This is a genomic window from Dietzia sp. 2505, assembly GCF_040546785.1.
Lineage (GTDB): Bacteria > Actinomycetota > Actinomycetes > Mycobacteriales > Mycobacteriaceae > Dietzia.
Map to the genome: position 1 here is coordinate 227748 of NZ_JBEPON010000001.1, position 55868 is coordinate 283615.

At 69.5% G+C, this 55868-nt stretch carries 57 protein-coding genes, 2 tRNA genes, 1 other RNA gene and 1 pseudogene (2 of these 61 cut by a window edge); 41 read left to right on the top strand and 20 right to left on the bottom strand.

All coding sequences use genetic code 11. The features are described from left to right. A protein-coding gene (locus ABIE38_RS01025; RefSeq protein WP_354053601.1) for a type II toxin-antitoxin system Rv0910 family toxin crosses the window boundary here: on the bottom strand, positions 1-571 show its 5' portion. Its footprint begins 2372 nt before the window's first position; only the first 571 of its 2943 coding nucleotides appear in the window; the start codon lies at positions 569-571; its stop codon lies off the left edge, out of view. A gap of 101 nt (positions 572-672) precedes the next feature. Between ABIE38_RS01025 and ABIE38_RS01030 the strand changes: the two genes are divergently transcribed. The 4 genes from ABIE38_RS01030 (at position 673) to ABIE38_RS01045 (ending at position 4959) form a co-directional block, all read left to right on the top strand. Next, on the top strand, positions 673-1386 hold the full coding sequence (locus ABIE38_RS01030; RefSeq protein ID WP_354053602.1) for a TetR/AcrR family transcriptional regulator: 714 nt from the start codon (positions 673-675) through the stop codon (positions 1384-1386). A 121-nt stretch (positions 1387-1507) separates the two neighbouring features. Next, positions 1508-2974 (top strand): aldehyde dehydrogenase, encoded by a 1467-nt coding sequence (locus ABIE38_RS01035; RefSeq protein WP_354053603.1) that lies wholly within the window; start codon positions 1508-1510, stop codon positions 2972-2974. Between the two features lie 31 nt (positions 2975-3005). Further along, positions 3006-3779, top strand: a complete 774-nt coding sequence (locus ABIE38_RS01040) for an enoyl-CoA hydratase/isomerase family protein (RefSeq protein ID WP_354053604.1) — start codon at positions 3006-3008, stop codon at positions 3777-3779. A gap of 70 nt (positions 3780-3849) precedes the next feature. Further along, complete coding sequence (locus ABIE38_RS01045) at positions 3850-4959, top strand: NAD(P)-binding domain-containing protein (RefSeq protein ID WP_354053605.1); 1110 nt, start codon at positions 3850-3852, stop codon at positions 4957-4959. Positions 4960-4966: 7 nt separating this feature from the next. Here the strand turns inward: ABIE38_RS01045 and ABIE38_RS01050 are convergent, their stop codons facing one another. Continuing rightward, a complete protein-coding gene (locus ABIE38_RS01050; RefSeq protein WP_354053606.1) occupies positions 4967-6127 on the bottom strand; it encodes an acyl-CoA dehydrogenase family protein in 1161 nt (386 codons plus the stop codon). Between the two features lie 156 nt (positions 6128-6283). Between ABIE38_RS01050 and ABIE38_RS01055 the strand changes: the two genes are divergently transcribed. The 3 genes from ABIE38_RS01055 (at position 6284) to ABIE38_RS01065 (ending at position 8382) form a co-directional block, all read left to right on the top strand. Next, positions 6284-6886, top strand: coding sequence for a TetR/AcrR family transcriptional regulator (locus ABIE38_RS01055; protein ID WP_354053607.1), 603 nt, complete (start codon positions 6284-6286; stop codon positions 6884-6886). Positions 6887-7053: 167 nt separating this feature from the next. Further along, the gene (locus ABIE38_RS01060) at positions 7054-7764 is read left to right on the top strand and encodes a chymotrypsin family serine protease (protein WP_354053608.1); all 711 of its coding nucleotides are present in this window, start codon (positions 7054-7056) and stop codon (positions 7762-7764) included. An 87-nt stretch (positions 7765-7851) separates the two neighbouring features. After that, positions 7852-8382 carry a hypothetical protein gene (locus ABIE38_RS01065; protein WP_354053609.1) on the top strand — a complete coding sequence of 177 codons (531 nt, stop codon included), beginning with the start codon at positions 7852-7854 and terminating at the stop codon, positions 8380-8382. Positions 8383-8424: 42 nt separating this feature from the next. On the opposite strand, the gene ABIE38_RS01070 is transcribed toward ABIE38_RS01065, so the two are convergent. The 4 genes from ABIE38_RS01070 to ABIE38_RS01085 all read right to left on the bottom strand — a co-directional run bounded on the left by ABIE38_RS01070 (position 8425) and on the right by ABIE38_RS01085 (position 12636). Next, positions 8425-8913 carry a GAF domain-containing protein gene (locus ABIE38_RS01070; protein ID WP_354053610.1) on the bottom strand — a complete coding sequence of 163 codons (489 nt, stop codon included), beginning with the start codon at positions 8911-8913 and terminating at the stop codon, positions 8425-8427. Between the two features lie 131 nt (positions 8914-9044). Further along, positions 9045-10250, bottom strand: a complete 1206-nt coding sequence (locus ABIE38_RS01075; RefSeq protein ID WP_354053611.1) for an acyl-CoA dehydrogenase family protein — start codon at positions 10248-10250, stop codon at positions 9045-9047. A 49-nt stretch (positions 10251-10299) separates the two neighbouring features. Next, entirely contained in the window at positions 10300-11706 is a 1407-nt protein-coding gene (locus ABIE38_RS01080; protein ID WP_354053612.1) for an acyl-CoA dehydrogenase family protein, read from the bottom strand. Between the two features lie 120 nt (positions 11707-11826). After that, positions 11827-12636 carry an inositol monophosphatase family protein gene (locus ABIE38_RS01085; RefSeq protein ID WP_354053613.1) on the bottom strand — a complete coding sequence of 270 codons (810 nt, stop codon included), beginning with the start codon at positions 12634-12636 and terminating at the stop codon, positions 11827-11829. A gap of 166 nt (positions 12637-12802) precedes the next feature. Here ABIE38_RS01085 and prfB point away from each other — a divergent pair, with 166 nt between their 5' ends. The 10 genes from prfB to ABIE38_RS01135 all read left to right on the top strand — a co-directional run bounded on the left by prfB (position 12803) and on the right by ABIE38_RS01135 (position 20103). Then, the gene (gene prfB / locus ABIE38_RS01090) at positions 12803-13912 is read left to right on the top strand and encodes a peptide chain release factor 2 (protein WP_179524822.1); all 1110 of its coding nucleotides are present in this window, start codon (positions 12803-12805) and stop codon (positions 13910-13912) included. Continuing rightward, positions 13909-14805: a mechanosensitive ion channel family protein gene (locus ABIE38_RS01095; RefSeq protein WP_354053614.1), complete on the top strand. Its 897-nt coding sequence runs from the start codon at positions 13909-13911 to the stop codon at positions 14803-14805. The genes prfB and ABIE38_RS01095 overlap by 4 nt, the downstream gene beginning before the upstream one ends. Next, positions 14805-15470, top strand: coding sequence for a hypothetical protein (locus ABIE38_RS01100; protein WP_354053615.1), 666 nt, complete (start codon positions 14805-14807; stop codon positions 15468-15470). The genes ABIE38_RS01095 and ABIE38_RS01100 overlap by 1 nt, the downstream gene beginning before the upstream one ends. Positions 15471-15523: 53 nt before the next feature. Continuing rightward, positions 15524-16213 carry a cell division ATP-binding protein FtsE gene (gene ftsE, locus ABIE38_RS01105; RefSeq protein ID WP_354053616.1) on the top strand — a complete coding sequence of 230 codons (690 nt, stop codon included), beginning with the start codon at positions 15524-15526 and terminating at the stop codon, positions 16211-16213. Further along, on the top strand, positions 16213-17115 hold the full coding sequence (gene ftsX, locus ABIE38_RS01110; RefSeq protein WP_354053617.1) for a permease-like cell division protein FtsX: 903 nt from the start codon (positions 16213-16215) through the stop codon (positions 17113-17115). Before ftsE ends, ftsX begins: the two co-directional genes overlap by 1 nt. A 59-nt stretch (positions 17116-17174) precedes the next feature. Then, positions 17175-17684 (top strand): SsrA-binding protein SmpB, encoded by a 510-nt coding sequence (gene smpB, locus ABIE38_RS01115; protein ID WP_182658185.1) that lies wholly within the window; start codon positions 17175-17177, stop codon positions 17682-17684. Next, complete coding sequence (locus tag ABIE38_RS01120) at positions 17681-18529, top strand: EamA family transporter (protein WP_354053618.1); 849 nt, start codon at positions 17681-17683, stop codon at positions 18527-18529. The genes smpB and ABIE38_RS01120 overlap by 4 nt, the downstream gene beginning before the upstream one ends. Before the next feature lie 83 nt (positions 18530-18612). Next, positions 18613-18986, top strand: a transfer-messenger RNA (tmRNA) gene (gene ssrA / locus ABIE38_RS01125). Between the two features lie 167 nt (positions 18987-19153). Next, on the top strand, positions 19154-19897 hold the full coding sequence (locus ABIE38_RS01130; RefSeq protein WP_354053619.1) for a DsbA family protein: 744 nt from the start codon (positions 19154-19156) through the stop codon (positions 19895-19897). Positions 19898-20030: 133 nt separating this feature from the next. Beyond that, positions 20031-20103, top strand: a tRNA-Ala gene (locus ABIE38_RS01135). Between the two features lie 314 nt (positions 20104-20417). On the opposite strand, the gene ABIE38_RS01140 is transcribed toward ABIE38_RS01135, so the two are convergent. Both ABIE38_RS01140 and ABIE38_RS01145 read right to left on the bottom strand, forming a co-directional pair. Next, positions 20418-20984: a hypothetical protein gene (locus ABIE38_RS01140; RefSeq protein WP_354053620.1), complete on the bottom strand. Its 567-nt coding sequence runs from the start codon at positions 20982-20984 to the stop codon at positions 20418-20420. Positions 20985-21152: 168 nt separating this feature from the next. Next, positions 21153-21659, bottom strand: a complete 507-nt coding sequence (locus tag ABIE38_RS01145) for a VOC family protein (protein ID WP_354053621.1) — start codon at positions 21657-21659, stop codon at positions 21153-21155. An 80-nt stretch (positions 21660-21739) separates the two neighbouring features. Between ABIE38_RS01145 and ABIE38_RS01150 the strand changes: the two genes are divergently transcribed. Then, entirely contained in the window at positions 21740-22591 is an 852-nt protein-coding gene (locus ABIE38_RS01150; protein WP_354053622.1) for a helix-turn-helix domain-containing protein, read from the top strand. On the opposite strand, the gene ABIE38_RS01155 is transcribed toward ABIE38_RS01150, so the two are convergent. After that, positions 22543-22962, bottom strand: coding sequence for a YccF domain-containing protein (locus tag ABIE38_RS01155; protein ID WP_354053623.1), 420 nt, complete (start codon positions 22960-22962; stop codon positions 22543-22545). The two genes, ABIE38_RS01150 and ABIE38_RS01155, sit on opposite strands and share 49 nt — an antisense overlap. A gap of 111 nt (positions 22963-23073) precedes the next feature. On the opposite strand from ABIE38_RS01155, the gene ABIE38_RS01160 reads away from it, so the two are divergent. Together ABIE38_RS01160 and ABIE38_RS01165 are read left to right on the top strand one after the other, a co-directional pair. Then, entirely contained in the window at positions 23074-24423 is a 1350-nt protein-coding gene (locus tag ABIE38_RS01160) for a glycoside hydrolase family 1 protein (RefSeq protein ID WP_354053624.1), read from the top strand. Between the two features lie 61 nt (positions 24424-24484). Next, positions 24485-25579 carry a serine hydrolase domain-containing protein gene (locus ABIE38_RS01165; RefSeq protein WP_354053625.1) on the top strand — a complete coding sequence of 365 codons (1095 nt, stop codon included), beginning with the start codon at positions 24485-24487 and terminating at the stop codon, positions 25577-25579. 29 nt (positions 25580-25608) lie between these two features. Here the strand turns inward: ABIE38_RS01165 and nadE are convergent, their stop codons facing one another. Beyond that, positions 25609-26481, bottom strand: a complete 873-nt coding sequence (gene nadE, locus ABIE38_RS01170) for an NAD(+) synthase (protein ID WP_354053626.1) — start codon at positions 26479-26481, stop codon at positions 25609-25611. Positions 26482-26696: 215 nt separating this feature from the next. Between nadE and ykgO the strand changes: the two genes are divergently transcribed. The 5 genes from ykgO (at position 26697) to nrdF (ending at position 31395) form a co-directional block, all read left to right on the top strand. Beyond that, positions 26697-26819: a type B 50S ribosomal protein L36 gene (ykgO, locus tag ABIE38_RS01175; RefSeq protein WP_003852698.1), complete on the top strand. Its 123-nt coding sequence runs from the start codon at positions 26697-26699 to the stop codon at positions 26817-26819. 636 nt (positions 26820-27455) lie between these two features. After that, on the top strand, positions 27456-27686 hold the full coding sequence (gene nrdH / locus ABIE38_RS01180; protein ID WP_277817551.1) for a glutaredoxin-like protein NrdH: 231 nt from the start codon (positions 27456-27458) through the stop codon (positions 27684-27686). Between the two features lie 40 nt (positions 27687-27726). Continuing rightward, positions 27727-28173 (top strand): class Ib ribonucleoside-diphosphate reductase assembly flavoprotein NrdI, encoded by a 447-nt coding sequence (gene nrdI, locus ABIE38_RS01185; protein WP_354053627.1) that lies wholly within the window; start codon positions 27727-27729, stop codon positions 28171-28173. A gap of 68 nt (positions 28174-28241) precedes the next feature. Beyond that, positions 28242-30323 carry a class 1b ribonucleoside-diphosphate reductase subunit alpha gene (gene nrdE, locus ABIE38_RS01190; protein WP_354054061.1) on the top strand — a complete coding sequence of 694 codons (2082 nt, stop codon included), beginning with the start codon at positions 28242-28244 and terminating at the stop codon, positions 30321-30323. Positions 30324-30378: 55 nt separating this feature from the next. Further along, positions 30379-31395, top strand: coding sequence for a class 1b ribonucleoside-diphosphate reductase subunit beta (gene nrdF, locus ABIE38_RS01195; RefSeq protein WP_182609498.1), 1017 nt, complete (start codon positions 30379-30381; stop codon positions 31393-31395). Between the two features lie 114 nt (positions 31396-31509). Here nrdF and ABIE38_RS01200 read toward each other — a convergent pair whose 3' ends face one another. Then, on the bottom strand, positions 31510-32652 hold the full coding sequence (locus tag ABIE38_RS01200; RefSeq protein ID WP_354053628.1) for an ABC transporter substrate-binding protein: 1143 nt from the start codon (positions 32650-32652) through the stop codon (positions 31510-31512). 250 nt (positions 32653-32902) lie between these two features. On the opposite strand from ABIE38_RS01200, the gene ctaD reads away from it, so the two are divergent. The 3 genes from ctaD (at position 32903) to ABIE38_RS01215 (ending at position 36843) form a co-directional block, all read left to right on the top strand. After that, entirely contained in the window at positions 32903-34663 is a 1761-nt protein-coding gene (gene ctaD / locus ABIE38_RS01205) for an aa3-type cytochrome oxidase subunit I (RefSeq protein WP_354053629.1), read from the top strand. Between the two features lie 141 nt (positions 34664-34804). Next, positions 34805-36034 (top strand): phosphoserine phosphatase SerB, encoded by a 1230-nt coding sequence (gene serB, locus ABIE38_RS01210; protein WP_354053630.1) that lies wholly within the window; start codon positions 34805-34807, stop codon positions 36032-36034. Positions 36035-36075: 41 nt separating this feature from the next. Next, positions 36076-36843, top strand: a complete 768-nt coding sequence (locus ABIE38_RS01215) for an aminoacyl-tRNA hydrolase (RefSeq protein WP_354053631.1) — start codon at positions 36076-36078, stop codon at positions 36841-36843. Between the two features lie 56 nt (positions 36844-36899). Here ABIE38_RS01215 and ABIE38_RS01220 read toward each other — a convergent pair. Then, a pseudogene (locus ABIE38_RS01220) lies at positions 36900-37706 on the bottom strand (helix-turn-helix domain-containing protein); the annotation flags it as partial. A gap of 49 nt (positions 37707-37755) precedes the next feature. Here ABIE38_RS01220 and ABIE38_RS01225 point away from each other — a divergent pair. The 5 genes from ABIE38_RS01225 to ABIE38_RS01245 are packed head-to-tail and all read left to right on the top strand — an operon-like array spanning position 37756 to position 43355. Continuing rightward, the gene (locus ABIE38_RS01225) at positions 37756-38769 is read left to right on the top strand and encodes an ABC transporter substrate-binding protein (RefSeq protein ID WP_354053632.1); all 1014 of its coding nucleotides are present in this window, start codon (positions 37756-37758) and stop codon (positions 38767-38769) included. After that, complete coding sequence (locus tag ABIE38_RS01230) at positions 38766-40463, top strand: siderophore-interacting protein (RefSeq protein ID WP_354053633.1); 1698 nt, start codon at positions 38766-38768, stop codon at positions 40461-40463. The genes ABIE38_RS01225 and ABIE38_RS01230 overlap by 4 nt, the downstream gene beginning before the upstream one ends. After that, positions 40460-41536 carry a FecCD family ABC transporter permease gene (locus ABIE38_RS01235; protein ID WP_354053634.1) on the top strand — a complete coding sequence of 359 codons (1077 nt, stop codon included), beginning with the start codon at positions 40460-40462 and terminating at the stop codon, positions 41534-41536. The genes ABIE38_RS01230 and ABIE38_RS01235 overlap by 4 nt, the downstream gene beginning before the upstream one ends. Positions 41537-41562: 26 nt before the next feature. Continuing rightward, positions 41563-42576, top strand: coding sequence for a FecCD family ABC transporter permease (locus tag ABIE38_RS01240; RefSeq protein ID WP_354053635.1), 1014 nt, complete (start codon positions 41563-41565; stop codon positions 42574-42576). Beyond that, positions 42576-43355, top strand: a complete 780-nt coding sequence (locus tag ABIE38_RS01245; protein WP_502914697.1) for an ABC transporter ATP-binding protein — start codon at positions 42576-42578, stop codon at positions 43353-43355. The genes ABIE38_RS01240 and ABIE38_RS01245 overlap by 1 nt, the downstream gene beginning before the upstream one ends. A gap of 70 nt (positions 43356-43425) precedes the next feature. On the opposite strand, the gene ABIE38_RS01250 is transcribed toward ABIE38_RS01245, so the two are convergent. After that, the gene (locus tag ABIE38_RS01250; protein ID WP_354053637.1) at positions 43426-45534 is read right to left on the bottom strand and encodes an ATP-dependent DNA helicase; all 2109 of its coding nucleotides are present in this window, start codon (positions 45532-45534) and stop codon (positions 43426-43428) included. Between the two features lie 36 nt (positions 45535-45570). Next, a complete protein-coding gene (locus ABIE38_RS01255) occupies positions 45571-46923 on the bottom strand; it encodes a nicotinate phosphoribosyltransferase (protein ID WP_354053638.1) in 1353 nt (450 codons plus the stop codon). A 104-nt stretch (positions 46924-47027) separates the two neighbouring features. On the opposite strand from ABIE38_RS01255, the gene clpS reads away from it, so the two are divergent. From clpS to ABIE38_RS01290, 7 genes are all read left to right on the top strand, one after another. Next, positions 47028-47321, top strand: coding sequence for an ATP-dependent Clp protease adapter ClpS (gene clpS / locus ABIE38_RS01260; protein WP_370650897.1), 294 nt, complete (start codon positions 47028-47030; stop codon positions 47319-47321). 4 nt (positions 47322-47325) lie between these two features. Further along, positions 47326-47937 carry a DUF2017 domain-containing protein gene (locus ABIE38_RS01265; RefSeq protein ID WP_354053639.1) on the top strand — a complete coding sequence of 204 codons (612 nt, stop codon included), beginning with the start codon at positions 47326-47328 and terminating at the stop codon, positions 47935-47937. A 10-nt stretch (positions 47938-47947) separates the two neighbouring features. Continuing rightward, a complete protein-coding gene (locus ABIE38_RS01270) occupies positions 47948-48631 on the top strand; it encodes a rhomboid family intramembrane serine protease (protein WP_354053640.1) in 684 nt (227 codons plus the stop codon). Then, positions 48628-49443 (top strand): glutamate racemase, encoded by an 816-nt coding sequence (gene murI, locus ABIE38_RS01275; RefSeq protein ID WP_354053641.1) that lies wholly within the window; start codon positions 48628-48630, stop codon positions 49441-49443. Before ABIE38_RS01270 ends, murI begins: the two co-directional genes overlap by 4 nt. Positions 49444-49525: 82 nt before the next feature. Further along, positions 49526-50305 carry an MBL fold metallo-hydrolase gene (locus tag ABIE38_RS01280; RefSeq protein WP_354053642.1) on the top strand — a complete coding sequence of 260 codons (780 nt, stop codon included), beginning with the start codon at positions 49526-49528 and terminating at the stop codon, positions 50303-50305. Between the two features lie 32 nt (positions 50306-50337). Further along, entirely contained in the window at positions 50338-51120 is a 783-nt protein-coding gene (rph, locus tag ABIE38_RS01285; RefSeq protein ID WP_354053643.1) for a ribonuclease PH, read from the top strand. Positions 51121-51128: 8 nt separating this feature from the next. Further along, positions 51129-51785, top strand: a complete 657-nt coding sequence (locus tag ABIE38_RS01290) for a non-canonical purine NTP pyrophosphatase (protein ID WP_354054062.1) — start codon at positions 51129-51131, stop codon at positions 51783-51785. A gap of 26 nt (positions 51786-51811) precedes the next feature. Here ABIE38_RS01290 and ABIE38_RS01295 read toward each other — a convergent pair whose 3' ends face one another. Continuing rightward, the gene (locus ABIE38_RS01295) at positions 51812-52186 is read right to left on the bottom strand and encodes a DUF3817 domain-containing protein (protein WP_354053644.1); all 375 of its coding nucleotides are present in this window, start codon (positions 52184-52186) and stop codon (positions 51812-51814) included. Then, positions 52183-52725, bottom strand: coding sequence for a hypothetical protein (locus ABIE38_RS01300; protein ID WP_354053645.1), 543 nt, complete (start codon positions 52723-52725; stop codon positions 52183-52185). The genes ABIE38_RS01295 and ABIE38_RS01300 overlap by 4 nt, the downstream gene beginning before the upstream one ends. 58 nt (positions 52726-52783) lie before the next feature. Between ABIE38_RS01300 and ABIE38_RS01305 the strand changes: the two genes are divergently transcribed. After that, positions 52784-52865 (top strand) — tRNA-Leu (locus tag ABIE38_RS01305). A gap of 16 nt (positions 52866-52881) precedes the next feature. Here ABIE38_RS01305 and ABIE38_RS01310 read toward each other — a convergent pair. The 4 genes from ABIE38_RS01310 to ABIE38_RS01325 all read right to left on the bottom strand — a co-directional run. Continuing rightward, complete coding sequence (locus ABIE38_RS01310) at positions 52882-53271, bottom strand: CBS domain-containing protein (RefSeq protein ID WP_354053646.1); 390 nt, start codon at positions 53269-53271, stop codon at positions 52882-52884. A gap of 62 nt (positions 53272-53333) precedes the next feature. Further along, complete coding sequence (locus tag ABIE38_RS01315) at positions 53334-53684, bottom strand: P-II family nitrogen regulator (RefSeq protein ID WP_354053647.1); 351 nt, start codon at positions 53682-53684, stop codon at positions 53334-53336. Next, complete coding sequence (locus ABIE38_RS01320) at positions 53681-55162, bottom strand: DUF1538 domain-containing protein (RefSeq protein ID WP_354053648.1); 1482 nt, start codon at positions 55160-55162, stop codon at positions 53681-53683. Before ABIE38_RS01320 ends, ABIE38_RS01315 begins: the two co-directional genes overlap by 4 nt. Before the next feature lie 109 nt (positions 55163-55271). After that, a protein-coding gene (locus tag ABIE38_RS01325) for a LuxR C-terminal-related transcriptional regulator (RefSeq protein WP_354053649.1) crosses the window boundary here: on the bottom strand, positions 55272-55868 show its 3' portion. Its footprint extends 99 nt past the window's final position; only the last 597 of its 696 coding nucleotides appear in the window; the start codon falls outside the window, past its right edge — the gene reads right to left on this strand; its stop codon occupies positions 55272-55274.

Here is a 55868-nt window from a genome sequence, read left to right on the forward strand (position 1 = left end):
TCAGGGCCGCCTCGACGCTGCGGACGGCGGTGAGGCCGACCGGGCCGCGCACCGGCGGACCGTCCAGGGCGCCGTCGAGGCGAACCGCACTGCCGCCGGACGTGGGCACGATGGTGCACCAGAGTCCGACCGTGATACCCATCGGACCCTCGCCACGCAGTTCGAACCCGGTCTCGTCGGCCTTCTCGACGGCCCAGCGCACCTGGACGGGGATGTCCATGAGCTTCATCTGCTGGACGAACTCCCCGCCGGTGGCGAGCTGCTCGGTCCGCTCGCCGCGCCAGGACAGGTGGAAGGTCAGCCACTCGTGGGTCCGGTTGGTGTCCAGCACCACCTCGAGGATCGCGGCCGGCGGTGCGCCTATCGCGCGGGCGGCGTCCACCTGCCGGGCGTAGCCGGAGATGCCATCGGGGGCGGGGACGGTCACGTCCGCGGCGGGCGCCGACGAACCGATGCCGGGGATGACCCGGGAGGCCAGATCCTCCAGCGTCGTCAACGCCGTCTGAGCCAGGACAGGGGCCAGGGTTCGACCGGTGTCGACGAGGCTCTTCACGTGGAATTTCTTGGACATGGATGCCACTTTCCGTCTGGTCGGACTGTTTTGTGAATCATGCCGACCGGAGCGGCCCGGTGGCAAGTCCCCGCGGCGGTGTCCCGAGTAGTCTCTCGGCCATGTCAGCCCCTCGTCGTCCGCAGCAGGAGCGGTCCGCCGCCACCCGCCTGAAGCTCATCGAGGCCGCGTACGAATCGCTGCTCGACCGTGGCTACGGTGCGACGACGGTTGGTGAGGTGCAGAACCGTGCGGGGGTCGCCCGGGGCACGTTGCTACACCATTTCCCCACCAGGGGGTCGCTCATGGCGGGCGTCGTCGAAGACATCGTCGAGCGTCGGCTTCGCGTCCTGACCTCGACAGGGCGCGGCGGCGGGGCGCGCGCCTGGGGCCGTGCCGATGTCGAGGTCGATGACGACGACGCTGATGATGACGACGACGATGATGACGACGGCGGGGCGCGCGACGACGTGCCGTTGGCCACGAGCTGGGACGACGTGGTGGACCTGGTCTGGGAGGAACTCCAGGGGCCGCCGTTCACGGTCTCACTCGAGCTCTGGGTGGCCTCACGCACCGATCCCGAGCTCCGCCGGGCGCTCATCCCGCTCCAGGAGCGCATCTTCCGCACGGTGCACCGGAACGTCACACGGCTGGCAGGGGAGGACCATCCGCGCGCGCCGATGCTGGTGCAGTTCACCATCGACCTGCTCACAGGAGCTCATCTGGCCGGGACCCTACAGCCCATGGTCGGCGCCTCGGCCGTGGTCGAGGCGTGGAAGGTCGCGGTCCGCGAGCTGGCCCGGGTGGACGGGGGGCAGGCGCCGGCGCATCGCTGAGCCTGCCGACGGGAATCAGTGGAACCGCCCCGGGCGAGGCCGGCACAGCCTACTTTGGACAGGTGTCTGTTCGGTTGTCTGATGTAGCGGCCGAACGCCCCGCGACGGCAGGAGAGCCCCCATGACCACTTCACTCGACCGCGACGCCCTTCTGATCGGCACCGAGTGGCGCTCGCCCGCGACGGACAACGTCATCGAGGTGATCAGTCCCCACACCGAGGAGATCGTCGCCCGCGTCCCGGAGGGCTCGGTCGCCGACATGGACGCCGCCGTGGCCGCGGCGCGGGAGGCCTTCGACTCGGGTCCGTGGCCGAGGATGACTCCCGAGGAGCGGATCGAGGTGGTCGCCCGACTCTCGGCCCTCTACGCCGCACGACTGGACGACATGGCGACCCTGATCTCCACCGAGATGGGGTCACCGATCTCGTTCAGCAAGCTGGCCCAGGCCCCCGCCCCGTGGATGCAGATCGAGGCGTTCGTCGCCATCGCCCGCGAGTTCCCGTGGGAGGAGACCCGGCCGGGCGTGCTCGGCGGGGAGGTGCTGGTCCGCCACGAGCCGGTGGGCGTGGTCGCGGCGATCCCGCCGTGGAACGTCCCCCAGTTCACCGTGCTATCCAAGCTGATCCCGGCCTTGCTCACCGGCTGCACGATCGTGATCAAACCGGCTCCCGAGACCCCGCTCGACACCTACCTGCTGGGCGAGCTGCTGATCGAGGCCGGGGTCCCGGCGGGCGTGGTGAGCATCGTGGCCGGCGGCCGCGAGGTGGGGGAGCACCTCGTGCGCCACCCCGGGGTCGACAAGGTGGCCTTCACCGGGTCCACCGCGGCGGGCCGGAAGATCGGGGCGATCTGCGGCGAGCAGCTCAAGCGGTGTTCGCTGGAACTCGGGGGCAAGTCCGCGGCGATCGTGCTGGACGACGCCGACCTCACGAGCGTCGTCGAGGGGATCAAGTTCCTGGGTGTGATGAACTCGGGTCAGGCGTGTGTGGCGCAGACCCGGATACTCGTGAGCCGGGACCGGCACGACGAGGTCGCCGGGGCGCTGGCCGAGGGGATCGGGTCGATGGTCGTCGGCGACCCGTTGGATCCCGCCACGCAGATCGGGCCGATGGTGGCGCAGAGGCAGCAGGAGCGCGTGTCCTCCTACATCGAGCTCGGGCAGCAGGAGGGCGCCCGGCTCCTCACCGGCGGGACCGGCCGCCCGGACGGACTGGCCACCGGCTGGTACGTCCAGCCGACAGTGTTCGCCGGGGTCGACAACTCCATGCGGATCGCGCAGGAGGAGATCTTCGGGCCGGTCCTGTCGGTGATCGCCTACGACGACGTCGATGACGCCGTCCGCATCGCCAACGATTCCGAGTACGGGCTGGCGGGCACGGTGTGGACGGCGGACCGGGAGGCGGGCTTGGGCGTGGCCCGCCGGGTCCGCACCGGCACCTACGGGGTCAACACGTACACGATGGACTTCTCTGCCCCGTTCGGCGGCTTCAAGGCGTCCGGGGTCGGTCGCGAGTTCGGTCCCGAGGGCCTGGCGCAGTACACCGAGGTCAAGTCCGTCTACCTCGACGCGCCCGCGGCCGACGCCTGATCCCGCCGTGGAGAGGACATCGCCGTTACAGGTGCGGGACGCCGACCGCGTCCGCACACTGACACTCGCGCGACCTGAGGCGCTCAACGCGTTCGACGAGGCGCTGTACGACGCGCTCACCGTCGCGTTGCACGAGGCGTCGGACGATCCGGGCGTGGCGGTGGTGCTGCTCACCGGGGAGGGTCGGGCGTTCAGTGCCGGGACCGACCTGGTCGAGATGGCAGCCCGGGTCACCGATCCCGATTTCGTCCCCGGCGAGCACGGGTTCATCGGCCTGATCGACGCCCTGGCCGCGTTCGACAAGCCCCTCGTCCTGGCGATCAACGGGCTCGGCCTCGGGATCGGCACGACCGTGATCGGGTTCGCCGACCTGGTCTTCATGGCCGACGACGCCCGCCTCAAATGCCCCTTCACAAGTCTCGGGGTGGCGCCCGAGGCCGCCTCGAGCTACCTGCTCCCTCGGCTCGTGGGTCGGCAGAACGCCGCCTGGGTGTTGCTGTCCTCCGAGTGGATCAGTGCTGCCGAGGCCCGCGAGATGGGCCTGGTGTGGCGTCTGTGTCCGTCAGAGGAGCTGTTGGCGGTGGCCACCGAGCACGCCACGCGCCTGGCGAGGTTGCCGATCTCGAGTCTGCAGGCGGTCAAGCGGACGATGGTCGAGCCGCTGGCCCGCCAGATCGCCGAGGCGCGTGAACGCGAGAACCAGTGCTTCGCCGAACTCATGGGCGGGCCCGCGAACTCCGAGGCCCTGGCCGCGTTCGCCGAGGGGCGGCCCGCGGACTTCACCGCGCTGCCCGACGGGGCGTGACGGCGGGGTACCGAACGACCGCCCGCCCTCATCACCCGCCCCGGGGCCGGTGCGCGACGATGATGTGGTGATGGTCGACGTCGACGTGGTGGTGATCGGTGCCGGACAGGCCGGCCTGTCCGCGGGGTACCACCTTCAGCGCCGGGGGTACGTCCACGCCGACCGGGCCGCCTCCGGCGACCGGACCTTCGTCATGCTCGACGGCGAGGACGGCCCCGGCGGGGCGTGGCGGCACCGCTGGGAGTCGCTCACCATGAGCACCGTCAACGGCATCTTCGGGCTCCCGGGCGTCCCGGTGCCCGAGGTGGATCCCGCGCTGCCCAGCCGCGAGGTGTTGCCCGCCTACTTCGCCGACTACGAGGAGCGCTTTTCGCTGGGGGTCCGGCGCCCGGTGCGGGTGCGGCAGGTGCGCCGGACCCACGGTCGGCGGGACGGCACGGGAGGCGGCCGCCTCGTCGTCGTCACCACCCGGTCCGACCGGGCCGGCGACGACGACGAGGTGTGGCTCGCGCGGTACGTCCTCAACGCCACGGGAACGTGGACGCGACCCTTCTGGCCGCACTACCCCGGGCGGGAGAGCTTCCGCGGGCGCCAGGTCCACGTCCACGACTACGTCCGCGCCGAGGAGTTCGCCGGGCAGCGCGTGGTGGTCGTGGGCTCGGGGATCTCGGCCACCCAGCTGCTCGAGGAGATCTCGCGTGTGGCCGACACCCTCTGGGTGACCAGGCGGGAGATCGAGTGGGCCACGGGACCGCCCCCGGAGAACTTCTCGGCCGCCATCTCCGCGGTCGCCGAGCGCACGGCCATGGGTCTGCCGCCGGAGAGCGTGATCGGGGTGACCGGCATGTACCGCACCCCGTGGATCGATCGCGCCGAGGCCCGCGGCGCGCTCGTCCGGCACCCGATGTTCACAAGGATCGAGCCCGACGGGGTGCGGATGCCCGACGGGACCCTCGAACCCGCTGACGCCATCCTGTGGGCCACCGGCTTCCGCCCGGCGGTGTCCCACCTGGCGCCGCTCGGACTGAGGACCCCGGCGGGCGGGATCCGCGTCCTCGACGGGCGGGCGCTGGACGAGCCCCGGTTGTTCCTTATCGGCTACGGCCCGTCCCAGTCGACCGTCGGGGCCAACCGGGCGGGCCGTGACGCCGTCCGTGCGATCACGACCGAGATCGGATGAGCCGAGATCAGAGCGTCCGGGAGATCAGCTCCTTCATGATCTCGTTGGTCCCGCCGTAGATCTTCTGGACGCGGGCGGAGGCGTACATCCGCGCGATCGGGTACTCGGTCATGAAGCCGTAGCCGCCGAAGACCTGCAGGCAGCGGTCGATGATCTCGCACTGCTTGTCGGTGCAGAAGTATTTGGCCATGGACGCCGTAGCCGGGTCCAGCTTGCCCTCCAGGTGCAGGGTGATGCAGTGGTCCAGGAGGGTGCGGGCGGCCAGGGCCTCGGTCTTGCACTCGGCCAGCTCGAAGCGGAGGTTCTGGAACTTCAGGATGGGCTTGCCGAACGCCTCGCGCTCCTTGGCGTAGTCGATCGCGAGCCGGACCGCGGTCTCGGCCGCGGCCACGGCGGTGACGGCGATGATGAGCCGCTCCTGGGGCAGCTGCTGCATGAGCTGGATGAAGCCCTGGCCCTCACCGTCTTCGCCGCCGAGGATGTTGGCGGCGGGGATCCGCATGTCGTCGAAGAACAACTCCATCGTGTCCTGGTACTTCAGACCGATCTTGTCGAGCTTGCGACCGCGGTCGAAACCCGGCAGGTCGGTGGTCTCGGCGAGGAGCAGGGACAACCCCTGGGCGCCCTCGCCGCCGGTGCGGGCCACGATGATCAGCAGGTCGCAGTGCATGCCGTTCGAGATGAACGTCTTGGCGCCGTTGACCACCAGATCGTCGCCGTCGCGGACCGCCGTGGTGCGCAGCGCCTGGAGGTCGGACCCCGCTCCGGGCTCGGTCATGGCGATCGCCCCCACCATCTCGCCGGTGGCGAGCTTGGGCAGCCAGCGGGTCTTCTGCTCCTCGGTTCCGTACTGGAGCAGGTAGTGGGCCACGATCGTGCTGTGGACCGAGTTGCCCCAGCCGTCGTCGAGCGCGCGGGTCTGCTCCTCGGCGATGACGGTCTCGTGCGCGAACGTGCCCCCGCCGCCGCCGTACTCCTCGGGGATGGAGATGCACAGCAGGCCCGCATCGCCGGCCTTGTTCCAGAACCCGCGGTCCACGGCGCCCTCGGCGGCCCACCGCTCGAGGTTCGGCGCGGTCTCCTTGTCCAGGAACGCACGCGTGTGGGCGCGGAGGGCGTCCAGGTCGTCGGTCATCCACGGGGAGCGGTAGGGGGCGGTCTCGAACACGGGGGATCTCCAGGGGTCGGTCGCGTGGGCCCGGGCGGCCCCGCTCGATCACCACAATACGAGTGCATGCTTTGCTATGCAATCGTATTGTCGCGGTATCGTCTCAGGCATCGATCGAACGCAGACGCCGTTCGAGGGCGGGAAGGGGTGGGGCGCATGGCCGGAACCACTGCCGACCGGGGCGTGGCCGCGGACGGGGACCTCACGGCGCGGGCGCGGATCCGTTACGCCGCACTGGCCCTGTACGCCGAGCACGGCGAGGACAGGGTCTCGATGCGCCGGGTGGCCGCCGAGGTCGGGGTGACGATCGGCCTGATCCAGCACCACTTCGGCACCAAGGACGGCCTACGCAGGGCCGTGGACGACCTCGTGGTGGAGCGGGTGGTCGGGGCGTTGTCGACGGTGGAGCACACCGGGACGGCCGCGGAGGTGGTGGAGGCCCGGAACGTCGCGGTCCGCGAGATGCTCCGGCAGAACCCGCAGCTCGTGAGCTACCTCAACCGGGCCCTGCTGGAGCCCGACGGCCGCGGGGCGCCGCTGCTGGAGGCGATCGTCGACCTCACCACCAGGGAGGTCGAGGGACTGCGACGCGGAGGTCTCGCCTCCACTCGGACCTCGGACAAGGTCCAGGTGGTCCGGACGCTCGTCGACCAGGTGGGGGAGTTGTTCCTCCGGCCCGTGGTCGAGGCGATCTGGGCGCATATCGGTGGCGACCCGGGCGAGTGCCCCTCGATCAGGATCACGGTCGAGGGGCACTGAAGCTGGCCGGGCTTCGCGTCCGACCGGGCTCGTCGTCTGGCCGGGCCTCGCGTCCGACCGGGCCGCCTTGAGGGGCGGCCCGCGCCCGTCGTGCAGTCGCAGCCCGCGCCCGTTAGGCTGTGAGCGCGTATACCCGGGCAGTCTGCCGGGGTGGGAAGGACACGCTCATGAGGTTCACCGGTCTGGCCAAGCTCGCAGTGACCGCCGTGATGGCCGGTGCGACCGCCCTCGCGGTACCCGCCGTGGCCCAGGCCGCGATCCCGGTCTCCGGAGGAACCCCCGTGCTGGTCAACGGGGTTGCCGGGTGCACCCTCACCGCAGCGGGTTACGACGCCGCCGGTACGCCCGTCGCCTTCACCGCCGCCCACTGCAGCGACCGGATCAACGCCCCGGTCGTCCTCCGTGGCGACCCGGGAGCCGGAGTGATCGGCACCGTCGCGACGCGCAACGAGATCCTCGACTACTCGGTGATCCGCCTCAACCCGGGCGTCGTGGTGCCCGTGCGTCAGCCCGGGGTCACCGGGCGTGGTGCCCCCCCGGAGTTCGGCGACGTGGTGTGCAAGGACGGTATGTCCACCGGCCATACCTGCGGCATCACGTGGCAGCGGGACGGAAACGAGTTCTGGAGTCACGCCTGCGCCGGATACGGGGACTCCGGCGGGCCCGTGACCCGCGACGGCCGCCTCGTGGGGCTGCTGTCCGGCGGACACATGCCGCCGGCCGCGGGATCGGTCGGAAGCGTCGGCGCTATCCTGCCGTCCTGCCTCCACCCCGTGCAGTCACCCGTCTTCCTCCCGGCGCTGGCCTACTCGTTCGATGCGATCGTGACCGACGCCACGGACCGCAACTGGCCCGGACGCGGCTTCCGGATGGCCTGACCTGCGGCCGGACCGACCGCCCGAAACCGGTGTGGACCACCGGCCCACCTGGTACGACTGGGGTCACCCCGGACGAGAGGTGGACCCATGACCCGCACTGACACCCCTGTTCCCCCGGAGCGACGCGACCGGGCGAGCCGGGGAGTGTTCATGATCCTCGCGCTGGTCGTGGTGGTGATCGTCGTCGGCGTCCTGGTGTTCTTGTTCACGGGTAACGCCGAGGAGTCCGCGCAGCCCGCTGCGGAGGATCCCCAGACGGCGCTCGCCGACGCCATCACCGCGGAGGTGCAGGACGCCGGCGTCGAGTTCGAACCGGGCCTGGTCGCCGTCGACTTCCCCCTCCCACCGGATGCCACCCCGGCCGCCGCCGCGGAGTCCGCCCAGGACGACTCGATCAGTATTCTTCGCGCCGTTCAGGATTCCGACTGGTCGGGGACGGTGGAGATCACCGCCTATGCTGCCCCCGGGGACCAGCCGGAGGACCAGAACGGGCAGGAGATGGTGAGGATGGTGTACCTGCCCGAGACGGTCGATCAGCTCGACCCCGACGGGATCGGTCGCGAGAACGTGTGGGCCGAGGCGGACGAGCAGTTCGTCGATCCGGCCCTGACCGGGTAGGTCGATCCGGCTCTGGCCGGGTAGCGCGCAGGTCGGGCGGTCTCACCGGGTCCACAGGTCCGCGGTCTCGGCGGCACCGGCCTCCGACCGGATGCGTTGCCAGTTGCGACCGCCCCGCGCGAACGTGGCCCGGACAGCGGCGGGGACGCTCGACCGGTCTGTCGGCTCCGATCGCCACCGGCAGTCGCGGACGTGGACCAGGTCGACGGATCGCGCCTCGTACGAATTGTCGTAGCGCCACGGTCCCCCGAGACGCCCGAGCCAGTAGTTGCCGTCGACGTCCCGGGTCCACACGTATGCCCCGTCGGGCACGTCGGCGAACCGTTCGAGGCGGCGGGCCAGTCGGGGGTCGTGCTGAGCCGCGGCGGCGTCGACCGCCTCGGCGAGAGTTGAAGGTGGCGGTCCCTCCAGCCGACCCCCGATGCCGCAGAGCCCGTGTCGTAGCCCTCGCTCGACGCCCGCACCGTCCGCCACGGCGTCGTCCCTCGACCGCATCGGGGCCCGGAACAGGGGTACGTCGTCAGCCGCCATTGGAACTGCTCCTCTCGGGGCGCCCGCTCAGGTGGGCGCGGGACGGGCGAGCCCCGCGAACGAGGAACGCCCCCGTGGATCGATGATCCACGGGGGCGCCCGTCGTTCTCAACCGCGCATACGGCCGCGGCTCACTTCAGTTCTGCGCTGGACAGATCGAGGAGGCGCCTCGCGATCACCAGCTGCTGGATCTGCTGGGTGCCCTCGAAGATGTCGAGGATCTTGGAGTCGCGCGACCACTTCTCCAGGAAGCTGCGCTCGGAGTAGCCGTAGCTGCCGGCCAGTTCGACCGCGCCCAGGGTGACGGCGGAGCCGGTGCGCCCGGCCTTGGCCTTGCACATCGACGCCTCCTTGGTGTTGGGCATCTTGTTGTCGGCCATCCACGCCGCACGCAGGGTCAGCAGATACGCGGACTCCCAGTCGGCCTCGAGCTCGAGGTACTTGGCCACCGCGGCGGGCTGGCTGGTGGCGGGCCGGTCGTAGTCGATCTCGAGTCCGGCCTCCTCGAGCAGGGTGCGGATCTCCTCCAGGGCTGCGCGCGCGACACCGACGGCCATGCCGGCCACCAGCGGCCGGGTGTTGTCGAAAGTCTGCATGGCGCCCGCGAAGCCCTTGTCCACGCGGACCTCCGGGTCGCCCAGGAGGTTCTCCTTGGGGATCCGGCAGTTGTCGAAGGTGATCTGGGCGGTATCCGAGGCGCGGATGCCGAGCTTGTGCTCGAGCCGGTCCACGGTGACACCGGGGTGCTCGCGGGGGACCACGAACGACTTGATGGCCGCGCGACCCTTGGTCTTGTCCAGGGTCGCCCAGACCACGATGTGGTCGGCGCGGGCGCCGGAGGTCACGTAGATCTTGGTGCCGTTGATCACGTACTCGTCGCCCTCGAGGCGGGCGGTAGTAGACACGGCGGCCGAGTCGGACCCGAACTCGGGCTCGGTGATGGCCATGGAGGCCCACACCCGCCCGAACTTCTCCATCTGCTCCTCGCTGGCCACCGCGGCGATCGCGGAGTTGCCCAGGCCCTGGCGGGGGATCGAGAGCGTGAGGCCCACGTCGCCCCAGCACGTCTCGATGATGTTGAGCAGCGACTTCATGTTGCCGCCGTTGGACACGCCCTCGCGACGCGGTGCGCCGCCCGAGCCCATGGTGGCACCGGAGGCCGCCTGTCCGGCGTCCTCCATTGCCTCCATCATGGCCTTGAGCGTGTCGAGCTCGACGGGGTACTCGTGCTCCGCGAGATCGTACTTGCGGGAGACGGGACGGAAGATCTGCGTGGCGACCTGGCGGGCCTGGTTGGCGCCCGCCTCGAGCCGCTTGGGGAGTTCGAGGTTGATCATCGTCAGTGGTCCTTCGTGCTGATGGGGCGGGAGGCGTGGTGGGCGGTGCTCACAGGACCACCACGCCCTCGGCCACACCCACGGCGCGCAGGTCGCGGTACCAGCGCTCGACGGGGTGCTCCTTGGTGAAACCGTGTCCGCCGAGCAGCTGGACGCCGTCGAGGCCGATCTTCATGCCCTTGTCGGCGGCGATCTTGCGGGCGAGCGCGGCTTCGCGCGCGAACGGCAGACCCTGCTCGGCGCGCGACGCGCCGCGCCAGGTGATCAGGCGCATGCCGTCGAGCTCGGTGGCCATGTCGGCGACGGCGAAGGCGACCGCCTGGCGGTGCGCGACCGGTTCACCGAAGGCCTGGCGCTCCTTGACGTAGGGGGTCACGTAGTCGAGGACCGCGTGTGAGGTACCCACGGCGAGCGAGGCCCAGCCCAGGCGGGACAGACGGATCACGTCGGCGTAAGTCCTGGCCCGCTCCTCCGGGGAGGCGTCGGGGCCACCGAGGACCGCGTCGGCGGGGAGGGAGACGTCGGTGAGGACAATCCGCCCCAGACCCGCGGCGCGCAGGCCCATCGACGGGTCCGCCTCCACCACGAGTCCGTCGGTGTCGGACTCGACGACGAAGAGGGTCGGGAACCCGTCGAGAGAGGCGGCGACGACGAAGAGCTCGGCGCTCCCGGCGGTGGGCACCATCGACTTGACGCCGTTGAGCGTGAACCCGCCCGGCCCGCGGGTGGCGGTGGTCTTCAGCTCGAACGGATCGAAGAGCGGACGGGGCTCGGCCACCACCACGGCGGCCGCCGGGACCTGCTCGGAGGCGAAGGCCGGCAGGTAGGACTTCTGCTGGGCGTCCGATCCGAACTGGGTCAGGGTGGTCGCGACGCCGGAGGGCGCCAGGATCGGCAGGGCCAGACCCATGTCGCCGTAGGCCAACGCCTCGGCGACGAGCGAGTTGGTCACCACACCGCGCTCGGAGGCGATGCCCTCGAACTCCTCGGGCACGTTGAGCATGGTCGCGCCGATCTCGGCGGACCGGGTCAGAAGCGACGCGGGGGCCTCGGCGGCGTGGTCGGCGTCGTGCGCGGCCGGTCTGATCACCTCGGCGGCGAAGTCCCGGACGGTCTCGACGATCATTTGCTGGTCGTCGTCCAGGGTGAGGTCGAACAGGTCAGGCCTCGCCTCGGAGTCGGCATCGGGCAGACGCTTGGGCGAGCCGGATCCGGAGACCTTCTTGAAGGACTTGGTGGCGGCGCCGAGGGTCTTGAAGCCGGTCTTGGTGGCCTCGTAGGTGACCCGGTCGACCTTCTGGCGCAGATTGAAGCGCTCGGCGAACTCCGACCCGGTGATCGTCGTGAGCGCGCGCATCGCGGCTCCGATCGCGTCGATCCTCGTGGGGTTCTTACCCGGGGTGGAGGCCTCCGCGCGTCCGGTCGTGGACGGGGACGTGGGGTTCTTGCTCATCATCACCAGCTGTTCTCGTGACGGACGGTGGACGGTGCTGTCGGGAGCATCTTACTTCGGAGTAAGTTCCGAACGCCAGACTTTGCCCTCAAGTCGTTCCAACCCCTGGTGGGAGCCTCGGGTTCAGCCCCGGAGGAGCGCCACGGCGTGCTCGACGGCCCCCGGACGGCCCGCCACGAACCAGTCGTAACCGTTCACCTCGACGGTCGCGCAGAGCCCACCCGCGCCCTCGACCAGAGCCCGTCCGGGGAGCCAGTCCCACTCCGGGCACGAGTGCTGACACCACACCGAGTGGACGCCGCAGGCCACCGACGCCAGGTCGACGGAGCCCGATCCGAGCATCCGGATCGTCGCCGCACCGCGGCTGACCCGGTGGAAGGGGTCGGCGAGGTCGGGGTCGGCGAAGAACGGCGGGTGGAGATAGGTGGCCAGGCTGCCGGCGGCGAGGTCGCCGGGGGTGAGGCGGTCCACAGGGACGCCGTTCCGACGGGTGGGTACGTCCGAACCCCCGACGAAGGTGTCCCCGGTGACGGGCCGGTGGACGGCCCCCAGCAGGTAGTCGTCGGGCCCGGTGACGGCCACGGCCGAGCACCAGTAGTCCGAACCGCTGACGAAGTTGTAGGTCCCGTCGACCGGGTCGACGACCCACCTGCGTTCGTGACGTCCGGGGACCAGGGTCCCCTCCTCGCCGAGGACCCCGTCATCGGGGCGGTGGGTGGCCAGGAGGGCGGTGATCTGGCGCTCGGCGGCCCTGTCGGCCTCGGTGACCACGTCGGAGACCGAGGTCTTGTGGCGGACGTCCAGGCCGTCCTCGCGTAGGCGTCTAGCCAGGGAGCCGGCGTCGACGACGAGTCTGGTGGCCAGGTCCGCGTCGGTCATCGGCGCGACGGCCTCGTCGGACGGGGGACGCAGGTGGCGGGTCTCAGGGGACATCGGTTTCCTCCGCTGGGCCGCAGTGGCCCGCTGACCTCGGGCGGTAGCGGGTCCGTCGCCCGCGACGCTACCCCCGTCGGTCGACGGTGGGGTGTGCGCCGGACCGCGGGAGGGTGGCGGGTGGGGAAACGCGAGACGGACGTTCGGCCGCGTAGAGTTGGATCCCGTGCACCCCGACGTTTCCGCCGACATCGCAGCCCTCGACGCCACCATGACCACGGTCGAGAAGGTCCTCGACATCGAGGAGCTCGCTCGCCGTGTCGACGAGCTGGAGCAGATGGCCGCCGACCCCGACCTGTGGAACGACCAGGACCGGGCGCAGAAGGTCACCAGCGAGCTCTCCTACATCCAGGCCGACCTGCGACGGTGTCGTGAGCTGCGCCAACGCATCGAGGACCTCCCGCTGATGTACGAGCTGGCCGAGGAGGAGGGCGACGGAGCCGTCGAGGACGCGGACGCCGAGCGCCTCCAGCTGCGTGAGGACGTCGAGGCCATCGAGGTCAAGACGATGCTCAGCGGTGAGTACGACCAGCGTGAGGCAGTGGTCAACATCCGTGCCGGTGCCGGCGGCGTCGACGCCGCGGACTTCGCCGAGATGCTCATGCGCATGTACGTCCGGTGGGCGGAGAAGGCCGGCCACAAGGTCGAGGTGTACGACACCTCGTACGCGGAGGAGGCGGGCATCAAGTCGGCGACCTTCGTCGTCCACGACCCGTACATGTACGGCACGCTCTCCGTCGAGCAGGGCACCCACCGACTCGTGCGCATCAGCCCGTTCGACAACCAGGGCAGGCGACAGACCTCGTTCGCCGAGGTCGAGGTGCTGCCGGTGGTGGAGACGACCGACTCGATCGAGGTCAACGAGAACGAGGTCCGTGTCGACGTCTACCGCTCGTCCGGCCCCGGCGGGCAGTCCGTCAATACGACCGACTCGGCGGTCCGTCTCACCCACGTCCCGACCGGGATCGTGGTGACGTGCCAGAACGAGAAATCTCAGTTGCAGAACAAGGTCGCGGCCATGAAGGTCCTGCAGGCCAAGCTGCTCGCACGCAAACAGCAGGAGGAGCGGGCCGCCATGGATGCGCTAGGTTCGGGCGGCAACGCCTCCTGGGGTAACCAGATGCGGTCGTACGTCCTGCACCCATATCAGATGGTCAAGGACCTGCGGACGGAGTTCGAGGTCAACAACCCGTCGGCGGTCCTGGACGGCGACCTGGACGGGTTCATCGAGGCCGGCATCCGGTGGCGGATGCGGGAGGGGGCCGACGCGGAGTGAGTGTCCAGAGTGACTTCAGCCCGATCCTGAACTGGTTGGGCAACAACGGCCTTGAGGTCATCCTCCTCGTCCTCGGGGCGGCGCTGCTGACCCGGGTGATCGCCAAGATCGCGCGGATGTGGACCGGGCGGATCGACTCCCAACACGCCGACGAGGACTTCTGGTCGGAGGAGTCCAAGCACCTCCACTCGCTGATCCAGGTGATCTCGTACGTCGCCGTGGGGGTGTTGTACATCCTGTTCGGTATCCAGATCCTCTTGCGCTTCGGCGTCAACCTGGTAGCGCTGGTCGCACCGGCCACGGTGCTCGGTGCGGCACTGGGCTTCGGTGCCCAGAAGATCGTCCAGGACTTCCTGGCAGGGTTCTTCGTTCTGGCCGAGCGCCAATACGGCTACGGGGACATCGTCGAGCTCACCACCGCGACGGGTGTGACGGCGGGAACCGTCGAGGACGTCACCCTGCGCATCACCCGCCTGCGGACCCTCGACGGCGAGGCGGTGATCGTCCCGAACGGGCAGATCGTCACCGCGATCAACCAGTCGCAGGACTGGGCCCGCGCGATCATCGACGTGCCGGTGCCCAACAACGCCGACATGGACAAGGCCCACGAGGTCCTCGCACAGGTCTGTCGCGAGATCGTCGACGACGAGCGGGTGGGCCAGTACATCCTGGATGAACCCACCGTGATGGGTGTGCAGTCGATCCGGCTCGAACAGACCGTGATCCGGTTGCTGGCCCGGACCAAGCCCGGCATGCAGTGGGAGGTCGGCCGGCGGATGCGCGCGGTCATCCTGCGCCGGTTCCGCGCGGAGGGGATCGTTCTGGAGCCAGAGGCCCTGGCCGCGATCCGGGCGGGCATGCTCCGACCGCAGACCGGAGAGGGGAGCGCGTGATGGCCGAGCGCCGAGACGACGACACGACACCCGACGACCCCACACCTGACGGCACGACACCCAACACGGCTTCAGTCGGCGAGCTCGGCCCGGAGGCCGAGGACAGCGCGCGGGCCGAGGCGGCGACCACTCGCGAACCCCTGATCAGCGGTGATCCGCTGGGTCTCGGGGGCACCACCGATCCGGATGCGCCGTCCCGTCGGCCGCGACCGAAGATCGTGTCCCTGCTCGGGGAGTTCTTCAGGATGTCGCGGACCACCGCGATCCTGCTGGTGGCGTTCGTCCTGATCGCCATCCTGTACTCGATGGTCAAGACCGACCCGGTGGTCAACCTGCGCCCCCCGGGGGCACCGATAACGGCAGAAGAACCCGCGCCGGCCGAGGGGACGACACCCGTCGAGGGAACGCCGACCCCGGAGACCACGATCGACCAGACGACGGATCCGACCGCCACTCCGCAGACGTCCCCGCCTGTCACCGGAACGACGCCGCCGCCGGGACGGCAGACCCCGACGTCCCCCACGGGAGCGACCGGGCAGCAGGCACCGCCGCAGCAGTCACCGCAGGAACAGTCACCTCAGGAGCAGTCGCCGCAGGAGCAGGCGCAACAGGGAGAGGATTCCGGCGACGCCGGAGCCGGAGGGAGCCCTGCGACCACGAGCTGACACCGGCGGCTCCTTCGACTGCCGTGTGACTGGAGTAGCGCTAGGCTACTCGTGTGATCAGTGCTTCCCATGTGACCAAGTCGTACGCGTCCTCGACGCGTCCGGCTCTGTCGGACGTGACCGTCGAGATCGCCGAGGGCGAGTTCGCCTTCCTCATCGGCGCCTCCGGGTCGGGAAAGTCGACCTTCCTGCGCCTGCTGCTCCGAGAGGACCGGCCCGACTCCGGGACCCTGGTCGTCGCCGGCCATGACCTCACCAGGATGAAGGCCTCGTCCGTGCCGGCGCTTCGTCGCTCGCTCGGCTGCGTCTTCCAGGATTTCCGGCTGCTGCCGGGCAAGACCGTGGCCGAGAACGTGGCGTTCGCGCTGCAGGTGATCGGCAAGTCGCGCCGGACCATCGACAAGGTCGTCCCCGAGACGCTCGAGATGGTGGGTCTGGGTCGTGAGGCCGGTCGCCGACCGCACGAGCTCTCCGGCGGCGAACAACAACGTGTGGCGATCGCGAGAGCGTTCGTCAACCGACCGAAGCTGTTGCTCGCCGACGAGCCGACCGGGAACCTCGACCCCGAGACCAGCGAGGACATCATGCTGCTGCTCGACCGGATCAATCGGACCGGGACCACGGTCCTCATGGCCACGCACGACCGACACATCGTCGACCGCTCACGGCGGCGCGTGGTGGAGTTGGTCGACGGGAAGGTCGTCCGCGACGACTCCCGCGGCACCTACGGGGTGGGACGCTGATGGCCGCGCGGTTCATCGCGTCCGAGGTCGCACAGGGGCTGCGCCGCAACCTGTCGATGACGCTGGCCATGATCATCACCACCGCCGTCGCGTTGGCGATGCTCGGCGCCGGGGTGTTGGTGGTCATGACCGCCTCGGCCAGTCAGGTCAAGTACGACTATCTCAACGAGTTCCGTGTCTACGTGGACCGGGCCATCTCCCTGGAGGACCCCGACTGCACCTCGTCGTGCGGTGAGATCCGGGACGAGTTGGAGGCCACGGCCGGCGTGGCCTCGGTGGAGTACAAGAACCCGCAGGAGACGTACGAGGAGTTCGTCGAACTCTTCGCCTCCACCGACCCCGTCCTCGTGGAGTCGACCTCCCCGGACGCCCTGGGGTCGCGATTCACGCTCACGCTCGACGACCCCACCCGCGCGGAGTCCGTGGCCGAGGACCTGGAGGGTGTCGCGGGGATCGAGGTCGTGCAGGGGCAGGGGGAGCTGGTCGAGCGCGTCTTCTCGGTCCTGGACGGCATCCGGAACGCCGCGTTCGCCGTCGCGGTGGTCCAACTCCTGGCCACGGTCCTGCTCATCGCCAACATGACGCAGATCGCGGCCTTCACCCGCCGGACCGCCCTGGGGATCATGCGACTGGTGGGCGCGAGCCGCTGTTACACCGAACTCCCGTTCGTGGTGGAAGCCGTGCTCGCGTCGGTGGTCGGTTCGCTGCTCGCGGTCGGGGGGCTGCTGGGGGCCAAGGTCGTCTTTCTCGACAGGGTGCTGGCCGAGGCGTACCGGGCGAACCTGGTGGAACGGATCACCACTGTCGACATCCTGATGCTGGCCCCGGTCCTCGTGGTGGCGGGCGCGGTGGTGTCCGCGCTCACGGCATGGGTCACGCTGCGGATCACGGTTCGGCAGTGATCCCGCACTGATCTAGAGTGGGGGATCTGCCCGACGGACGGACGAGGAGGTGAACCGGCGTGGCCAAGAAGAACAAGAAGAAGGGCGCGTCGTCCCTCGGCCGTGACGGCAGCGTGGTCGCGAGCAACCGCAAGGCCCGGCACGAGTACTCCATCCTCGACACCCACGAGGCGGGCATCGCGCTGTTGGGTACGGAGATCAAGAGCATGCGCGAGGGCCAGGCCTCGTTGGTCGACGCGTTCGCGACGATCGACGACGGCGAGGTGTGGCTCCGCGGGCTCCACATCCCCGAGTACTCCCACGGGAACTGGACCAACCACGCGCCCAAGCGGGCCCGCAAACTGCTGCTGCACCGTCGCGAGATCGATTCGCTCGTCGGCAAGGTGCGGGACGGCAACGCCACGCTGGTCCCGCTGTCCCTCTACTTCGTGAACGGACGGGTCAAGGTCGAACTGGCCGTCGCGCGGGGTAAGCAGGCCCACGACAAGCGACACGACATCGCCAAGCGGACCGCCGAACGCGAGGCCGTGCGCGAACTCGGCAGGAGGATCAAGGGCATGCACGCATGATGCCGGTCGCGCTGGCGTCGACATCGGCGGTGGCGTACGGCATCAGCGACTACCTCGGCGGAGTCGCGTCCCGGCGGGCCCGCGCACTGCGGGTCGTCAGCGTGTCGTACCCGCTGTCGATCGTGCTGGTCGGGGCGGCGGCGGTGGTATCCGGGGGGTCACCGACTCTGGCCGGACTGGCCTGGGGGCTGACGTCGGGCCTCCTGTCAGGGCTCGCGGTGTGGTCGTTCTACGTCGCGCTCTCGCGCGGGCCGATGAGCGTGATCTCGCCGATCACTGCGGTTCTGGCCGCGTCGGTGCCGCTCGCGTTCGGGTTGGTGGCAGGGGAGCGGCCCGGGGCGGGAGCCCTGGTCGGGATGTCGGTGGCGCTCGTCGCGACAGTCCTCGTCTCACTGGAGAGCCACGAGGGTTCCTCGATCGGCCACGGTCGCCTCACCCTGCCGCTGATGGCGCTCACGGTGCTGTCGGGGCTGGCGTTCGCGGGATTCTTCGTCCTGCTGGCACAGGTCCCGGCGGGTGAGGGTCTGTGGCCGGTCGCGGCATCGCGGATCGGTGCCACCGGGGTCGTCCTGGCGGCGGCGTTCGCCGCCCGCGAGTCGTTCCGGTTCTCCCGGCGCCTCATCGCCATCGGCCTGGTGATCGCGGTGTTCGACGCGGTCGCCAACGGCGCGTTCTATTTCGCCTCCCAGGCGGGCATGCTCTCCCTGGTCAGCGTGATCGCCGCGCTCTACCCCGCCTTCACGGTGGCGCTGGCCATCACCCACGGTGGGGAGCGCCTTCGCGCGGTCCAGATCGCGGGGCTCGCACTGGCAGGGGTGGCGATCGCACTGCTCGCGCTGGGGTGAGGTGGAGACGGAGCTCACCCTGGCGGTCGGACCTCGGTCGGGGTAGGGTCAGTGGTCCGTCGACGAGAGTCGGCGGACCTGACGGGGCTGATGTGGTTTCGACTACGTGAGTTGACGCAGGGGAAGCGTGCCGGTGCAGGCCAGAGACCACCGTAAGCGTCGTGGCAACCAATTACGCGCCGATACCAATCAGCGCGACTACGCCCTCGCTGCCTGACAGCGAGCCCGTAGTCTGTCGGCCCGGGGTCGCCCTCGCCCCGGTCACCGGCATCATCTAGAGGGATCACCGGCTCACCCGGTCACGGGGTGGGTCGGGACATCCAACAGTGACTGGGATCGTCATCGCCGACATGTCCGCATGAGGGCGAGATCCGAGTAGAGGCCAACGCGGACTGCGCACGGAGAAGCCCTGCCGATGCTGCGGAGGACCCGGGTTCAATTCCCGGCAGCTCCACCATCGGGCCGAGCCCCCGGTCGATCATCGACCGGGGGCTCGGTGCATTTATGGCGTCGCCACCTGCCCGCACCTGAAAGAGGCCTCAGGCGGCTTCGGTACCCTCTCGGTAGTCGCCAGTCGCTCGGAAAGGGCCGACGGTTTCCCAGCAGAGAAAGGCCCACCCACACGTGAACGCCAAGTCCGCAGGTAACAAGAGCACGAAGGTCCTGAAGACCAAGAAGAACAACGGGATGCTGATCACGGTCGCCGCGCTGATCGCCGTCGCCGTCCTGGTCCTCGGCGGTGTCGTGTGGATGGCCCAGCGGGGTGGCGAGGCCAACCCGATCACGTTCGGTGAAACGGCCGACGAGCTGATCGAGATCTCGGACACAGGCGTGATCGCGGTGGGGGAGGAGACCGCCCCGACCGTCCAGATCTGGGAGGACTTCATGTGCCCGGCGTGTGCCTCGTTCGAGGGGCAGAACGGTGAGCGGCTCGCCTCCGCCGTGGAGGCCGGCGACCTGCGGGTGGAGTTCCACACCCTGAACTTCCTCAACCGACAGTCCGCGTCGGGCGAGTATTCCACCCGCGCGATCGCCGCGATCCAGTGTGTGGCAGCCAAGGACTCGCTGCCGGTCTTCTTCGACGTCAAGAACGCCTACTTCGCGCAGCAGCCCGCCGAGGGCGGTGGCGACCGCTCCGCGCGGGAGTTGGCGTCCACCGCCGAGGCGGCCGGAGCGAATGCGGACACGGTCGAGTGCATCGGCAACGTGGAGACCAATGGCGGGATGGAGAAGGCCTCGGACACGGCCGACAATTCGCAGGACAGCATCCGGGAGGTCACCGACCGGGTCTCCACCCCCACTGTCGCCTACGAGGGTGAGGTCGTGGAGATCGCCGATCCGGCCTGGCTGGACAACATCCTCGCCTGACCCCGGTCCACAGCGATCGATACCGGCCCCGCCCGTCCAGGGCGGGGCCGGAGGCGATTTGGAGGGCCGAACCGGGATGGTGTAACTTTGGTCGAGCCGGTCGCCGAGAGGTGAACGGCAGAGAAATCAATACGGGGCTATGGCGCAGCTGGTAGCGCACCACACTGGCAGTGTGGGGGTCAGGGGTTCGAATCCCCTTAGCTCCACCCGAGTAGTCGATCCGGAAACGGACGGCTCATACGAGCAAGAGCCCGGCCACTGGCCGGGCTCTTTTTTTATCTGGACAGGCCTGTTGAGTTCAATCGGTCGTTGCATCACCTGAGTGTGTGAGGTGTGGCGGAGTGACTCGACGATCTGACTGTGATCCGGCGTGGCGCGTGGTCGCGGGTCGCTCAGACGACTCGGCGTTGTGGGCGGAAGTGGCACTCGGCGTGAACCCGTCCTCGTTTATCGGCTGTCACGGAGCTCTGCTGACATCAGTTGTGCCCCCACGACGGACTGTGAAGGCCAGGCGCGGTGCTCACCGAGCTGCATCGGAAACGATGCGCCGTGCGGCGAATCCCGTCACGACCGCCACGGTAGCCGCCATGAGCAGCCCGGCGACCAGGTAGACACCGAACAGGGTCGGTGCCGGAGTGGTCTCGTCGATCAACGGCGACGGTGCCAGGGGCCACAGGATGCCCACCGCCCAGGCCGCGGCGTTGACAGGAATCCAGAAAGTGGCCCGCAGGCGATTGCGCCGAAGGACCACCCATTGGAGGGTCGGGATGGACAGCAGGAGCACCAGCCCGAGTACCGCCGCGAGGACGAGAACCCAAGGTGAGGCCCAGTCGGTCCCGCCCAGGCTGCTGGGGAGCATGCCAATCGACCAGGCGGTCGCCGCCCCCGCAGCGGTGGCGAGTATCCACCGCGACCGGGGCACAACCGATCCGAAGCCGATGGACTGGCCGTACCCGAGCAATGCTCCTTCACACGCCCCCGCGAGAATCATCGCGGGATAGACAACGCCCGCCGGTGCTGCGAGCAACCCCAGGGTCCCGCCGATTGCCGCGGGAAAGGCGAAGCCCACGGCTTCCGCGATCGTCACGGACACTATCCAGCGACGGAGAAATCGCTCACGGGCCATGGTCAGCCCGTGCAGTCCGCTGCGGGTGGAACAGTGTGCCTTTCCGACCGGGAACGAGGTGCCAGGATGATGTCCACGCCGGGGACCCTACGCCGGAAGACGGTGTAGGACGGAGCACAGGCGGCGAGGCTAGCCTTGCCGTGCCGCCCACTCGGCGACCCGACGTGCGCTCTCGGACTCCGACAGGTCCTCCACGCGGGACATGATCGACCATCGGATGCCGTACGGGTCCCGGATCGAGGCGTACCGGTCGCCGGAGACGAACTCGCTCACATCCTCACGGATCGTCGCCCCGGCCTGTGCTGCCCGGTCGACCACCTCGTCGACGTTCGCGCAGTACATCCCGATCGAGTAGCAGGCCACCTCCCCGGAGGGTGGGGGAACGAGCCCGAACTGGGGACTGGGTTCGCCGACTTGCAGCCGGCCGTTGCCGAAGTCGAGTTCGGCGTGGACGACCATCCCGCCCATCTCGGTCACATCGACCACCCGTGCGCCGAACACGGAGGAATAGAATTCGACCGCGTCCCCCGCTCTCTCGACGGCGAGGAACGGTGTGAGGCTGGTCGACCCGTGGGGGACGCCGTCGGTGGTGTGTTCTCCGGTGACCCCGGTCCGGGGCGTGGTGTTCTCTGTCATGCGACGAACCTACGAGGACATGCACGTGAGTGGCTTGAAGATTTGCGACGCCGTCGCGTCGGAGACGCGGGGAGGGGACGATGTCCGACCTCCCTGATCGACGCGGGGTCCTCTATCCGGACCGGCTGCCGACCTTTCACCGCGAGGACGCCCCGTGGGAACTGCGTGACCGCATTCGCTGGTTCTGGATCCCGCGCTGGCGTCTCGCGCCGGGGGAGACCTCCCGGCAGGAGCTGCTGCCTTTTCCTGCGTCGAATCTCGTCGTCGAACCGGGTGGAGTCAGCCTCTCCGGACCGACGACCGGCATCTCCCACCGCGACCTGAGCGGTACCGGGTGGGCGGTCGGCGCCCTGCTCCGTCCGGCCGGGTTGGCCTCGTTGACGGCCGAGCCCCGGCGGCTCCGCGACGCGGAGACGCCGGTCGAGGCCGCCGGGTTGCATCGCGCCGTCACGGCGGCGATGGGGGAGGCGGACGAAGCCGTCGGCCGGTCGTGCTCGCCCGACCAGCGCGAGTCCGTCGCCCGCGACCGGGCGCTGCGCTTCTTCTCCGCCTGGGCCGCCGCGAACCTGGCCGCCCCGGACGCCGGCGGAGTCATGGCCAACGCCATGGAGGATCTCATCGCCTCGGACCGGTCGATCGTGCGTGTGGACCAGGTCGCCGCAGCCCTGGGCGTCTCGACTCGCGCGGTGCAGCGACTCGCTCACCGCTATGTGGGACTACCGCCACTCGCGATGATCCGTCGGTACCGACTCCAGGAGGCCGCACAGCGGCTACGCGAGGACCCGGCGGTGACGATCGCCCGGATCGCCGCGGAGCTCGGTTACTCCGACCACGCTCATCTGAGCGCGGATTTCCGCACGGTCCTCGGCCTTAGTCCCCGCTCCTACCGCCGCGCGCCCGGCGCCGCGGCGAAGGGATCCTCCGACGGGTGACGGATGGGAACGATCCGCTGGCCGAGGGGGAGCAGGGCCAGCGGGACCATCTTCCAGCAGGCGATGCCGAAGGGGATGCCCACGATCGTCAGGCACAGCAGCAACCCGGCGACCAGGTGGGCGATCGCCAGTTCCCAGCCGAGCACCAGGATCCACAGGATGTTGCCGATCAGGGAGAACGCACCGGCATCCCGGCGGAACTCGGTCCGCCGCCCGAACGGCCACAGGACGTACGCCGCGAGTCGGAACGACGCGATACCGAACGGGATGGTGATGATGAGGATGCAGGCGATGATCCCGGCGAGGACGTACACCAGCGCCAACCACCAGCCGGCGAGAAGAAACCAGAGCACGTTTCCCAGTGTTCGCATCCCACCACGGTAGACGCCGCGGGCGGCCGCCGGGCCGGGTCCCGGCGCTCTACATGCGAGCCCGCCGCCCAAAGCGCTGACGCCCGCCGAGGCATGTGTCATGTTTTAGTGATGGGTGTTCATAAGTTTGCCGTCACCAGAATTGTTCTCGCTCAGTTGCTCGTCATAAGTCTGGTCGCGACCGCCCTCATCGCGGTTTCCGTGCAGGCTCGGGCCGAGGCGCGGGTGGCCGAGGGATTCCACTGGGGGGTGGCCACCTCGGGTTTCCAGGTCGAGGGTTCAAATATGGATTCCAACTGGAAGCGATACGTCGACGCCGCCGCCGCGCGTGGAGAGGCGGACCCGGTCAACGACGCCGTGGACTTCTGGAACAGGTACCCCGAGGACATCGCCCGTGCCGCGGACATGGGGGTCACCACGTTCCGGCTCAGCGTGGAATGGTCCCGGATCGAACCGGAGCCGGGGCGGTACGACGAGGAGGCGTTGCGCCGGTACGACCGCATCCTCGACACCATCCGGGCGCATGGCATGACGCCGATGATCACCATGGTCCACTACGTGTACCCGGGATGGCTGGTCGATCGCGGCGGCTTCCTCTCGCCGGACTCAGTGGAGGCGTTCGGTCGCTATGCCGAGCTCATCACCGAGAGGTGGGCCGGCGACGGGACGATGTGGGTCACCTTCAACGAGCCACTGGTGTTCTTCAGCCATGAACTCCGCATCGGGCTGGTGGGACTGCACCAGTTCAACGCGTTCCGCGACAACGTGGTCGCGGCCCACAAGCTGGGATACCACGCCGCGCACCGGGCCGACCCGGACGCGATGGTGACCGCCAACGAGGCGTACCTGCCCGCGTTCGCCCCGGCCACGGACGACCTCCTGCTCAATCACATCCGCGATGAGCTGGACTTCATCGGGGTCGACTACTACTACGGCATCGCGCTCGACAACCTCACCACCATCCGCGCGGCCTGGGACGACTTCGCCGGCGTCCGTCCGCAGCCGGAAGGGATGTACGAATCGATAGCGCACTACGCCCGGCACTTCCCCGGAAAGCCGCTGTACATCGTCGAGAACGGGATGCCCACCAACAACGGCCACCGGGAGGACTCCTTCGAACGTGGCGACTACCTTCGGGACGTCGTCTTCTGGATCCAGCGCGCGGTCGCCGACGGGTACCCGGTGATCGGGTACAACCACTGGTCCCTGGTCGACAACTACGAGTGGGGCAGCTACGACTCCCGCTTCGGCCTCTACCGGGTCGACGTGCTCACCGACCCGACTCTCGAGCGCAGACCGACCTCCGGGGTGGACGCGTACCGGGACGTGATCGCACGCGGCGGCGTCCCGGAGGGTTACCGTCCGGTCCTGCCGGTGGGGACGTGCTCGCTGGGGACGATCCCCGATACCTGCCTCGAGCCCGTCGACGTGCACGGCCCGCTCGCGCGGTTGGCGGGCTGACGGCCCGGACCACCGTCGACGAGCCCTTCTCCAGCCAGCCCCCCGGACGTAAGGTCAGCCCATGGAACGGTTCGCCTCCGTCACCGGGGAACTCGACGCCATGGTCGCCTCCGGACGGTTGACGGGATACGTCTGCGGGGTACGGCAGGACGGTCGATCACGGATCGCCTCGGGTGGGACGCGGTCGCCCGGCGGCCCCGGGCTCGACCCGGATGCGGTGTTCCCGCTGTCGTCCAACACCAAGCCGGTGGGCGGTGTGCTCGCGCTGAGGTTGGTCGAGCTCGGGGTCCTCTCGCTCGACGACCCGGTGGCCACACTCCTGCCGGAGCTGTCCGCCCCACGGGTCCTCACCCGGCCGGGCGGGCCGATCGACCGGACCGTGCCGGCCGGGCGACAGATCACGCTGCGCCATCTCCTCACCATGACCGCCGGCGTCGGCTGGGCGGGGGAGGGCAGTCCACTGACCGTCGCCATGAGCGAGCGGCAGGTCGCACCGGGCCCCTACGCCCCGCCGATGGAGCCGGACGAGTATCTCCGGCTGCTGGGTGCACTGCCCCTGGCGGACCAGCCCGGGCGGGGCTGGCACTACCACACCAGCAGCGATGTCCTCGGGGTTCTCCTGGCGCGGGCAGCGGGCGCCACCGTGTCCGGGCTGGTGGCCGAGCACGTCACGGGGCCGCTCGGACTGGCGGACTGCGGGTTCACCGCCGACCCGGATCGACTCCCCACCTGCTACGGGCTCGGACCCGACGGGGGTCTCCGGCCGCTGGACATCCGGAGCAGGGTCGCTCACCCACCTCGCTTCGAGTCCCTGGCGTGTGGGCTGTCCTCGACCGTCGCCGACTATCTGGCCTTCCTCGACGTTCTGGTCGACGGCGGGTCCGTCCTGGGACCGCAGTACGTGGAGATGATGACGACCGACCACCTGACCCCGCGGCAGCGTGCTGATGCGGAAGGGTTCATCGGACCCGGTTGCGGGTACGGGATGCAGGTGGAGATCCGCCCGGGCGGGGTCGTCGGTTGGGCCGGGGGACTGGGGACGATCGGCTACGTCGACCGGCGCACAGGCCGCTGCGCGGCCGTGTTCACCACGCAGTCCTTAGACGTGCCGGGGACGGCGGACGCGCTGGACTCGGTGTGGGAGCTGTTGCGGTGACCGATCGACGGTGACCGACAATCGGGGCGTCACCCTTCGCGCCACCAGGTGTCGAGTGGCGTGGCCGGGACCGCCCGCTTGTGGCGGGTGGCCAGGAACAGCTGCTCGATCCGTGCAGCGGCCTCTGACGGCACGCCGTCCCGGCCCTCCAGGTAGTCGTCGATCTGCTCGTACGTCACGCCCAGTGCCACCTCGTCGGGCAGGCCCGGGCGGTCATCCTCGAGATCCGCGGTGGGGACCTTCCGCCAGGTCGACTCCGGGGCCCCGAGGTGCTGCAGCAGCGCTGCACCCTGCCGTTTGGTGAGACCGGTCAGGGGGGTGAGGTCGACGCCGCCGTCTCCGTACTTGGTGAAGAAACCGGTGACAGCCTCGGCGGAGTGATCGGTGCCGACGACGAGGTGGCCGAGCTGCCCGGCCACCGCGTACTGCGCGACCATCCGCTGGCGCGCCTTGACGTTGCCGCGGACGAAGTCGCGGAGCGGACCCGCGTGGCCGGGAAGGTCCTCCAGAGCAGTCGCAGCCGCACTGGAGGCGGCCTCCGAAGCCGCCCGGATGTCGACGGTGACACGGGCATCGGGCTGGATGAAGTTCAGGGCCGCGACGGCGTCGTCCTCGTCCGCCTGGGTGCCGTGGGGCAGGCGCATGGCGACGAAGCGGGCGTCGGGCAGGCCCTCGTCGCGGAGCTTCTCGGCGGCGAGCTGGCACAGTCGACCCGTCAGGGTGGAGTCTTGGCCCCCACTGATCCCCAGGACGAAACCCGTGGCGGGGGTGCTGCGGAGGTACTCGGCCAGGAACGCCACCCGCCGGGCCACCTCGTGCTCCGGATCGATGTCGGGGCGAACGCCGAGTTCGGCGATGATGGATGCGCGGAGAGCGCCGGTGTCGGGAGAGGACTGAGTCATGGCGTCAGCATAGGAAGCAAGTGTGACTTCTGCGTGACATGCGGACTGGGCGCACGAGGTGCCCGGTTCCGCCGGTTGGAGTTCTGACGGGGCAGTCCGTTACGATGGACCAGTTGTGTGTCGTGCATCCGACCTCCGGGTCGGACGTGTCGCGCAGTCATCCCCAGTCGTGTCGGCGGCCATCACGGCCGCCCCGAGAGCCTAAGGAGCGCCAGATGAAGGTCCGCAAGTCCCTTCGGTCGCTGAAGAACAAGCCGGGCGCCCAGGTTGTCCGTCGTCGCGGCAAGGTCTACGTGATCAACAAGAAGGACCCCCGTTTCAAGGCCCGCCAGGGCTGAGTCCGTCCGCGTGGGATCCCACGCACCCTCGAGGGCCCGCCTCCGGTTCGCCGGCGGCGGGCCCTCGTCGTCGTCCCGGGGCGGGGCCGGCCCGCGCCGACGGTGACCCCGGACGACCCCGCCGTCACGAGGCCTCCCGGTGCCCTCCCGCGACGGTGACCCCGGACGACCCCGCCGTCACGAGGCCTCCCGGTGCCCTCCCGCGACGGTGGCCCCGTCGCCCCTGTGGAGTGAGTGGGGACAAGGTGTGGGGTGGTTGGGGACGACCTGTGGGGCGCCGGACGGGGTCTCCGGCACCGTCTCGCGCGTGGCAGAGTGACGGGCGGGGAGCGTGGCGCCGGCATTCGGGTCGACCGTGACAACGGTGGGTGGGAAGTGTCCACAAGGCGGGATCGCGACCTGGGAATACCACCGTTGTAAGACCAAAATGTTGTGGTCGATTGACTCGTCGGACACTAGGGGTAGTGTCTAGAGTGTTGCGGCCCCCGATGAATGCCACTTGTGGCATTCGGGCTGTGAACCCTGACAGACACCACGGTTATCCACAGGCCGGGCGGAAGCGCCGGAACCGATGACCGTCCGAGAAGAGCCCCTCCGCGCCTCCCCGGCGCCCGTGCCGAAAGAGGTCCACGACTGATGGTCACCGTCTACACCAAGCCCGCCTGCGTCCAGTGCAACGCCACCTACAAGGCGCTCGACAAGCAGGGCGTCGAGTACCGGGTGGTCGACATCTCCGTCGACGACGACGCGCGTGAGTACGTGATGGCCCTCGGGTACCTGCAGGCTCCCGTCGTGGTGTCCGGTTCCGATCACTGGTCGGGTTTCCGGCCGGACCGGATCAAGGCCCTCGTCACCGTCGCGGCCTGAACCCGGGAACCCGAACACATGTGATCCGAAGGGGGCAGTCATGGCGGCTCCGCTGTCGGCCACCGAGCCGGTGAGGATCGTCTACTTCTCCAACGTCTCCGAGAACACCAAGCGGTTCGTCGACCGTCTGGGGCTCCCGGCGCTGCGCATACCCACGCGGAGGACCGAAGCGGGGCCGATCGTGTCGGACCCGTATGTTCTGATCGTCCCGACGTACGGGGGATGCCTCGAGGTCACGGGCAGGACCGGGGCGTCGGTCCCGCGACAGGTCGTCGCGTTCCTGAACAACGCGCACAACAGAAGCCTCTGCCGCGGCGTGATCGCCGCCGGTAACACCAACTTCGGTTCGGACTATGCGGTCTCAGGCGACGTGATCGCACGCAAACTCGAGGTCCCGTACCTCTACAGGTTCGAACTGATGGGCACACAAGAGGACGTCATCCGCGTCCGCGAAGGATTGGAAGAGTTTTGGCAGCACCGACCGTGACCCCCGAAGGCACCATCGCCGGCGAGGCGGGCGAGGGGCAGCGCCTGGATTACCACGCGCTCAACGCCATGCTCAACCTCTACGACGCGGACGGCAGGATCCAGTTCGACAAGGACCGTGAGGCCGCGCGGGAGTACTTCCTCCAGCACGTCAACCAGAACACGGTCTTCTTCCACAACCTGGACGAGAAGCTGGACTACCTGGTCGACAAGAACTATTACGAGCGAGAAGTGCTCGACCGGTACACGCGCAACTACGTGCGCGAGTTGTTCGACCACGCCTACGCCAAGAAGTTCCGCTTCCCCACGTTCCTCGGCGCGTTCAAGTACTACACCTCGTACACGCTCAAGACCTTCGACGGGAAGCGGTACCTCGAGCGCTACGAGGATCGCGTCTGCATGGTCGCCCTCACGCTCGCGGACGGCGACGAGGACCTCGCCCGCCGCCTGGTCGACGAGATCATCGACGGTCGCTTCCAGCCGGCCACCCCCACGTTCCTGAACTCGGGCAAGAAGCAACGCGGCGAGCCCGTCTCCTGTTTCCTGCTGCGCATCGAGGACAACATGGAGTCGATCGGTCGCAACATCAACTCCGCATTGCAGCTGTCCAAGCGCGGTGGCGGGGTGGCGCTGCTGCTGTCGAACCTCCGCGAGCACGGCGCCCCGATCAAGCACATCGAGAACCAGTCCTCCGGCGTCATCCCCGTGATGAAGCTGCTGGAGGACTCCTTCTCCTACGCCAACCAGCTCGGCGCCCGCCAGGGTGCCGGAGCGGTGTACCTGCACGCCCACCACCCGGACATCTTCAAGTTCCTCGACACCAAGCGGGAGAACGCGGACGAGAAGATCCGGATCAAGACCCTGTCGCTGGGCGTGGTGATCCCGGACATCACGTTCGAACTGGCCAAGCGCAACGACGACATGTACCTGTTCTCGCCGTACGACGTCGAGCGGATCTACGGCAAGCCCTTCGCGGATGTCGACATCACGGAGCACTACACCGAGATGGTCGAGGACAGCCGGATCAAGAAGACCAAGATCAACGCGCGGCACTTCTTCCAGACCCTCGCCGAGCTGCAGTTCGAGTCCGGTTACCCGTACATCATGTACGAGGACACGGTGAACCGGGCCAACCCGATCGCCGGCAAGATCACGCACTCGAACCTGTGCTCGGAGATCCTCCAGGTCTCCACGCCGTCGACGTACAACGAGGACCTCACCTACTCGCACGTGGGCAAGGATATCTCCTGCAACCTCGGCTCCCTCAACATCGCCAAGGCCATGGACTCGCCGGACTTCGGCCGGACCATCGAGACGGCGATCCGGGGGCTGACCGCGGTGTCCGACCAGACTCACATCGACTCGGTCCCGTCGATCGAGAGGGGCAACGCCGAGTCCCACGCGATCGGCCTGGGGCAGATGAACCTCCACGGCTACCTCGCCCGCGAGCGGATCCACTACGGGTCGGAGGAGGGCGTGGACTTCACGAACATCTACTTCTACACGGTGCTCTACCACGCGGTCCGGTCGTCGAACCTCCTCGCGCGGGAGCGGGGGACGTGGTTCGCCGGGTTCCCGGAGTCCACGTACGCGTCCGGCGAGTTCTTCGACAAGTACACGGACAGGGCATGGGAGCCGGCCACCGAGCGGGTGCGCCAGCTGTTCACCGAGGCGGGCGTCGCGGTGCCCACCCAGGAGGACTGGCGCGCGCTCAAGGCCGACGTGCAGCAGTACGGCATCTACAACCAGAACCTGCAGGCCGTGCCGCCCACCGGGTCGATCAGCTACATCAACAACTCGACCTCGTCGATCCACCCTGTCGCCTCCCGGATCGAGATCCGCAAGGAGGGCAAGATCGGTCGCGTCTACTACCCGGCACCCTACCTGACCAACGACAACCTGGACTACTACCAGGACGCGTACGAGATCGGGTACGAGAAGATCATCGACACGTACGCGGCGGCCACCCAGCACGTGGACCAGGGGCTCTCGCTGACCCTGTTCTTCAAGGACACGGCCAGCACCCGCGACGTGAACCGCGCCCAGATCTACGCGTGGCGCAAGGGGATCAAGACCCTGTACTACATCCGCGTGCGCCAGCTCGCACTCGAGGGCACAGAGGTCGAGGGCTGCGTCTCGTGCATGCTCTGACCCCCGGGCCTCAGGCCTGCGCCCCGAACCACCCCCGCCATCACGAGGAGATCCGATGACCGCCGAGCTGCACGCTCCGGGATCCCACAGCCCCGCCGCCGGGGTCGCCCCCCGGCTCGTCGACCGGGTGTCGGCGATCAACTGGAACCGCGTCACGGACGAGGTCGACGATCAGGTCTGGGGTCGGCTCACCAGCAACTTCTGGCTCCCGGAGAAGGTCCCGGTGTCCAACGACATCCCGTCGTGGCAGACGCTGACGGACTCGGAGCAGCAGCTCACCACCCGGGTCTTCACCGGCCTGACACTGCTGGACACCCTCCAGGGGACGGTCGGTGCGGTCAGCATGATCCCCGACGCGTCGACCCCGCACGAGGAGGCGGTGCTCACCAACATCGCCTTCATGGAGTCGGTCCACGCCAAGAGCTACTCCACCATCTTCTCGACGCTCTGCTCCACGCCGCAGGTCGACGACGCCTTCCGCTGGGCGGAGGAGAACACCTTCCTGCAGCGCAAGGCGCACATCATCCTCGGGTACTACTCCGGGGAGGATCCCCTCAAGCGCAAGATCGCCTCGACCCTCCTCGAGTCGTTCCTCTTCTACTCGGGCTTCTACCTGCCCATGCGCTGGTCCTCGCGGGCCAAGCTCACCAACACGGCGGACATCATCCGGCTCATCATCCGGGACGAGGCCGTACACGGCTACTACATCGGGTACAAGTACCAGCGTGCCCTCGAGCAGATCGGTCAGGCCGAGCGCGACGAGTTGAAGGACTACACCTTCGAGTTGCTCTTCGAGTTGTACGACAACGAGGCGGACTACACCGAGGACCTCTACGACACCGTGGGGTGGACCGAGGACGTCAAGAAGTTCCTGCGATACAACGCCAACAAGGCGCTGATGAACCTCGGGTACGAGGGGATGTTCCCCAAGGACGAGACCAACGTCGATCCCGCGATCCTCTCGGCGCTCAGCCCGAACGCGGACGAGAACCACGACTTCTTCTCGGGTTCCGGAAGTTCCTACGTCATGGGCAAGGCCGTCGCCACGGAGGACGAGGACTGGGACTTCTGACCCGATCGTCGTCACCACCTCACCCCGGCACCCGATCAGGTGCCGGGGTGAGGTCGTCGGGCTGGTGTCCCAGGTAGGCCTGTCCCCGGTCGGCCGGAACGGCCGGCTCCGCGTCTACCCGTCCGGGGCGATCCCGTTGATGGAACTCCGGATGTCGTCGAGGACCGCGCGTGCGGCCACGGGGCCGGATCCCTCCCACACGGCCCGGTCAACGACGAACATGCGGCGCGCGCCCACCGCGGCGAGGTCCGTCCACCGTGCGGTGGCGAAGGCCTCCCGCGCGGACTGCTCCGAGCGGTCACTGCCACCCACGACGGCGAATATCACGTCACCGTCGAGTTCGTCTCCCACGGCAGGAGACTCGGGCGCGGGCTCGATCCGCCGGCCGTCCCGGGTGCGCTGTGCCGGCGGTCGACCGGCGCCGACCGCCTCGAGCATGAGGCTCCCGAGTGTGTCCGGCTGCTGGACCACTATTCCGTCGGCGTCGGAGACGGAGACGAGCGAGACCCAGGTGTCGCTCGGGGTGGTGGCGTCGGCGGTGAACCGGGCCCGGTCGATCACGTCCAGCAGGAGATCGCCGCCGGCGCGCGGCCGCCCGTAGGCGTCGGCGATCGCCTCGGTGCTCTCGGTCCAGTTCAGGCTCCGCGCGTCGTACACGACGGTCGGGGCGACCTCTGCCAACGCCCGCACCACAGACGGGTCGGGATCGAGGGAGTCCGCCAGCACGATGAGGTCTGGGTCGAGCTCACGGGCCGCGGCCGCAGCGCCCTCCGCGCCCGAGTCGCCGGTGATCGCGAGGTCGGGGAGTCCCACCAGGGGAGGGGGGAGGTAGACATCGGCGTCACGGGGCAGGCCGGACGTCCCGACGACGAGGTCCTGCAGCCCCAGGGCACACGCGACATCCACGGCCCCGGCCCCGAGCGCCAGGATCCGTTCCGGCGACCGGGGGACCTCGACGGTCGCCTCGGCCGGGTCCACGGACGCGACCTCCCTGACGCCGCTCCCGGCGGATTCGGCCGGCGCGGGTACGGGCGCACACGACTCCTCCGGTTCGGCGGAGCGCTGGAGCTCCTCGCCGGCCATCCGTGAGGGGGTCGTGGTGACGGGGTACTCGACCATGTCGACGGGGGACGGCCCGCAACCGGCGAGCACGAGACCGGCGACGAGCGGGCCCACGACGCCCACCGAGACCCGCACGGGGGTGGAAGGGTACCCCCGTCCGCGAGGGCGGTGTCGGCTCGGCGCGAGATCGGTCATGGGTGAGAGCCTAGGAGATGGGTCGCGGGCGCAGTCGAAGTGGAGGTCGAGGCGGGTCCGGGCGCGATCTCGGGCGTGTCGTGACGGGGCCGGATTCCCGCAGATGACCCGCCCCGGCGAGTTCGGCGGGGTGAGTGGTGGACGCTCTCAGCGGAGGGTTAGGATTGCCCTCACGCACTATTCCTTTGCGTTCGACGTGGGGTCGGTGGTTCGACCCACGGCGTCGGGTGAGGCGTTCAGGAGGACCCTTATGACCGCAGTGGCCCCCAAGCCGGTCGACGATCTCGACCATCCGCCGGGCGTACCCACGGGCACCGCCCGGCCGGGTTCGTTCGTGTGGAAGATGATGACGACGACCGATCACAAGCTGCTCGGCCTGATGTACATCGTCACCTGTTTCGTCTTCTTCTTCATCGGCGGGCTCATGGCCCTGCTCATCCGGGCCGAGCTCTTCGTCCCGGGCATGCAGTTCCTGTCCAACGAGCAGTTCAACCAGCTGTTCACCATGCACGGCACGGTCATGCTGCTGCTGTACGGCACCCCGATCGTGGTCGGGTTCGCGAACTACATCATGCCGCTGCAGATCGGCGCACCCGACGTCGCCTTCCCGCGACTGAACGCCCTGGGCTACTGGCTGTTCGCGGTCGGCGGCACGATCATGCTCTCGGGCTTCCTCACCCCGGGTGGTGCGGCCGCGTTCGGCTGGACCATGTACATGCCGCTGGCCGACAAGATCCACTCGCCGGCCGTCGGCGCGGACCTGTGGATCCTCGGTGTCGGCATCGGCGGTATCGGAACCATCCTCGGCGCCGTCAACTTCGTCACCACGATCATCTGCCTCCGCGCGCCGGGTATGACCATGTTCCGGATGCCGATCTTCACGTGGAACATCCTCGTGGCGTCGGTCCTGATCCTGCTGATCTTCCCGCTGCTCACCGCCGCCGCCCTCGGCGTCTTCTACGACCGGCAGTTCGGTGGCCGCATTTACGACCCGGGCAACGGTGGCGCCATCCTCTGGCAGCACCTGTTCTGGTTCTTCGGTCACCCCGAGGTGTACGTCCTCGCGCTGCCGTTCTTCGGCATCGTCTCCGAGGTCTTCCCGGTCTTCTCGCGCAAGCCGCTCTTCGGCTACGCCGGTCTGATCTTCGCGACCCTCGCGATCGCCGCGCTGTCCATGGCGGTCTGGGCGCACCACATGTTCGTCACCGGCGCCGTGCTCCTGCCGTTCTTCTCCTTCATGACGTTCCTCATCGCCGTTCCCACCGGCGTGAAGTTCTTCAACTGGATCGGCACGATGTGGCGCGGGAAGATGACGTTCGAGACGCCGATGATCTTCGCGCTCGGCTTCATCGTGACCTTCCTCTTCGGTGGCCTGACGGGCATCATGATGGCCGCCGCGCCGATCGACTTCCACATCTCGGACACGTACTTCATCGTCGCCCACTTCCACTACACCCTCTTCGGCACGATCGTGTTCGCCACGTTCGCCGGCGTGTACTTCTGGTTCCCCAAGATGACGGGCCGGATGCTCGACGAGACGCTAGGCAAGTGGCACTTCTGGCTGATGTTCATCGGCTTCCACACCACGTTCCTCGTGCAGCACTGGCTCGGTAACCAGGGCATGGCCCGCCGGTACGCCGACTACCTGGCCACGGACAACTTCACGGTCCTCAACCAGATCTCCACCATCGGTTCGTTCATCCTCGGGATCGCGATGCTGCCGTTCATCTGGAACGTCATCAAGAGCTGGCGTTACGGCGAGATCGTCACGGTCGACGACCCGTGGGGTGCGGGCAACTCGCTCGAGTGGGCGACCTCCTGCCCGCCGCCGCGTCACAACTTCGTGACCCTGCCCCGGATCCGCTCCGAGCGCCCCGCGTTCGAACTGCACTACCCGCACATGAGCGAGCGCATGCGTGCGGAGGCCCACGTCGGCGGCCGGGCCGCGGCCCAGGACCCGGCTGCGGTCAAGGATGTGGCCGAGCGCGGCTCGTCCCCGCAGAGGGGCTGACCCGCCCGCCCGTACTCACCCACGGGCGTCTGACCCGCTGAACCCCGTCGGTAGGCTCGTCCTCCGGCGGGGTTCGGCGCGTGTCGGCCCATCCTGTCCATCCCCCCCAGTCGTCAGTACGAGCACTCGTCAGGAGCACACGTGAGCACCCCCGGTACCCCGGCACTACTCACCGTCACCGGTCCCGACCGGCCAGGTGTGACCGCGAGGATCATGGCGGTCCTCGCCTCCCACCACGCCGACCTGGTGGACGTGGAGCAGGTCGTGGTCAACGGCCACCTCTCCCTGGGGCTCATGGTCCGGGTGGACGACGGCGCCGACATCGTGGCCGTGGTCCGCGAACTCACCGAGCAGGTCCACGAGCTGGGGATGCAGCTCGAGGTCCAGTTCGACGACATCGCGCCCCCGACCCCGCCCTCGACCCACGCGGTGGTGATCCTCGGCAGTCCGGTCACCGCGTCGGCGTTCTCCGCGGTGGCGGGTTCGCTCGCGTCGATCGGCGCGAACATCGACACCATCCGGGGGATCGCCGACTACCCGGTGACTGGTCTGGAGCTGCAGGTCTCGACCGCCGGTCGTGACGCCGCCGACGACGCCAGGCTTCGCGAGGCGATGGCGCCCCTGTCGGACGCGCACGGCGTCGACATCTCGGTGGACGGTGCCGGGCTCGGCCGCCGGTCCAAGCGTCTGGTGGTGTTCGACGTGGACTCCACCCTGGTCCAGGGTGAGGTCATCGAGATGCTCGCCGCCCACGCGGGCAGGGAGGCAGAGGTCCGAGCGGTCACCGAACGCGCGATGCGGGGTGAGCTGGACTTCGCACAGTCCCTCCACGAGCGCGTGGCGACGCTGGCCGGACTGCCGGCCTCCGTCCTCGACGAGGTCGCGGCCAGCATCGTGCTGACCCCGGGTGCGCGGACGACCATCCGCACCCTCAAGCGTCTCGGCATCCGCTGTGGTGTGGTGTCGGGAGGGTTCATCCAGGTGATCGCCGGCCTCGCCGAGGAGCTGGGTCTCGACTTCGCGCGGGCCAACACGCTGGAGATCGAGGACGGAGTACTCACCGGCCGCGTCATCGGAGAGGTGGTGGATCGTGAGGCCAAGGCCGACTACCTGCGCGAGTTCGCCGAGGAGCTCGGCATCTCGCTGAGCCAGACCGTCGCGGTGGGCGACGGGGCGAACGACATCGACATGCTCACCGCCGCGGGGCTGGGGATCGCGTTCTGCGCCAAGCCCGCCCTCCGCGAGGTGGCCGACGCGTCGCTGTCCAAGCCGTTCCTCGACACCGTGCTGTTCGTCCTGGGCATCACGCGCGACGAGATCGAGGCGGCCGACACCGCCGCAGGGACCTACCGCCGCGTCCCGCTCGTGTGACCGAGGGACCACAGGGCGGTGGGCCACTCGCCGAGGAGCCAATGACAGACGCACAGCCGGCGGGAGGTCCTGCGACCGGCACCGCGCTCGACTGGTGCCACGCCCGACTCCGCGCCGGGTCGGCCGGGACCGAGGACCCGGACGACCGTGGCACCGTCCGATCCATGCCGATCGTGCTGCACCTGCCGAAGGCGGACCTCCCCGGACGGACCCCGCTGCTCGAGGCTGTCGCGGGCGCCGTCGCCGCGCTGTGCCTGGACGAGCGTGTCGCGCCGGGTGGGCAGTGGCACGAGGCCTACGGGGCCTGGCTGGACGCCCGGATGCGGAAGATCGCGCGGCGAGCGCGAGGCGCCCAGTGGCGTACCGCTCTCGAGGTCGAGGGTGTGACCCGCGAGGTGGACGGCTGTGCGGCCAGGGCGTTCGTCCCCGGCCCGGTCGACGAGGTGGACCCGCGCCTGGGCCGCCTGCAGATCGGGGGTACCGACCTCGAGCGGGACGATCCCGGCCCACCGCCGCCGGGTGTGCCGGTGGTCTGGGTCGACCGGGCACTCGAGATGTCCGTGGGGAAGGCCGCCGCCCAGGTCGGTCACGGGGTGATGGTGCTGATCGCGGAGATGGACCGCGACCGGCTCGAGCGGTGGATCGACGACGGGCTCCTGGTAGCCGTGCGGAAGGCCGACTCCGCCCGGTGGAGTGAACTCTCGGCAGCCGTGTCCGCCCGTGTCCCGGGAGTGGCCGCCGTGGTCGACGCCGGGTACACCGAAGTGGCCCCGGGGTCACTGACGGTGATCGCCGTCGACTGCGGCTGACCGCGCCTCGACTCCGGCAGGGATGCCAGAGGGTCCACGCGCAGTACCTCGAGCGGCACCCCCGATTCCCTGCTCAACGCCCTGAGCAGGCTCGCTCTGCTCGAGTAACCGGCCGCTCGCGCGGCGCTGTCCCCGCTGGATCCGCTCTTCAGGCTACGGATCGCTGTGTTCAACCGGCGCCGCGTCCGCCAACGGTGAAACCCATACCCGGTCTCGGCGACGAAGATCCGCTGGGTCTGCCTCGCGCTCAACCCCGACTTCTCGCACAGCGTTGAGAGCGGTGCCGGGGAGCGGACCGCCGCTTCCGCGATCCGGAGAACCGTCGGGTGGACCGGTAGTGGGGACACGAACTCGTCCGTGCTGATCGCCGAGATGATCTCCTCCAGGCTCTCGGTGAACACCGCGACCTGGTGCGAGGTGTGCGGCTGAGCGGCCAGCCGCGCGAGCATGAGATCGGTGATCGCCGGCACCACCCCGAGGCGACGCACTCTGTCGACCGGCGCGGTGTGCGGGGCCAGGAGCGGACCCAGAGCGATCGAATGGTCGTCCAGCGCGAGCGCGTGCGGCACGTGTGGAGCGAGCAACACCGAGGTGCGGGGTTCGAGCACGATGGCCTCGCCGTCGACTTTCAGGGTCCCTCTGCCCATGACCATATGGATCAGGTGTGGGGCGTCGTGGACGTGTTCCGGGTGGCCCAGGAAGCGGACGGCGTGCTCCGGTACCGCAGTGGCCAGGTCGCGTGTGAAGCCCATCAGGTTCCTCCCGGGTAGTGCGGTCCAACTGGGGTGCGCCCTGGCCGGTGGAACGCGTCGCGTCCGGACTGCAGGGATGTCGTATCCGGACGGCCAGGGCAGGTTTTCCATCCTAGTCTTCTAGGGTTGGTAAGCCTCACCTAATGCACCCGGAGGATCGATGATTCGCAAGACACGTCCCGCACGCGCGATGGTCGCAGGGACCCTGGCCCTCACGCTGGCCGCTCTCGCCGCATGTTCACCCGGGGGAGAGGCCACGGGGGACGGGGCCGAGGGGACGAGTCCGGGGGCCACCCGTACGGTGCCGACCCCGAAGGGGGATGTCACGGTTCCGGCTGATCCCCAGCGTGTCGTTGTGCTGAACTACGCCTTGGCCGGCTACCTCTACGAACTCGATGTCCCGATCGCCGCGACGATCCCTGAGGACGCGGACCAGACCAACGCGGAATTCTCGGAGCTGTGGGGGCAGGCGCCGGCCGAAGACGGGACCGAGTTCCTGCCGTGGTCTGCAGACGGCTTCGACCTCGAGGCGATCCTCGAGACCGATCCGGACCTCATCGTGGCCGGCGGATGGGGCTTTCCCAACTTCCAGGCCGACGAGGCCTACGAGGACCTCACCGCTATCGCCCCCACCGTCATTGTGGACAAGGCCTTCGCGGACTGGCAGGACCAGGCGGAGTTCCTGGCTGTGGACGTCTTCGGAAAGCCCGAGGCGTTCGAGGACATGGTCGGGACATACGAGTCGCGGGTGGCGGAGGTCGCCGAGGCTATCGAGGTTCCCCCACAGCCGACCTCCTTCATCAGCGTCACCGCCGACGGCACCCCGTATCTGCTCTTCGAGAACACCGGTCTGCCTCTGATGTTCGGCGAACTCGGTTTCGAGGCAGACGACCTGGTCGCGCGGAACGCCCTGCAGCCCTACCAGCCGGGCGGCGACATGGCCGAGTTGTCCACCGAGCAACTGGGCCGGATCGTCGACAGCAAGACAGTGTTCGTGATGGGTTTCAACGGAGAGACCACCTCGGTTGAACAACTGGCGGACGAGCCCGCGTGGCGCAACTTGCCCGCCTTTGTCTCCGCGAATGCCTTCGACCTCCCCTATTGGGCGTTGCGACACGACTACGACGAGGCCCTCGCGCTACTGGATCTGGTCGAGGAGGAGTTCGGACGGTGAGCCGCCCCGAGCTTCTGATCCATCCGCTCGTCGTCCGCACGGTCAGGGTCGCCGAGGTGGAGGATCTCGCGGGGAGGGTCCGGCGCGTGCACCTGGAGGGGGAGCAATTGCAAGCCTTCACGCGCGACGGCGTGTCCCACCCGGCGTTCCACGCCCCGGGTTTCGATGACCACATCAAGGTGATCTTCGCCGCCGACGGCGACATCGACTCCGCTCTACCCCGCCAGCATGCCGACGGGATCGAGTGGACACCGTCCGAGAACAGACTCACCCGCGACTACACCCCGCACTCGGTCGCCCCGGACAGCGGGGCGTTCGCGGTGGACTTCGTCCTCCACGGTGACGGGCCGGCCGCCCGCTGGGCGGCTGACGCGGTGCCGGGCACCGAGCTGTCCTTCGTGGGGCCCAAATCCTCGCAGCTGCTTCCCAAGGACGCGACCTCGATCGTGATGATCGGGGACGAGACCGCGCTGCCGGCCATCCGGAGGTTCCTCACGGAGCGGCCGCTCGCTGTACCGGCCCATGTCGTAGTACTCACAGCCGGGAGGACAGTGGCCGTCGAGCTTCCGGTCAGGAGTACGGATTCCCTGCGCAGGGAGTTCATGCTCGAGCCGGACGGCGAGGTGATCGGCGCCCTGTTCGACGCCGTCGACGACGAGTACGACCTGGGCGAGCGGCCGTTCGTCTGGGCTGCGGGCGAGGCCGGCGCGTTGTTGCCGCTACGACGCAGACTCGGCGGGCGGGTCGGGAGGGGCTATCGGAACATCACCGGCTACTGGTACCTGGTGGACGAGCACGGCGCGACCATGGGTGAACCGGGGCTGCCAGAGGCCCCGGTGGCATGGTTCGCGGTCCGCGCGGCGCTACAGCTGGGGTTGCTGCGGTCCCTCGCGGACCGGCCGCTGAGCACCTCGGAGCTGGAGTCGGCTGTCGATGCCCGGACGGATCTCCGGCCACTGGTGGAGGTCTTGGCGACCTCGGGACTGGTACGAGCGTGTGCGAAGAACCGGTGGGAGCTGACGGACCTCGCAGTGGACCTGCTCGACGACCCGCACGAGGTGGAGGAGTTCACAGGCCCGGAGGCCGATCTGGCTATCGCGCTTCGCCACCTGGCCAGGTCGGTGCGTACCGGCCGACCGGCATGGGAACTGGATACCGGGCTGGGGTTCGCAGAGTCCTCGAAGGCGGACGCCGAGGTCGCCGGCTATCTGGAACACCAAGCGGACTCTCTCGTCTACCTCCAGCACGGACTGATCCGGGTGCTGGGCGACCTACGCAGTCCGGACACGGTGGTAGTGGGGCCGGGGGCGGCCCTGGTGGCCGGCGTTGCGACCGAGAACGGTCTGACGAACGTCCGCTCCAGCGACGGAGAGACCTCCGCGGCACTGGTGGTCTCGGCCATGTTGCTCGGACATCTCGACGACGAGTCCGCGCGATCCCACTTGCACGGACTCGCGGCGATCGCGCCCCGCCTCGTCGTCGTCGACGGAAGCACCCCGGACGGTCTCTCGAGTGCCGCGGCTCAGCTCGCGCTGCTGCGCTTCTCCACGACGGCGTCCCCGCCCCGGTCGCCCCGGCGTGTGGCCGAACTGGGCCTGGACAGTGGGTGGACACTGCGCTCACACCACGGTCTGGGGTGGGGGGTGGTCGCGTACGAGTTCGAGCTCACCGCCGACTACCCGTCGGCCCGGTGACCCGCGACACTCCGTTGCGAGCGCACCGGGCGGTGGGGGCCGAGTACGGCGGCAGTCCGGTACCCCGCCCATCCGGGCGGACCGGTCTGCTCGTGCTGGGACTGGTGGGCGCATCCGGGGTGCTCGTTCTCACGTCGGTGATGAGCGTGTTCGTCGGCTCGGTGTCCCTCACCCCGGGGGAGGTGATGGCGGCCCTGACCCATCCCACCGATCTGATCGCGTACACGACGGTTGTCGAGATGAGGATGCCCCGAACCCTGCTCGGCATCCTCGTGGGCGCAGCGCTCGGTGCGTCAGGTGCGCTCGCGCAGGCGCTGACCCGCAACCCTCTTGCCGACCCGGGCATCCTCGGTGTCAACGCGGGAGCAGCACTCGCGGTGGCGATCGCGATCGCCTTCTTCGGGGTCACCACCATCCACGGTTACGTGTGGTTCGCCTTCGCCGGGGCGTTCGCGGCGTTCGTATTGGTCTATGCCATCGCACTGCGCGGTCCGCACGGTGCGACGCCCGTCCGACTCACACTCGTCGGCGTCGCGTTGACGGCGGTGTTCACCGGCAGTGGTCAGTCCCTGGCGCTGGTGATGCCGCGGGTGTTCGACCAGATGCGGTTCTGGGGTGTGGGGACCCTCTCCGACCGGCCGCACGGGACGGTCGAGTTCGTCCTGCCCTTCATTCTCGTAGGGCTCGTGGTGGCACTACTGACGGGCCGCGCCACCAACGCGATTGCGCTGGGCGATGAGCGGGCCCGTTCAATGGGCGTGCCGGTGGGGCTGGTCCGTGCAGTGTCGGCGTTGGCCATCACGGTTCTGTGCGGCGCGGCGACAGCGGCGGCGGGCCCGATCGCCTTCGTAGGGCTGATGGTGCCTCACGCGGTGCGGTTGTTCACCGGACCGGATCAACGGTGGGTCCTGGCATTCTCAGTGGTGCTCGCCCCGGTGTTGTTGATCGCTGCGGACATCGCCGGTCGTCTGGTGGTGTGGCCCGCCGAACTGCAGGCAGGGGTCGTCACCGCGTTCCTGGGAGCCCCGGTCCTCATTCTCCTGGTGCGCCGAGCCGAGCGGGGCGGGGTGTGAGCCGGGTGCCGGGCCGCGAGGTGTCCGTGCGACTCGGTCGATACAGCAGGTCACTGCCGATCCGGGACACCGTCGTCGCTCTCATCGCCGTGGTCGTGGTGCTCGCGCTCGTGGTGGTGGCCCTGTCCGTGGGGGAGCGCACCATCCCGCTCGGACGGGTGCTCGGTGCCTTCGCCCCGGGGGCCGACCGGGTGGACGCGATGGTCGTGGTCGAATGGCGGGCTCCGCGAGCACTGGCGGCGGCCGTGTTCGGTGCGTGTCTGGGTGTCAGTGGGGCGCTGTTCCAGTCGCTCACACGTAATGCCCTGGGGAGTCCGGACATCATCGGACTCAACACCGGCGCCTTCACGGGCGTACTGGTGGCGATCAGCCTCGGGTGCACCGGTTACGCGGCCTTCGCCACCGGCGCCCTGACCGGGGGGGTGCTCACGGCGGCGCTGGTCTACCTCCTCGCGTATTCGGCGGGCCTGCAGGGGTTCAGGCTCATCATCGTGGGGATCGCGATCAGCGCATTCCTCGGATCCGTCAACACCTGGATCATCGTCAAGTCCGATCTGGACGTCGCACTGCGCGCGGCCGTCTGGGGTGCCGGGTCCCTGAACGGGGTGCGCTGGCCGCAGCTGATCGGTGCCGGTGCGTCAGCTCTCGTACTCGCGTCGATGGTGCCGTGGTTGACCCGCGTGGTGAGGCAACTCGAGCTCGGCGACGAGTCCGCGCAGGTCCGGGGCGTGCGCCCGGAACCGGGTAAGGCGGCCGTCGTGCTGGTGGGGGTCGCATTGACCTCACTTGTCACCGCGGTGACGGGGCCTATCTCATTCATCGCGCTGTCGGCCCCTCAGATCGCACGGAGACTGCGCACCCGCTCGGGTGGTGTGGACCCGGTGGGCTCGGCACTGACGGGGGCGGTCCTGCTGTCCGCGGCGGACCTTCTGGCGCAGCACGCCCTGCCCATGACCAGTGTGCCCGTAGGGGCGGTCACGGTCTGTCTGGGCGGGGCCTATCTGATCTATCTGTTGCTCAGAGAGAACGAGAGGAGTTGATGATGAACCCGGCGCTCGACGCGCAGGCCGTCACCGCCGCCTACCGTCGCGGGGAGAACGTTCTTGACGAGGTGTCCGCGGCGGTCCCCCACGGTGAGTTCACCGCCATAATCGGACCGAACGGTTGCGGAAAGTCCACGCTCCTGAGGGCGTTCACGAAGCTGCTCACCCCGTCCGGAGGCCAGGTTCTGGTCGACGGGAAGGCGATCACGACCCTGCGGACAGCAGAGATCGCCCGCCGGCTCAGCCTGCTGCCGCAGCATTCCCCGGTCCCCGACGGGATCCGCGTCGGGGAGCTCGTACGTCGGGGCCGCTACCCTCACCAGACCCTGTTCGCGCAGTGGAGTCGAGGCGACGAGGAGATGGTGGCCAAGGCGATGCGATTGACCCATGTCGAGGATCTCGGCGACAGGCTGGTGGACACGCTCTCGGGCGGGCAACGCCAGCGTGTCTGGATCGCGCTCGCGCTGGCGCAGGACACGCCCCTGTTGCTGCTCGACGAGCCGACCACGTTCCTCGACATCGCCCACCAGGTGGAGACGCTGCGGCTACTGGACAGACTGCGCACCGAAGGACGGACGATCGTTGCCGTGCTCCACGAACTGGGTCACGCGGCGAGGTTCGCCACGCATCTCATCGCGATGCGGGACGGCCGGGTCATGGCGTCCGGTCCACCCGGCGAGCTGCTGACAGAAGAGTTGGTCGAGGAGATCTTCGGTCTCCGGTGCCGGATCATCAGCGACCCGGATACGGGCACCCCGGTCGTGCTGCCCCGGTGACCCCACTCGAGGGCGATCCCCGACGAGTGAGACCGCCTGTCCTCACGTCTCCGCCAGCCGGGCTGCGGTCTCACCCCTCACGGAGCCGCTCGAGGGCGCCGATCACCACGTCCCGGTCGGTGGTCTGCCAGAACGGGGGCAGCGAGGCCCGGAGGTAGCCGCCGTAGCGGGCGGTCGCCAACCGGGAGTCGAGGACGGCCACGACGCCCCGGTCGTCGGTGCGGCGGAGGAGCCGCCCGACGCCCTGGGCGAGGAGCAGCGCGGCGTGGTTGCCGGCGACGGCGAGGAAGCCGTTGCCACCGCGGGCCCCGACCGCGCGCTGACGCGCCGAGAGCAGGGGGTCGTCCGGCCGCGGGAACGGGATGCGGTCGATCACCACGAGCGAGAGCGACCGGCCGGGCACGTCGACGCCCTGCCACAGCGAGAGGGTGCCCACCAGCGTGGTCTCCTCGTCCGCCGCGAACTGCGCCACCAGGTTGGCGGTCGAGTCCTCGCCCTGGCACAGCACCGGGGTGTCGAGTCGCTCGCGCAGCAACTCTGCGGCCGCCCTGGCCCCGCGCATCGAGGAGAAGAGCCCGAGGGTGCGTCCACCGGCGGCGGCGACGAGGTCGACCAGCTCGTCTTCCGCCTCGGGTGACGCGCCCTCCCTGCCGGGCGCCGGAAGGTGCGAGGCCACGTAGAGGATGCCGTTGCGGCGGTAGTCGAAGGGCGACCCGGCGTCGAGCCCGGTCCAGCGGAGGCTGCCGGCGTCGTCGTCGGAGGGTGGTTCCAGGGCGACGGCGGTCGCGGGGTCGGGGCGGGCGGACGAGGCCGGCGGCAAGCCCCAGGTGGCCGCCAGGCCGTCGAACTTCCCGCCGGTCGTGAGCGTGGCGGAGGTGAGGATCACCGTGGATTCGGCGAACAGCCGCGCCCGGAGCAGCCCCGCCACGGAGAGCGGGGCCACGCGCAGGATCCGGCCACGGCGGTCCTCCTCGCTCATCCACACGATCTCCAGACGCTCGGTCACCGGACGCTCGTACGAGGAGAGCATGCGGTCGGCCGCGTCGGCGACCTCGTCGAGTGCCGCGAGGGTCTTCTGCCGGTCGGAGGCGCCCTGGGGATCGTTCGCGACCTCGCCGGGCTTGGGGCCGGGCACGGCGCTCCGGCAGTTCTCGGCGGTGTGTCGGACCGCGGCCAGCGCGAGGTCGGCGCCCTCGGGCAGGAGGTCCCAGCGTCCTTCGGGACACAGCTCGAGCAGGCTCGCCAGACCCTCACCCGCCGCCACCATGCGATCGGCGGTCTGCTGATCGACGAGTTTGGCAGCGCGGCGGGCGGCCTGGATCACGGCGGCTCCGGTGAGCTCCGCCGTCGTCACGCCGGTCACCCGGTCGGACAGCTCGTGGGCCTCGTCGATCACCACCGCGTCGTGCTCGGGGAGGATGGAGACGTCGGTCATGGCGTCGATCGCGAGCAGGGCGTGGTTGGTCACCACCACGTCTGCGCGTCCCGCTTCCTGCCGGGCCAGTTCGGCGAAGCACTCGGAGAACTCGGGGCACAGCTGCCCCAGGCACTCGCGGCTGGTCACCGACACCTGGCGCCACGCCGCGTCGGACACCCCACGGGGCAGGTCGTCCCGGTCGCCGGTCTCGGTGTCCTGCGCCCAGTCGTGCAGCCGGGCGATCTCCTGGCCGAGTCGCGATCCGGGCCCGGAGTCACGTTGGGAGGCCTCGCGGGGGGTGCGGGCGGCGGTGGATTCGCCACCGATCGGGAGGTCGAACAGCTCCTCGGACATCACCTCGTCGGGATCGGCCTCGTCGACCGGGCCGGACGAGACGCGGTGCAGGCACAGGTAGTTCCCGCGGCCCTTGAGGATCGCGTGCGAGGGGGTGACACCGAGCTGTGGCTTGAGGGCGGCGGCCAGCCGGGGGAGGTCGCGGTCCACCAGCTGGTTCTGCAACGCGATCGTGGCGGTGGAGACCACGACCGTCCCCCCGGTCGTCACGGCGTGCCGCAGCGACGGCACCAGGTAGGCCAGCGACTTGCCGGTGCCCGTGCCGGCCTGGACCGCGAGGTGCTCGCCGGTGGACAGGGCGTTGCCCACCGCCTCGGCCATACGGACCTGCCCGGTGCGCTCGCTGCCGCCCAGGCTCTCGACCGCGGTGGCGAGCAGGTCGGAGACGGTCGGGAGCGAGTCGGTCACCCGGACACCCTATCGGCCGCGTCGGAGGCGGGCGGATCAGCGCCGGGGTCCGGGCGGCACCACCCGCACGGGGACCGCCGGCTCGCCCTCGCTCAGGGCCAGACCCTCCCACGGCAGGGTCACCATCGCGGACTGGTGGAGCGCCCGCGACTCGGCCAGGGTCGGCAGGCCGGCCACGGTGTCGCCGTCACGCAGGAGGGGGACCATCAGGTCCCGCTGCTCCAGACCGGGGTCGGCCGGCAGGGAACCCGCCCACGGCAGGAGCACCTCCTCGACCGCGGTGCCCGAACGCCGGTGCAGCCGGACCGCCCGCTTGGCGCCCGGCAGGGACTCCTTGTGTGCGGACCGCTTGGCCACCGGTATGCCGTCCACCTCGACGAGTTTGTAGACCATCCCGGCGGTGGGGGCGCCGGAGCCGGTCACCAGCCGGGTACCCACCCCGTACGCGTCGACGGGGTCGGCCCGCAGGGCCGCGATCGCGTACTCGTCGAGATCTCCGGAGACCACGATCCGGGTCCGGTGGGCGCCCAGGGAGTCCAGCTGGACCCGGACCTGGCGGGCGAGCATCCCGAGGTCGCCCGAGTCGATCCGGACGCCTCCCAGTTCCGGTCCGGCCACCTCGATCGCCGTGGCCACGCCGCGGGTGATGTCGTAGGTGTCCACCAGGAGGGTGGTGTCCACACCGAGGGTGGCCACCTGCGATCGGAACGCGGCCGCCTCGTCCGGGCCGTCCGGTCCGGTGTGCAGCAGTGTGAACGCGTGCGCCGACGTGCCGGCGGAGGGGACCCCGTGCCGCCGGGTGGCCTCGACGTTGGAGGTGGACGCGAACCCCGTGAGGTATGACGCGCGGGCCGCCGCCACCGCGGCCTCCTCGTGGGTGCGGCGCGACCCCATCTCGATGATCGGGCGACCGTCCGCCGCGGCGGTCATGCGCGCGGCGGCGGAGGCGATCGCGCTGTCGTGGTTGAGCACGGACAGGACCAGGGTCTCGAGCAGAACGCACTCGGCGAACCCGCCCCGGATGCTCAGTACGGGGGAGCCCGGGAAGAACAGCTCCCCCTCGGGGTAGCCGTCGATGTGGCCGGTGAAGTGGAAGTCCCGCAACCACCCGAGGGTCCGCTCGTCGAGGGAGTCGGCCACCACCGCGAGCTCCTCCTCGCCGAAGCGGAAGTCCCGGAGCCGCTCCAGGAGCCGGCCCGTGCCGCCGACGACGCCGTACCGGCGACCCGCCGGAAGCCGTCGGGCGAACACCTCGAACACACAGGGGCGGTCGGCGGTACCGTCGGCCAGTGCGGCCCGGATCATGGTGAGCTCGTACTTGTCCGTGAGCAGTGCGCTGGACGGACGGCCCGGCGGGTGAGGGGCGCGCGTCGGCGCGGTCGCGGTCACCCGGCTGACTCTACGGCGTGGCCGACCCGCCGGTAATCCGTATCCTTGGCCGTATGCACACCGTGACCACACAGATCGCGGACGACCGGAGCGTCGTCCCCGTGATGGCGATGCCGTCGGCCGCGCCCGTGGAAGCCACGGACACCGAGCTCGACGCCGGGGTGGACAGCCCCTGGCTCACCGTGGTGTGGGACGACCCGGTCAACCTGATGAGCTACGTGACCTTCGTGTTCCAGCGGGTCTTCGGCTACAGCAGGGAGAAGGCGCACGAGCTCATGCTCAAGGTCCACAACGACGGCCGCGCGGTGGTCTCGTCCGGCAGCCGGGACAAGGTGGAGAACGACGTCCGAAAGCTGCAGGAGGCCGGACTGTGGGCCACGATGCAGCGGGAGGTCTGAGCCCGTGAAGGCCTGGCAGCGCAAGTCCTCCCTCACCGGCCCCCGGGTCAAGGCGGTCATGGAGGGCCACGAGGTGCAGATCCTCCACGCCCTGGTGTCCAACATCGTCGACATGCTCGAGCAGCGGCGCGACTCGGCGCCGAAGGACGAGTTGGCCGAGATCACCGGGATGCGCAGCGGCCACTCCGAGCTCCCCGTCGAGGCCCCGCTCGCCCGCCTGCTCCCCGATTTCCACCGGCCCGAGCCCGGTGGGGGATCCGATGCGGACGCCGCCGCGGTGGCCCGCGCGCACAACTCGGGCATGCGGATGATCCATGAGCCGGAGATCATCGACGTCAAGCTCGCGGCGGCGTCGACGGTCCTGAGATCCCTCCCGGCGCGCGGGGGGACGGTCTCGCTCAGCCCCGAGCAGGCTCAGGCCTGGATGGGGTGCCTCAACGACGTCAGGCTCGGCCTGGGCGCATTGCTGCTCGAGGCCGGGGCGGTGGACGGCGTCCCCGCCACCGACATCCCCGAGTTCGTCGCGGAGGACGACCCGAGGTCGGCGCACCTGGACGTCTACCACTGGTTGACCTTCATGCAGGACTCCCTGTGCACCGCTCTGACCGGGAAGTGAGGAGAACACGGTGAATCCAGATCCACGCACGTTCCGGGCGGGGGGCGTCCAGACCGCCCGACCCGCCCCGCAGGGGCCGCGCCGCTGGCCGGCGCTGATCCTGCTCTTCGCCTTCGTCGCACTGATGTGGGTGGTCGAGGCGGCCGACCAGGTCATCCAGGCCACCATCGGGCCCCCGCAGGGACTCGACGGCTACGGGGTGCGTCCGCTCTCGACAGACGGGCTCCCCGGCATCATCTTCCAACCCTTCCTCCACGGGGACTGGGCGCACCTGATCGGCAACTCGATCGCCCTGCTCGTCCTGGGGTCGATCATCGCGATGTCCGGGATCCGGCCACTGATCAGCGTCACGCTCATCTCGTGGCTGGCCTCGGGGGTGGTGTCGTGGATCCTGGGCGGCACCGGGACCGTCCATATCGGGGCGTCCGGCATCGTGTTCGGCTACATCTTCTACGTGATCGTCCGGGGTCTGTTCTCCCGCCGGTTCCTGCACCTGCTCGTCGGACTGGTCATCGGCTTCTACTACGGGTTCGAGGCGCTCGCGGGACTGTCCCCGATGCTGGACGGCGTGTCCTGGCAGGGGCACCTCGGCGGGGCCATCGGCGGCGTCCTCTCGGCGTACGGACTCAAGCGCGATCGGACGCCACAGGCGGTCACCGCCGGGCAGCGGCGGAACGCCGGTTCGCCGAGGTGACGTCACCCGACCCACTGGCCCCGGTCGGGGTGTTCGACTCCGGTGCGGGTGGCCTCACCGTGGCCCGGGCGATCATGGACCAGCTCCCCGACGAGTCACTGATCTACGTGGGGGACACCGCCAACGGTCCGTACGGGCCACTGCCCCTGGCACGGGTCCGCGAGCACGCCCTGGCGGTCGCGGACTCCCTCGTCGACCGCGGGGTCAAGGCTCTGGTGATCGCGTGCAACACCGCCTCGGCGGCGATGCTGCGGGACGCGCGCGAGCGCTACCCGGTGCCGGTGGTGGAGGTGATCCAGCCGGCGGCCAGGCGGGCGGTGGCCACCACTCGCTCGGGCCGCATCGGGGTGATCGCCACGCGCGCCACGGTCGCGTCGCTGGCCTACGACGACGCGGTGGCCGCGGCGGCCGGGGTCCACCTGACCTCGGTGGCGTGCCCGAAGTTCGTCGAGTTCGTGGAGCGGGGGATCACCAGCGGTCGGCAGGTCCTGGGTCTGGCGGAGGCGTACCTCGCGCCGATCCGCGACGCGGACGTGGACACCCTGGTCCTGGGGTGCACCCACTACCCGCTGCTGTCCGGGGTGGTCCAGCTCGCGGTGGGGGATCACGTCACGCTGGTCTCCAGCGCCGAGGAGACCGCCAAGGACGTGTTGCGCGTCCTCACCTCCACCGACCTGCTGCGCCCCCACGACGCGGCGGATCCGGCGACGCGGGAGTACCTCGTGACCGGTGACCCGGACAGCTTCCGCCGGGTGGCGTCCCGGTTCCTCGGACCCGGTCTCGTGTCGGTCGGCCGCGCGGGTGCGGTGTGATCCCTCCCCGCGGACCGGTTCCGGGTCGCCCGCCGGGGCACACTCCGGGCGACCCGGGGCCGGCCGTGGCACGATGGTGCCCATGCTTCTGACTGTCCTGGGTTGCTCGGGGAGTATCGGCGGACCCACCTCGCCGGCGTCCGGGTATCTGGTGGAGGTCGACGGGGTCGCCCCGGTCGTGATCGACATGGGGCCCGGGGTGTTGGGGGCACTGCAGCGGTACATCGCGCCGGAGGACGCCACGGTCCTGTTGTCCCATCTCCACGCCGATCACTGCCTGGACGTCCCGGGCCTGCTGGTGCTGCGGCGCTACGGTCCGGAGGCCGAGCGCGCGGTCCGGGTCCCGCTCATCGGGCCGTCCGGGACCGCGTACCGGATCGGGGTCGCCTCGGCGGAGGAGCCGGGGGCGGTGGACGATCTGTCGGACACCTTCGAGGTGGGGTCGTGGGATGTCACCCCCGACGTGGAGATGACGGGCGACGACGGCGAGGTGGGCCTTCGCGTGCGGGCCGACCGGGTGGATCACCCGCCGGAGTCCTACGGGATGCGCCTGACGTCCGAGACGGGTCGCGTCCTGGTCTACAGCGGTGACACGGCCTACTGTGACTCGCTGGTCGAGCTCGCGACCGGGGCCCATGTGCTCCTCTGCGAGGCCTCGTGGACCCACGAGGAGGGCCGTCCGCCGGGGATCCACATGTCCGGCGCCGAGGCGGGCCGCACCGCCCGGCTGGCGGGGGTGGGCCGTCTGGTGCTGACCCACATCCCACCGTGGACGGACCGCGAGGCCGTGCGCGCCGAGGCCGCCGCGGAGTTCGACGGCGAGGTCCTGCTGGCGGAGCCTGATCTCAGGCTCGAGGTCTGAGCGTCGGGTTCCGGCCGCTAGTATCGGCGGTCGTGACCTCATCTACTGACGGCAGAGCAGACGGACGCGCGGACGGCGACCTCCGCGACGTGACCATCACGCGGGGATTCACCTCGCACCCGGCGGGTTCGGTTCTCGTGACCTTCGGGCAGACCCGCGTGATGTGCACGGCGAGTGTGACCGAGGGCGTGCCGCGCTGGCGCAAGGGGTCGGGGCTGGGCTGGCTGACCGCGGAGTACGCCATGCTCCCCGCCGCCACGCATGAGCGCTCGGGGCGCGAATCGGTGCGGGGCAAGGTGGGTGGCCGCACCCACGAGATCAGCCGGCTGGTCGGCCGGTCGCTGCGCGCGTGCATCGATCTGTCCGCGCTGGGGGAGAACACCATCGCCCTGGACTGCGACGTCCTCCAGGCCGACGGCGGTACCCGCACGGCCGCCATCACCGGGGCCTACGTGGCGCTCGCGGACGCGGTGACGTGGCTCAGGGCAAAGGGCGCCGTCACCGGCAACCCGCTGACGTCCGCGGTGGCGGCCGTGAGCGTCGGCGTGGTGGACGGTCGGGTCCTGTGCGACCTGCCCTACGAGGAGGATTCGCGCGCCGGCGTGGACATGAACGTCGTCTGCACCGACTCAGGGGAGCTCGTCGAGGTCCAGGGGACGGCCGAGGGCGCCGCGTTCGGGCGGGACACCCTCGATGCGATGCTCGACTCCGCGCAGGCCGGCTGCGAGAAGCTGTTCGCGCTGCAGCGAGACGTCCTCGCCGCCCCCTACCCGGGTGAGCTGCCGTCGCCTCCGGCCGCCCGGACCGGGCGCTAGCCGTGACAGTGCGACTGCTGGTCGCCAGCCGGAACGCCAAGAAGCTCGCCGAGCTGCGCCGGGTGCTGGAGTCCGAGGGGATCGTCGGCATCGAGCCGATCGGCCTGGACGAGGTGCCCGACTACCCCGAGGAGCCGGAGGACGGCGCGACCTTCGCCGACAACGCCCTGATCAAGGCGAGGTCCGGGTGGAGGGCGACGGGCCTGGCGTGCCTGGCCGACGACTCCGGCCTGGCCGTGGATGCGCTGAACGGGATGCCGGGCGTGCTGTCCGCACGCTGGGCGGGCCGGCACGGCGACGACGCGGCCAACAACGCGCTACTGCTGGCTCAGCTATCCGACGTGCCCGACGAGCGTCGTGGCGCGGCCTTCTTCTCCAGCTGCGCCCTGGTGTACTCGGCGCGGGATTCGGAACAGTCGACGCGGGATTCTGCACACTCGACGACGTATCCGGTCGAGCGGGTGGCGGAGGGGCGGTGGGCCGGACACGTGGCCCGGGCGCCTCGCGGCGAGGGCGGGTTCGGTTACGACCCGCTGTTCCTGCCCGAGGGGTCGGACCGCTCCGCGGCGGAACTCACACCGGGAGAGAAGGACGCCGACTCCCACCGCGGACGAGCCCTGCGCGCGCTCGCCCCGGCTCTACGGGAACTCGCGGAGCGCGGCTGACGGGTCCCCGGGGTCCCGGGTGACCGCTAGACCGCGTACTCGGTCCGGACGTCCCGGGTCCGCTTGTGCTCGAACCAGAACGACAGGAACGGGACCGTCCCGGCCAGTGCGGTGAGCAGCGTGCGGGAAGCCGGCCACCGGGCCTTGATCGCCAGGTCGAGGGTCATGAACAGGTAGAAGATGTAGAAGACACCGTGGGCCTGCCCGATGTAGGTGAACCAGTCGGGAGCGTCCGAGGAGTTCTCCAGGATCAGGTACTTGTAGATCATCTCGACCGTGAGGACCAGCAGCCACACGCCGGTGATCCAGGCCAGGACGCGGTACCGGGCGAGCGCTCCGCGGACCTTGCCGTCGGGATCCGGCTTGCGGTCGTCGGTCTCCGGGGTGGCTGCGACGGTCATGTGATGTGTCTCTCCTGGTGACGGTCGCCTGCGGCCGCGTCCTGACGGGCCAGCTCGGCGAGGTATGAGTTGTAGGCGTCCAGGGCCTCATCGCCGGTCCGGACCTCCGCGGCGGGACGCCGGGTGGGCAGGAGGTCCGCGGGGATCTCCGTGACGGTCTTCCCGCGCCCGCGCGGACCCCGGCGTGGGGGCGAACCGTCGGGGTGGCCGTCGACCTCGTCGTCGTCACCCTCTTCTGCGTCGAGACCGGCCGCGGGGAGGGCGGACTCGGCCTCGTCGGCCTCCAGGCGCACGTACTTCAGGTACGCGTAGACCAGGAAGCCCGCCAGGAACGGCCACATGAAGGTGTAACCGAGGTTCTGCACCGTCCCCGTGGCCTCCTGGTAGCGGGCGAGCTGCCAGAACCCCATCCCCAGGCAGAAGATCGAGCCCAGGACGACGAACACGATCCACGAGGGGCGGTGCCTGACCTTGGTCGAGACCGGCGGACCGGAGGCGGGGTCGCCTCCGACCGTGCGGTTGCTCAGGGTGTCGGACACCCCTCCACGATACCGCCGACGGCGCGGTAAGCTCACCTCGCCCGGCACCCCCGGGCAGGCGCCCGTGGCGGAATTGGCAGACGCGCTGGATTTAGGTTCCAGTGTCTACGGACGTGGGAGTTCAAGTCTCCCCGGGCGCACCCTCGGATTCGCGGTTCAGTCGAGTTCGTCGATCAGCCGGGCGAGGATGTCGTTCATCGTGAGCAGGCCGATGAGGTCGTTGCCGCGGACCACGACCAGGCGGTTGAGGTGGAACCGGCTCATCATGGCCGCGGCCTGGTTGACCGACAGGTCCTCGCCAACTGTGATGGCGGGCTTGACGGCGGCGTCGTAGACGTTGAGCAGGTCCACGTCGCCCTCCTCGACCACGATGGCGCGCAGCAGCTCGTTGTAGCTGAGCAGACCGTAGGCGTCGTGGGGGTGCTGGCGGTCGACCACGAGGCTCTTGACCCGATGGGAGCGCATCATCGTCAGCGCCTCTCGCAGGGTGGCATAGGGGGAGATGGTGATCACCTCGGGCACCATGACCTGTTGGACGGTGAGCATGGGGGTCCTCCTGGGATGTACGGACTGTATGGGGCGTGCGCGGGGGAGCGGGTGGGCGAGGCTCAGGTGTTCTCGCGGCGCATGTACTCCTCGAACTTCACCAGTTGCCGGGGGTCTATCCCGGTGAGGTGCTCGATGGGGACGTTGAAGGCGATGCCGTGGGAGTTGTCCCCGTCGACCAGGACCTCGTGCAGGGACTTGAGGATCGGGGTCGCGAGGTGGGTGCCCACCACCATGAGCAGCACCGACTGGGAGCCCTCGAAGGTCAGGCCGAAGAAGGTCTTCTTCTGCTGCGCGCCGATGCCCTTGCCCTCCAGGATCGTCACCCCGGTCGCGCCGGCCCGTTGCGCGACCTCGATGGCGGTGTCCTCCAGTTCCGGGGGGGCGATCACTACGACGGCCGTGAATTTCATGACGATTCCTTCCGCAGGCGGGGGACTCTCTCGAGGGCGATTGCATAGAGCAGGACGGAGATGATCGGGAAGATCGAGGCGAAGGCGATGAGGCCGAAGCCGTCGAGCAGCGCGCTGCGGCCCTCGATGGCGCTGGCCAACCCGATGCCCAGGGCGGTGACCAGGGGCACGGTGACCTCGGACGTGGTGACGCCGCCGAGGTCGAAGGCCAGGGCCACGATGTACTTCGGGGCCAGGACCACCAGGACGATGACCACGGCGTAGGAGACCATGATGAAGTAGTGCAGCGGACCTCCGGAGAGGATGCGGTACACCCCCAGGGCGATTCCGACCGCCACCCCCGTGGCCACGACCAGGCGGATGGCCGTGACGTTGATCCCGGCCGGCGAGACGTTCTCGGCCTGGTCGGCGATCGCCACCAGGGCCGGCTCGGCCATGGTCGTGGCGAACCCGATGAGCAGGGCGAACAGCAGGATCAGCGCCGGAACGTCGCGGTCGATGAGCTGCTCGGCCATCTGTGTGCCCAGCGGGAAGAGGCCCATCTTCAGGCCCACCACGAAGGCGTAGAGCCCCACCAGGACCATGAGGAACCCCACGGCCACCCGCAGCGGGTGGGACAGCTTCCGGCGCAGCGCGACGTACTGGAAGAACAGGACGACGATCACCATGGGCGCCACGTCGCGGACCATCTCCGCGAGGCCCACCACGTGCTCCAGCCAGAGCGGGGCGCCGCCCTGCTCCGATCCCGTGGTGGGCGTACCGCCGCCACCGCCGAAGGTGTAGACCCACATCCCGTAGAGCTGCACCCCGATCATCGGCACCATCACGCACAGCGCGACCAGGCCGAAGCCGTCCGTGAGGGCGCTGCGGCCCCGGATCGAGTTGGCCAACCCGATCCCGATCGCGGCGATCAATGGCACGGTCACGACGTTGGTGGTCACACCGCCCGAGTCGAAGGCCAGGCCCACGATCTCCGGCGGGGCCACGAACGTGGCGATGAGGACCACGACGTAGCCGCCGATGAGAATCCGGTGGACCGCCCACCCCCGCAGCACGCGCAGGATCCCCAGGACCAGGACGAGACCCACGGACACGGCGATAACGACCCGCAGCACGACCCCGTCGATACGGCCCTCGCTGATCAGTTCGGCCTGTTCCGCCACCGCGATCAGGGCCGGCTCGGCCACGACAGCGGCGAATCCGATGGCGAAGCCGAAGGTGAGCAGCAGCCCCAGGGCCCCGCGGCGGGTGAACTGGTTGGCGAGGTTCTTGCCCACCGGGAACACGCTCAGATCCAGGCCCTGGAGGAACAGGGCTATCCCCACCCCCACGATCAGCAGACCGGCCACCAGTTGGATCGGGTCCTCGGGCATCCGGCGGAAGACCAACAACTGGAAGGCCACCACCACGGCCACGATCGGCAACAGATTCCTCAGGGCTTTCCGGAACTCCTGGGCGAAGTGACGGAGATGCTCCATGGAGGCTGGCGTCCTCTTCCGGGGTCGGGTCGACAGGCGGCCTGGATCCCAGTCTGACGTACGTCCACCGGGGCGTCCATGAAACGGCGATCCACCCCGTGTGTGACCGCTAGTCGCCACGTGCGGTGAGGTAGGCCAGAACGGCCCGTACCCGTCGGTTGTCCTCGCCAGGGGGTAGCTCGAGTTTGAGGAACACGTTCGCGACGTGTTTCGAGATCGCACCCGGGGACAGGTGCAGCAGACGTCCTATCGCCGAGTTCCCGTGTCCTTCGGCCATGAGCTGGAGTACTTCGAGTTCGCGCGGGGAGAGGCAGTCGAGAGCTGATCGTCGGTTCGAGATCAACCGGGCGGCGACATCCGGATCGATGACGACGCCGCCGGCGGCGACGGCCCGCAGAGAGTCGAGGAAGTCGGACACCCGCCCCACCCGCTCCTTGAGGAGGTAACCCAATCCACCGGCACCGGCACCGGACGCCCGCGTCCCCGGACCGGCGTGGCTGTCGTCGAACAGATCCGATGCGTAGGCGGGCGCGGTGTACTGGGACAGCAGCAGGATGTTGAGTCGGGGGTACCGGGCCCGTAGATGGAGGGCCGCGTCGAGGCCGTCGGTGGTCATGGTGGGAGGCATCCTGACATCCGTGACGACGACGTCCGGGGGGTCGTTCCCGGCCAGAGCGTCGTGGACCGCGGCCTCGAGTTCGATGGC

Excerpts from the sequence above, each read along its gene's own strand:
- ABIE38_RS01030 (WP_354053602.1), top strand. The coding sequence starts at position 673 with ATGTCAGCCCCTCGTCGTCCGCAGCAGGAGCGGTCCGCCGCCACCCGC.
- ABIE38_RS01035 (WP_354053603.1), top strand. The coding sequence starts at position 1,508 with ATGACCACTTCACTCGACCGCGACGCCCTTCTGATCGGCACCGAGTGG.
- ABIE38_RS01045 (WP_354053605.1), top strand. The coding sequence starts at position 3,850 with ATGGTCGACGTCGACGTGGTGGTGATCGGTGCCGGACAGGCCGGCCTG.
- ABIE38_RS01055 (WP_354053607.1), top strand. The coding sequence starts at position 6,284 with ATGGCCGGAACCACTGCCGACCGGGGCGTGGCCGCGGACGGGGACCTC.
- ABIE38_RS01060 (WP_354053608.1), top strand. The coding sequence starts at position 7,054 with ATGAGGTTCACCGGTCTGGCCAAGCTCGCAGTGACCGCCGTGATGGCC.
- ABIE38_RS01065 (WP_354053609.1), top strand. The coding sequence starts at position 7,852 with ATGACCCGCACTGACACCCCTGTTCCCCCGGAGCGACGCGACCGGGCG.
- ABIE38_RS01070 (WP_354053610.1), bottom strand. The coding sequence starts at position 8,913 with ATGGCGGCTGACGACGTACCCCTGTTCCGGGCCCCGATGCGGTCGAGG.
- ABIE38_RS01075 (WP_354053611.1), bottom strand. The coding sequence starts at position 10,250 with ATGATCAACCTCGAACTCCCCAAGCGGCTCGAGGCGGGCGCCAACCAG.
- ABIE38_RS01080 (WP_354053612.1), bottom strand. The coding sequence starts at position 11,706 with ATGATGAGCAAGAACCCCACGTCCCCGTCCACGACCGGACGCGCGGAG.
- ABIE38_RS01085 (WP_354053613.1), bottom strand. The coding sequence starts at position 12,636 with ATGTCCCCTGAGACCCGCCACCTGCGTCCCCCGTCCGACGAGGCCGTC.
- ABIE38_RS01100 (WP_354053615.1), top strand. The coding sequence starts at position 14,805 with ATGGCCGAGCGCCGAGACGACGACACGACACCCGACGACCCCACACCT.
- ftsX (WP_354053617.1), top strand. The coding sequence starts at position 16,213 with ATGGCCGCGCGGTTCATCGCGTCCGAGGTCGCACAGGGGCTGCGCCGC.
- ABIE38_RS01120 (WP_354053618.1), top strand. The coding sequence starts at position 17,681 with ATGATGCCGGTCGCGCTGGCGTCGACATCGGCGGTGGCGTACGGCATC.
- ABIE38_RS01145 (WP_354053621.1), bottom strand. The coding sequence starts at position 21,659 with ATGACAGAGAACACCACGCCCCGGACCGGGGTCACCGGAGAACACACC.
- ABIE38_RS01150 (WP_354053622.1), top strand. The coding sequence starts at position 21,740 with ATGTCCGACCTCCCTGATCGACGCGGGGTCCTCTATCCGGACCGGCTG.
- ABIE38_RS01155 (WP_354053623.1), bottom strand. The coding sequence starts at position 22,962 with ATGCGAACACTGGGAAACGTGCTCTGGTTTCTTCTCGCCGGCTGGTGG.
- ABIE38_RS01160 (WP_354053624.1), top strand. The coding sequence starts at position 23,074 with ATGGGTGTTCATAAGTTTGCCGTCACCAGAATTGTTCTCGCTCAGTTG.
- ABIE38_RS01165 (WP_354053625.1), top strand. The coding sequence starts at position 24,485 with ATGGAACGGTTCGCCTCCGTCACCGGGGAACTCGACGCCATGGTCGCC.
- nadE (WP_354053626.1), bottom strand. The coding sequence starts at position 26,481 with ATGACTCAGTCCTCTCCCGACACCGGCGCTCTCCGCGCATCCATCATC.
- ykgO (WP_003852698.1), top strand. The coding sequence starts at position 26,697 with ATGAAGGTCCGCAAGTCCCTTCGGTCGCTGAAGAACAAGCCGGGCGCC.
- nrdH (WP_277817551.1), top strand. The coding sequence starts at position 27,456 with ATGGTCACCGTCTACACCAAGCCCGCCTGCGTCCAGTGCAACGCCACC.
- nrdI (WP_354053627.1), top strand. The coding sequence starts at position 27,727 with ATGGCGGCTCCGCTGTCGGCCACCGAGCCGGTGAGGATCGTCTACTTC.
- nrdE (WP_354054061.1), top strand. The coding sequence starts at position 28,242 with ATGCTCAACCTCTACGACGCGGACGGCAGGATCCAGTTCGACAAGGAC.
- nrdF (WP_182609498.1), top strand. The coding sequence starts at position 30,379 with ATGACCGCCGAGCTGCACGCTCCGGGATCCCACAGCCCCGCCGCCGGG.
- ABIE38_RS01200 (WP_354053628.1), bottom strand. The coding sequence starts at position 32,652 with ATGACCGATCTCGCGCCGAGCCGACACCGCCCTCGCGGACGGGGGTAC.
- ctaD (WP_354053629.1), top strand. The coding sequence starts at position 32,903 with ATGACCGCAGTGGCCCCCAAGCCGGTCGACGATCTCGACCATCCGCCG.
- ABIE38_RS01215 (WP_354053631.1), top strand. The coding sequence starts at position 36,076 with ATGACAGACGCACAGCCGGCGGGAGGTCCTGCGACCGGCACCGCGCTC.
- ABIE38_RS01225 (WP_354053632.1), top strand. The coding sequence starts at position 37,756 with ATGATTCGCAAGACACGTCCCGCACGCGCGATGGTCGCAGGGACCCTG.
- ABIE38_RS01245 (WP_502914697.1), top strand. The coding sequence starts at position 42,576 with ATGATGAACCCGGCGCTCGACGCGCAGGCCGTCACCGCCGCCTACCGT.
- clpS (WP_370650897.1), top strand. The coding sequence starts at position 47,028 with ATGGCGATGCCGTCGGCCGCGCCCGTGGAAGCCACGGACACCGAGCTC.
- ABIE38_RS01280 (WP_354053642.1), top strand. The coding sequence starts at position 49,526 with ATGCTTCTGACTGTCCTGGGTTGCTCGGGGAGTATCGGCGGACCCACC.
- ABIE38_RS01295 (WP_354053644.1), bottom strand. The coding sequence starts at position 52,186 with ATGACCGTCGCAGCCACCCCGGAGACCGACGACCGCAAGCCGGATCCC.
- ABIE38_RS01310 (WP_354053646.1), bottom strand. The coding sequence starts at position 53,271 with ATGCTCACCGTCCAACAGGTCATGGTGCCCGAGGTGATCACCATCTCC.
- ABIE38_RS01315 (WP_354053647.1), bottom strand. The coding sequence starts at position 53,684 with ATGAAATTCACGGCCGTCGTAGTGATCGCCCCCCCGGAACTGGAGGAC.
- ABIE38_RS01320 (WP_354053648.1), bottom strand. The coding sequence starts at position 55,162 with ATGGAGCATCTCCGTCACTTCGCCCAGGAGTTCCGGAAAGCCCTGAGG.